Annotated in this window: 39 protein-coding genes, 6 tRNA genes and 1 pseudogene; 18 read left to right on the forward strand and 28 right to left on the reverse strand. The window is 40.8% G+C overall.

The features are described from left to right. The 3 genes and pseudogenes from SE27_RS14430 to SE27_RS05980 form a co-directional block, all read left to right on the forward strand. A pseudogene (locus tag SE27_RS14430) lies at positions 1-388 on the forward strand (D-lactate dehydrogenase); the annotation flags it as partial. Between the two features lie 168 nt (positions 389-556). Beyond that, complete coding sequence (locus tag SE27_RS05975) at positions 557-2,593, forward strand: FAD-dependent oxidoreductase (RefSeq protein ID WP_406564540.1); 2,037 nt, start codon at positions 557-559, stop codon at positions 2,591-2,593. 87 nt (positions 2,594-2,680) lie between these two features. Then, a tRNA-Ser gene (locus SE27_RS05980) sits at positions 2,681-2,770 on the forward strand. Positions 2,771-3,014: 244 nt separating this feature from the next. On the opposite strand, the gene SE27_RS05985 is transcribed toward SE27_RS05980, so the two are convergent. Next, positions 3,015-3,707: a pirin family protein gene (locus SE27_RS05985; protein ID WP_039621712.1), complete on the reverse strand. Its 693-nt coding sequence runs from the start codon at positions 3,705-3,707 to the stop codon at positions 3,015-3,017. Between the two features lie 224 nt (positions 3,708-3,931). Beyond that, positions 3,932-5,179: a L,D-transpeptidase family protein gene (locus SE27_RS05990; RefSeq protein WP_039621715.1), complete on the reverse strand. Its 1,248-nt coding sequence runs from the start codon at positions 5,177-5,179 to the stop codon at positions 3,932-3,934. 203 nt (positions 5,180-5,382) lie between these two features. On the opposite strand from SE27_RS05990, the gene hemE reads away from it, so the two are divergent. The 4 genes from hemE to SE27_RS06010 all read left to right on the forward strand — a co-directional run bounded on the left by hemE (position 5,383) and on the right by SE27_RS06010 (position 9,874). After that, positions 5,383-6,453, forward strand: a complete 1,071-nt coding sequence (hemE, locus tag SE27_RS05995) for a uroporphyrinogen decarboxylase (RefSeq protein WP_039621716.1) — start codon at positions 5,383-5,385, stop codon at positions 6,451-6,453. A gap of 35 nt (positions 6,454-6,488) precedes the next feature. After that, positions 6,489-7,292, forward strand: coding sequence for a DUF817 family protein (locus tag SE27_RS06000; protein WP_039621718.1), 804 nt, complete (start codon positions 6,489-6,491; stop codon positions 7,290-7,292). A 146-nt stretch (positions 7,293-7,438) separates the two neighbouring features. Then, complete coding sequence (locus SE27_RS06005) at positions 7,439-7,909, forward strand: DUF3015 family protein (RefSeq protein WP_039621720.1); 471 nt, start codon at positions 7,439-7,441, stop codon at positions 7,907-7,909. A 78-nt stretch (positions 7,910-7,987) separates the two neighbouring features. Continuing rightward, positions 7,988-9,874 carry an Lnb N-terminal periplasmic domain-containing protein gene (locus SE27_RS06010; RefSeq protein ID WP_039621722.1) on the forward strand — a complete coding sequence of 629 codons (1,887 nt, stop codon included), beginning with the start codon at positions 7,988-7,990 and terminating at the stop codon, positions 9,872-9,874. Positions 9,875-10,033: 159 nt separating this feature from the next. Here SE27_RS06010 and SE27_RS06015 read toward each other — a convergent pair whose 3' ends face one another. From SE27_RS06015 to SE27_RS06040, 6 genes are all read right to left on the reverse strand, one after another. Continuing rightward, entirely contained in the window at positions 10,034-10,402 is a 369-nt protein-coding gene (locus tag SE27_RS06015) for a hypothetical protein (RefSeq protein ID WP_039621724.1), read from the reverse strand. Positions 10,403-10,782: 380 nt separating this feature from the next. Then, entirely contained in the window at positions 10,783-11,331 is a 549-nt protein-coding gene (gene folE, locus SE27_RS06020) for a GTP cyclohydrolase I FolE (RefSeq protein WP_171160745.1), read from the reverse strand. Between the two features lie 96 nt (positions 11,332-11,427). After that, complete coding sequence (locus SE27_RS06025) at positions 11,428-12,120, reverse strand: Smr/MutS family protein (RefSeq protein WP_039621727.1); 693 nt, start codon at positions 12,118-12,120, stop codon at positions 11,428-11,430. Positions 12,121-12,132: 12 nt separating this feature from the next. Continuing rightward, a complete protein-coding gene (gene trpC / locus SE27_RS06030) occupies positions 12,133-12,939 on the reverse strand; it encodes an indole-3-glycerol phosphate synthase TrpC (RefSeq protein ID WP_039621729.1) in 807 nt (268 codons plus the stop codon). Positions 12,940-12,960: 21 nt separating this feature from the next. Continuing rightward, positions 12,961-14,007 carry an anthranilate phosphoribosyltransferase gene (gene trpD, locus SE27_RS06035; RefSeq protein WP_039621731.1) on the reverse strand — a complete coding sequence of 349 codons (1,047 nt, stop codon included), beginning with the start codon at positions 14,005-14,007 and terminating at the stop codon, positions 12,961-12,963. Positions 14,008-14,025: 18 nt separating this feature from the next. Then, positions 14,026-14,610, reverse strand: a complete 585-nt coding sequence (locus SE27_RS06040) for an anthranilate synthase component II (RefSeq protein WP_039621733.1) — start codon at positions 14,608-14,610, stop codon at positions 14,026-14,028. A 798-nt stretch (positions 14,611-15,408) separates the two neighbouring features. On the opposite strand from SE27_RS06040, the gene glnA reads away from it, so the two are divergent. The 4 genes from glnA (at position 15,409) to ubiA (ending at position 18,731) form a co-directional block, all read left to right on the forward strand. After that, positions 15,409-16,824: a type I glutamate--ammonia ligase gene (glnA, locus tag SE27_RS06045; protein ID WP_171160663.1), complete on the forward strand. Its 1,416-nt coding sequence runs from the start codon at positions 15,409-15,411 to the stop codon at positions 16,822-16,824. 89 nt (positions 16,825-16,913) lie between these two features. Beyond that, positions 16,914-17,189 (forward strand): hypothetical protein, encoded by a 276-nt coding sequence (locus tag SE27_RS06050; RefSeq protein ID WP_039621735.1) that lies wholly within the window; start codon positions 16,914-16,916, stop codon positions 17,187-17,189. Between the two features lie 130 nt (positions 17,190-17,319). Further along, positions 17,320-17,820, forward strand: coding sequence for a chorismate--pyruvate lyase family protein (locus SE27_RS06055; protein WP_039621737.1), 501 nt, complete (start codon positions 17,320-17,322; stop codon positions 17,818-17,820). A gap of 32 nt (positions 17,821-17,852) precedes the next feature. Further along, positions 17,853-18,731, forward strand: a complete 879-nt coding sequence (gene ubiA, locus SE27_RS06060) for a 4-hydroxybenzoate octaprenyltransferase (RefSeq protein WP_039621739.1) — start codon at positions 17,853-17,855, stop codon at positions 18,729-18,731. 71 nt (positions 18,732-18,802) lie between these two features. On the opposite strand, the gene SE27_RS06065 is transcribed toward ubiA, so the two are convergent. The 7 genes from SE27_RS06065 to SE27_RS06095 all read right to left on the reverse strand — a co-directional run bounded on the left by SE27_RS06065 (position 18,803) and on the right by SE27_RS06095 (position 21,808). After that, positions 18,803-19,273, reverse strand: a complete 471-nt coding sequence (locus SE27_RS06065) for a DUF2726 domain-containing protein (protein WP_148308922.1) — start codon at positions 19,271-19,273, stop codon at positions 18,803-18,805. 60 nt (positions 19,274-19,333) lie between these two features. Further along, a tRNA-Asn gene (locus SE27_RS06070) sits at positions 19,334-19,409 on the reverse strand. Positions 19,410-19,511: 102 nt separating this feature from the next. Further along, entirely contained in the window at positions 19,512-19,820 is a 309-nt protein-coding gene (locus tag SE27_RS06075) for a hypothetical protein (RefSeq protein WP_039621740.1), read from the reverse strand. Positions 19,821-19,963: 143 nt separating this feature from the next. Further along, positions 19,964-20,039: transfer RNA gene (locus SE27_RS06080), tRNA-Asn, on the reverse strand. Positions 20,040-20,044: 5 nt separating this feature from the next. Beyond that, positions 20,045-20,120: transfer RNA gene (locus tag SE27_RS06085), tRNA-Asn, on the reverse strand. A gap of 147 nt (positions 20,121-20,267) precedes the next feature. Beyond that, complete coding sequence (locus tag SE27_RS06090) at positions 20,268-20,894, reverse strand: superoxide dismutase (protein WP_039621742.1); 627 nt, start codon at positions 20,892-20,894, stop codon at positions 20,268-20,270. Between the two features lie 155 nt (positions 20,895-21,049). Continuing rightward, positions 21,050-21,808: a Nif3-like dinuclear metal center hexameric protein gene (locus SE27_RS06095; protein WP_039621744.1), complete on the reverse strand. Its 759-nt coding sequence runs from the start codon at positions 21,806-21,808 to the stop codon at positions 21,050-21,052. A gap of 167 nt (positions 21,809-21,975) precedes the next feature. Between SE27_RS06095 and SE27_RS06100 the strand changes: the two genes are divergently transcribed. Then, complete coding sequence (locus SE27_RS06100; protein WP_039621745.1) at positions 21,976-23,157, forward strand: S1C family serine protease; 1,182 nt, start codon at positions 21,976-21,978, stop codon at positions 23,155-23,157. A gap of 251 nt (positions 23,158-23,408) precedes the next feature. Here SE27_RS06100 and SE27_RS06105 read toward each other — a convergent pair. Beyond that, positions 23,409-23,484: transfer RNA gene (locus tag SE27_RS06105), tRNA-Asn, on the reverse strand. Between the two features lie 239 nt (positions 23,485-23,723). Between SE27_RS06105 and SE27_RS06110 the strand changes: the two genes are divergently transcribed. Both SE27_RS06110 and SE27_RS06115 read left to right on the forward strand, forming a co-directional pair. Beyond that, positions 23,724-24,182 (forward strand): hypothetical protein, encoded by a 459-nt coding sequence (locus tag SE27_RS06110; RefSeq protein ID WP_039621748.1) that lies wholly within the window; start codon positions 23,724-23,726, stop codon positions 24,180-24,182. 237 nt (positions 24,183-24,419) lie between these two features. After that, positions 24,420-25,265 (forward strand): DMT family transporter, encoded by an 846-nt coding sequence (locus SE27_RS06115; protein ID WP_039621750.1) that lies wholly within the window; start codon positions 24,420-24,422, stop codon positions 25,263-25,265. Between the two features lie 97 nt (positions 25,266-25,362). Here the strand turns inward: SE27_RS06115 and SE27_RS06120 are convergent, their stop codons facing one another. Together SE27_RS06120 and map are read right to left on the reverse strand one after the other, a co-directional pair. After that, positions 25,363-26,589: a pyridoxal phosphate-dependent aminotransferase gene (locus SE27_RS06120; RefSeq protein WP_039621752.1), complete on the reverse strand. Its 1,227-nt coding sequence runs from the start codon at positions 26,587-26,589 to the stop codon at positions 25,363-25,365. A 300-nt stretch (positions 26,590-26,889) separates the two neighbouring features. Further along, entirely contained in the window at positions 26,890-27,717 is an 828-nt protein-coding gene (gene map / locus SE27_RS06125; RefSeq protein ID WP_039621754.1) for a type I methionyl aminopeptidase, read from the reverse strand. Positions 27,718-27,923: 206 nt separating this feature from the next. On the opposite strand from map, the gene rpsB reads away from it, so the two are divergent. From rpsB to SE27_RS06140, 3 genes are all read left to right on the forward strand, one after another. Further along, positions 27,924-28,676: a 30S ribosomal protein S2 gene (gene rpsB, locus SE27_RS06130; protein WP_039623849.1), complete on the forward strand. Its 753-nt coding sequence runs from the start codon at positions 27,924-27,926 to the stop codon at positions 28,674-28,676. A 138-nt stretch (positions 28,677-28,814) separates the two neighbouring features. Continuing rightward, on the forward strand, positions 28,815-29,690 hold the full coding sequence (tsf, locus tag SE27_RS06135) for a translation elongation factor Ts (protein ID WP_039621756.1): 876 nt from the start codon (positions 28,815-28,817) through the stop codon (positions 29,688-29,690). Positions 29,691-29,775: 85 nt separating this feature from the next. Beyond that, the gene (locus tag SE27_RS06140) at positions 29,776-30,309 is read left to right on the forward strand and encodes a DUF3465 domain-containing protein (protein ID WP_039621758.1); all 534 of its coding nucleotides are present in this window, start codon (positions 29,776-29,778) and stop codon (positions 30,307-30,309) included. A 289-nt stretch (positions 30,310-30,598) separates the two neighbouring features. On the opposite strand, the gene SE27_RS06145 is transcribed toward SE27_RS06140, so the two are convergent. The 9 genes from SE27_RS06145 to SE27_RS06185 all read right to left on the reverse strand — a co-directional run bounded on the left by SE27_RS06145 (position 30,599) and on the right by SE27_RS06185 (position 39,538). Further along, positions 30,599-31,045, reverse strand: coding sequence for an Mpo1 family 2-hydroxy fatty acid dioxygenase (locus SE27_RS06145; protein ID WP_039621760.1), 447 nt, complete (start codon positions 31,043-31,045; stop codon positions 30,599-30,601). A gap of 145 nt (positions 31,046-31,190) precedes the next feature. Continuing rightward, entirely contained in the window at positions 31,191-32,993 is a 1,803-nt protein-coding gene (locus SE27_RS06150; RefSeq protein WP_052251711.1) for an amidohydrolase, read from the reverse strand. A 149-nt stretch (positions 32,994-33,142) separates the two neighbouring features. Next, positions 33,143-33,751 carry a septal ring lytic transglycosylase RlpA family protein gene (locus tag SE27_RS06155; RefSeq protein WP_039621764.1) on the reverse strand — a complete coding sequence of 203 codons (609 nt, stop codon included), beginning with the start codon at positions 33,749-33,751 and terminating at the stop codon, positions 33,143-33,145. 286 nt (positions 33,752-34,037) lie between these two features. Beyond that, complete coding sequence (gene mltB, locus SE27_RS06160; RefSeq protein ID WP_039621766.1) at positions 34,038-35,039, reverse strand: lytic murein transglycosylase B; 1,002 nt, start codon at positions 35,037-35,039, stop codon at positions 34,038-34,040. A 22-nt stretch (positions 35,040-35,061) separates the two neighbouring features. Beyond that, positions 35,062-36,204, reverse strand: a complete 1,143-nt coding sequence (gene rodA, locus SE27_RS06165) for a rod shape-determining protein RodA (protein WP_039621768.1) — start codon at positions 36,202-36,204, stop codon at positions 35,062-35,064. A 136-nt stretch (positions 36,205-36,340) separates the two neighbouring features. Further along, complete coding sequence (locus SE27_RS06170; protein WP_039621770.1) at positions 36,341-36,991, reverse strand: hypothetical protein; 651 nt, start codon at positions 36,989-36,991, stop codon at positions 36,341-36,343. Between the two features lie 26 nt (positions 36,992-37,017). Then, a complete protein-coding gene (gene queF / locus SE27_RS06175; RefSeq protein ID WP_039621772.1) occupies positions 37,018-37,833 on the reverse strand; it encodes an NADPH-dependent 7-cyano-7-deazaguanine reductase QueF in 816 nt (271 codons plus the stop codon). Continuing rightward, the gene (locus SE27_RS06180; protein ID WP_039621774.1) at positions 37,833-38,606 is read right to left on the reverse strand and encodes an ABC transporter permease; all 774 of its coding nucleotides are present in this window, start codon (positions 38,604-38,606) and stop codon (positions 37,833-37,835) included. The genes queF and SE27_RS06180 overlap by 1 nt, the downstream gene beginning before the upstream one ends. Further along, on the reverse strand, positions 38,603-39,538 hold the full coding sequence (locus tag SE27_RS06185) for an ABC transporter ATP-binding protein (protein ID WP_039621775.1): 936 nt from the start codon (positions 39,536-39,538) through the stop codon (positions 38,603-38,605). Before SE27_RS06185 ends, SE27_RS06180 begins: the two co-directional genes overlap by 4 nt. 179 nt (positions 39,539-39,717) lie before the next feature. Here SE27_RS06185 and SE27_RS06190 point away from each other — a divergent pair. Next, positions 39,718-39,793: transfer RNA gene (locus SE27_RS06190), tRNA-Arg, on the forward strand. A 429-nt stretch (positions 39,794-40,222) separates the two neighbouring features. Here the strand turns inward: SE27_RS06190 and SE27_RS06195 are convergent. Further along, the gene (locus SE27_RS06195) at positions 40,223-40,921 is read right to left on the reverse strand and encodes a DNA polymerase III subunit epsilon (RefSeq protein ID WP_039621778.1); all 699 of its coding nucleotides are present in this window, start codon (positions 40,919-40,921) and stop codon (positions 40,223-40,225) included. Positions 40,922-41,317 lie beyond the last annotated feature (396 nt).

A 41,317-nucleotide genomic window follows, 5' to 3' on the forward strand; every position in this document is an offset into this window, starting at 1 on the left:
CATTCGTTATCGGGATACACATCGCAGTGAAGTGGAAGATATTGTGGCTTTAGATATCGCCTTACGCCGTAATGATTCGCAATGGGTGGAGACGTTGCCGCAAGACATGGATGATTTGATTCTGCATAAATTGTATTACGGTCATTTTTTATGTCATGTTTTTCATCAAGATTATATTGTGAAAAAAGGCGTTGATCCTGTGGCGATGGAGCATCAAATGTGGCATTTATTGGATGGTCGCGGTGCAGAGTATCCGGCAGAACATAATGTCGGGCATTTATATGTGGCTAAGCCTGCGCTAAAGCAGCATTACCAACATTTAGATCCGGGCAATTGTTTTAATGTCGGTATTGGTCACACCTCTAAATTAAAAGATTGGCAAGCCTAAGCTTTAGGCTTTAAGGCTAAAAAGAATAGGGTAATGTTAAGCATTGCCCTATTTTTTGTCTGGATTGACTGTTCAGTTGAAGAATGTTGCAACAAATGCCATAAACAAAATAAAAAAAGTCGGTAAAGTGTTATGCAACAAGTTGCAAAGCTAAACTAAAAAGGATTGATGATGACAAATCGCTATGAAAATCTATTAAAGCCGCTTCATTTAGGCTTCACTTCGCTTAAAAACCGCGTCGTCATGGGATCGATGCACACTGGCTTAGAAGACCGTTTTTATAACTATCCTAAATTGGCGGCTTATTTTGAAGAACGTGCCAAAGGCGGCGTTGGGCTGATCATCACCGGTGGTATTTCACCGAATCGTCAAGGTTGGTTACTGCCTGCGGGCGGCACCATGAGTAACATTGCCGATGTCGCACCGCACCGTTTAGTCACGCATGCTGTACATAAGCATGGCGCAAAAATTTTACTGCAAATTTTGCATGCTGGACGTTATGGTTATCAGCCTTTTGTGGTGTCGTCGAGTCCCATTAAATCGCCTATTTCGCCATTTAAACCGCGCCAAATGAGCGAAAAACAGATTTTAGCCACCATTGATGACTATGCACATACTGCGCATATTGCGAAAAAAGCCGGCTATGATGGCGTAGAAATTATGGGGTCAGAAGGCTATTTGCTCAACCAGTTCTTAAGCCGTCATGTCAATCAGCGTAGCGATCGTTGGGGCGGTGATATTCAAAATCGTATGCGCTTTGCGGTCGATATTGTGAAGGCAGTACGAGAAAAAGTTGGTGAAAAATTTATTATTTGTTTCCGTTTGTCGATGCTGGATTTAGTACACGACGGCAATACCATGGAAGAAGTGATTATCGTTGCGCAAGCTTTAGAAAAAGCTGGTGTGACACTGTTAAATACCGGTATTGGCTGGCATGAAGCGCGTATTCCGACCATTGTCACTTCGGTGCCACGTGCCGCATTTGCAGATTACAGCGCTGAAGTGAAAAAGCATGTCGCTATTCCAGTGATTGCCTCTAACCGCATTAACATGCCGGACACAGCCGAAGCGATTTTAGCGGCCGGTAAAGCCGATATGATTCAAATGGCACGTCCATTTTTAGCCGATGCTTTTTGGGTCAATAAAACCGCCACCAATCGTGTCGATGAAATTAATACCTGTATCGCCTGTAATCAAGCCTGTTTAGATCATACTTTTAAAAATCAGCGTGCCACCTGTTTGGTTAATCCGCGTGCGGCGTATGAAACAGAATTGTTGTATCTAAAGACCAAAAAACCGAAGAAAATTGCGGTGGTGGGTGGTGGTGTGGCTGGTATGTCAGCTGCAACTGTGGCTGCAAGTCGTGGTCATAAAGTCACTTTGTTTGAAGCCAGTCATGAAATTGGTGGGCAGTTTAACTTGGCTAAAGTGGTGCCAGGTAAAGAAGAATTTCATGAGACCATTCGCTATTTTAAAGTGCAAATTGAAAAAACGGGTGTTGAGCTGCGCTTAAATACCAAAGTGAATCGCGAGCAACTGGAACGTGAAGGCTTTGATGAAGTGATTGTCGCCACAGGTGTGGTGCCGCGTAGTTTAAAAATTACTGGCAGTGATGCCCCGCAAGTTCTGTCTTATGCTGAAGTGTTGCGCGGTGCCCCAGTAGGCCATAAGGTGGCAGTGATTGGTGCCGGCGGTATTGGGTTTGATGTATCGGAATTTTTATTGAAACCTGAACATCAGCCACAACCGCAACCGTTAGCCGATTGGCAACGTGAGTGGGGCATTGATCCCAATCCAAATTATTGCTCAGAAGGCGGGATGCAAGCTGCGCAGCTTGAAGCGCCAGTGCGTGAAATTTATTTACTACAACGTAAAACTACTCCTGTGGGCGCAGGTTTAGGTAAAACGTCGGGCTGGGTACACCGCGCACAATTGAAAAAACACGCCGTAAAAATGCTACGCGGTGTGCAATATAAATCGGTGAGCAACGAAGGTTTATGGATTGAAATGGATGGTCACGACCAACTGTTACGCGTGGATACCATCGTGGTCTGTGCCGGGCAAGAGTCAATTAAAGAGATTATGCCGGCTAAAGACGAAAATACGTTGGCTAATTACCATATTATTGGTGGCGCAAAACTGGCAGCAGAGTTAGATGCAAAACGGGCTATCCGTGAAGGTGCAGAATTGGCGGCTAAATTATAAGCATTTGGTGAAACAATATTCATTTGAATGGTTTAGTTGTAATTTTTACTTGTTAGTTTTTAAAAACATCCGTATTATGGCGCACATGGAAGCGTGGCAGAGCGGTTTAATGCACCGGTCTTGAAAACCGACGAGGGTGTGAGTCCTCCGTGAGTTCGAATCTCACCGCTTCCGCCAAATATTAAAAAAGACTCTTGATCATCAAGGGTCTTTTTTTATCTTTATTTTTTGGATTGTAATTTACATAAAAAATTAAAATAAATTTTATCTTTAAGGTTATAGCTTTTATGCAGTACAGAGCCACTGGATTATATTTTTTAGATTAAGGCGATGGCTTTCATTTAATATTCAAATCATCTTGCTCAGTTTTTTTATTCATGTGCTTGAATACTTTGCTTCAGCTCACTTAATTTATTGGGTCTTAAATTTCTGGAAGATCAAACCAAATCAATTGACTGTCTTGTAAGGCTTTAATCTGTGTATCTTCTGCAAACAGCAGTGCATCACCTGCTGTTAAAATCCGCTCTTCAATGGAGATTTTCCCAGCAATCACATGGATATAATTGACCTTTTGTGTGGCTTGTACCGCTAAATGGCGATATTTTTCCAAAATAGCAGTTTTGATTTCGGTCTGCTGTTGTATACACATGGCAGTAGTGCAAAACGCACTGGCAATTAAATGCCACCGATTGGGTTGATCATGGGAATGACATCGCATCTGTTGATAATGCGGTTCTGTATCTTGAATATTCGGATGAATCCAAATTTGCAGCATACGCACTGGATGATTCTTTTGGTTCATTTCACTATGCTGCACACCTTGACCTGCGCTCATCAGCTGCCACTCTCCGGCAGTAATATGGCGTTCATTGCCTAGACTGTCGCTATGGCATATGGTTCCTTCTAGCACGCAGGTTAAAATTTCCATGTTGCTGTGGCTGTGCGGTGCAAAACCATGCTGTGGAGCAATAGTTTCATCATTAATTGCACGCAAAACGCCCACGCCCATATAGTTGAGGTTATACCAACCACCAAAAGAAAAACTATATTTGGTGTCTAGCCAATCCGCTTTGACATGACCTCGATTTTCACTCTGATGCAGAAAAGCATTCATCTTTGATGCCCTTTATTATTTAAAATTAGAATGATCATATCGGGCTATAAAAATAATATTCAGCCTTAAAAGCCATTCATCGTGTATCTATGCCCATTTACTTATAGTTATGTTTTATCTTTTTCAATATAGGTCACGATTATGCGTGTTTTTTAAACAAATGACTTTTTACTTTTTGTAAAAAAAGCCCACATTATTGTGGGCTTTAATAATTAAAGGATGAGTTATTCAAGAAATTTAACGGTTACACCAGATTTAACTTTTTTACCTAAATCATTGGCATCCCAGTTGGTCAAACGAATACAACCATGCGATGCTGTTTTTGAGATCGCAGATGGATTAGGCGTACCGTGAATACCAAAAGATTTTTTACTTAAACCAATCCAAATGTTGCCCACTGGACCATTTGGACCCGGTGGTAAAGACAATGGCTTGGTGTTTTTACCTTGCACAAAGTTACTTGGTGAATAGCTATACCAAGGATTTGGTGCAACACCGGTAATTTTATAAGTACCTGCTGGAGACGGTGTGTCTGAGCTACCGATCGTGGCAGGGAATGATCCAATCATTTGATTACGACTGTTAAATAAGTACAGTTGTTTGGCACCTTTATGCGCCACAATCAGATGAATATCTTCTGGAACTTCATTGCGAATATTGGCCACAAGGATTTTTTCACCGGCTTTTTTAAATGTCGCCTTTGGATTCAACTTTTTCAAAAAGTCTTCATCCATGTGGAACTTTTCAGCTAACATTTCGGTATTACGTGTGTAATACAGTCCTTTCATTTTTGACTGTAAGGCGTAGTCATGCGGAATAGAAGCGGCATACGGCCCACTCAAATCTGCATCTGTAATGCTATATTCAATGAAAGCGGGTTTAGCACCTTGTTTCGCCAGTAGCATGTCCCATGTTTCTTGAGTCAAAGTACCGGTGGGTTTTAAGCCATTCATTTGTTGAAATGAAGCAATCGCTTTAAGGGTATTTTTACCGCTTGAACCGTCAATTGCACCAGGGGAGGCATGTGCGTTGTTCAACATAACATGCGCACGCGCGTAAACTGGGAATTGACCTTTACCAATATTTTCATACCAAGAAGCATTATTTAGACCCTCTAAGGTCCAAGAGGCTTTGGCTGCAGCTGCACTTGCAGTACTAACGGGCGCTGAGGTCTTAGGACTAGGCGCACTCGGAGCTGTACCAATTTCATCGCTGTTATTTTCAGATCGTTCAAGATCTTGTAAGGTTTTTGAAGCCTTATTTAAGTCTTGCTGTTCTTGTTGTGTGATCTGAGTTTCATTGCTGCTTTGAGCACTGGATGCTGCATCCGTCGCCAGAGGATCAATGGGGTCTTGAACCGCGATATTGGCAATTTTTTGAGGAGCAAGCGGTTGTTCAGCAGTAGATGCAGCAAACGCGTTACCTGCAAAAATGCAGCTTAAACTCATAGCGAGTAATGTGCGAACAAACATGTAATTCAACCTTAAGAATCATTCATTAACAATGTGATAAAACTACACGAGTATTGCAGAAAAATTAAGGATGTGCAGTATTTGTTTTGTGTAAAAAATATTTTACATTTATCTTAATCTGTTTTTAGATACGATAGAAGTTATTAAAATTTCTACCTTTTTGCTATGATGGTACAAAGCTTAAAAATGAGATGGGAAAGTAAATGACGGCTCTAAAAAATGATCGTTTTCTGCGTGCCTTAATGCATGAGCCTGTAGATTGTACGCCGGTGTGGATGATGCGTCAGGCAGGGCGTTATTTGCCTGAATATCGTGCAACGCGTGCGCACGCAGGTGATTTTCTTTCCTTATGTAAAAATAATGACTTTGCCTGTGAAGTCACGTTACAGCCTTTGCGTCGTTATGACTTAGACGCCGCGATTTTGTTTTCAGATATTTTAACCATCCCCGATGCTTTGGGGTTAGGTTTATATTTTGAAGCGGGTGAAGGGCCAAAATTCCATAAAACCATTCGTACTGAACAGGATGTGGCCAATTTACCCAATTTCAATGCCGCATCGGATCTTGATTATGTGATGAATGCGGTCAGCACCATTCGTTCCGCCTTAGGTGGACAAGTGCCATTGATTGGTTTTTCCGGCAGTCCATGGACGCTGGCGACCTACATGATTGAAGGTGGTTCAAGCAAAGATTTTCGTTATACCAAGCAAATGATGTATGCACAGCCGGAAGTACTGCATGCGCTGCTTGATCGTCTAGCGTTGGCTGTGATTGATTATCTAAATGCACAAATTGATGCCGGCGCACAAGCTGTACAAATTTTTGACAGTTGGGGCGGCGCGCTGGCGCATCGTGAATATATCGAATTCTCATTAAATTATATGCAAAAAATTATTGCTGGTTTAAAACGTGAAAATGAAGGGCGTAAAGTTCCGGTGATTTTGTTTACCAAGGGTGGCGGTCAATGGTTAGAGCCAATGGTGGCCAGTGGTGCAGATGCCTTGGGGCTAGATTGGACCACGCCATTAAATGTGGCGCGTAAAACTGTCAATGGACGTGTGGCTTTACAAGGGAATTTAGATCCTGCCACGTTATATGGTAGCAAGGCCGCAATTGAAAAAGCCACCAAAGCGATGCTTGATGATGCTTATGCGGGCGGTGAAACCACGGGTTATATTGCCAATTTAGGCCATGGTATTACCCAATGGGTTGATCCGGATAAACCGAAAATCTTTATTGATACCGTGCATGAATATAGCGCTAAATATCTCTAAGATCCTGTAAATCAATCTATTGTTAGGATTCAATCTTGATTCGTCTTTTAAAATCATGTTTTGAGTTCTCATTTAAGGCAGCTTCGGCTGCCTTATTTGGGATTTTATTGCTGATTGCTTTTGCGCTCACTTCATCTATGGCCAGCCAAGAGTTTTTTGGCTTTTTTCGCTACGACTATTTATTATTTTACGCACTGATTATTCAAGTGTGTTTGTTGTATTTAAAATTAGAATCTTGGGCAGAGGCCAAAGTTATTGCCTTATTCCATCTGATGGCGATGGTGATGGAAATTTTCCTCACCCATCCTCAGATTGCCTCATGGCAGTATCCACAACCGGCCGTGTTTAGAATATTAACCGTACCGCTATTTGCTGGATTTATGTATTCAGCGGTGGGCAGCTTTTTAGCGCGCTCATTAAGGTTGTATCGAGTGTCATTTGAAAAGTTGCCTCATTTCTTTAATATGATCACTTTGGCCGTGCTTTCTTATATTAATTTTATGAGCAAATTCTTTTGGCCCGATATTCGTTTGTTGCTGTTTGCGTGGAGTGTGATTATTTTCTGGCGGACTAAAATTCATTTTCAATTACAACACCATCAGATAAAACTTCCGCTGTTGCCAGTGCTGGCGCTGTTGGCTTTCATTATTTGGATTGCAGAAAATATCAGTACCTTTTATAAGATTTGGTTATATCCCAGTCAAGTGGATGCTTGGCATATGGTCGGTTGGGGTAAATTAGGTTCATGGTATTTATTGTTATTGTTGAGTTTGGTGTTGGTGTTAAAAATCCTCGGCAATCGTGATGAACAAGGTGGTTGGCAGTTAAAAGATCAATAAAATTTGCAAAATCTAAATATGCTGATTTTAATATAAAATGTTTTGCCTTATAAGTCAGATACCGCTATCTTAGTCACGTGTAATGAAGTGATTACACAACTGTAAATAATTAAAAACAAACCGATAAGAAATTCTGGAGTATACCCATGTTGAAAAAATTAGCTTTAGTTGCAGTCGTGGCGCTTGGTTCTACCGCTGCATTTGCAGATCGAGATGTGGGCTGTGGTATTGGTTCACAAGTTTGGGCAGGTCAATCAGGTAAAGTACCTAAAATCTTAGCTGCAACCACCAATGGTATCTTTTTAAACCAAGTATTCGGTATTACTTTTGGTACATTGGGCTGTAGCGGTACGGGTACAGTGACTGCACAAGCAGTGACTTTTACCAATGAAAATGCTGAATCTTTAGCGCGCGATATGGCTGTAGGTCAAGGTGAAAGCCTGAATGTATTGGCTGAATTATTAAACATTCAATCACAAGATAAAGCACGTTTCTTTGCTGTATCTAAACAGAACTTTGCTGAAATTTACTCAGCACAAAACCAAGACTCTCTACAAGTGTTGGCATCGCTACAAGCAGTTATGGCTCAAGATGACGTATTAAAAGCTTACGTATAATTGTGCAATAAAAACCCTGTCATTGTGACGGGGTTTTTTTATTCAATAAATAATATAACCTCTAAATAAAAGATTTAAATGAAATTATTGCCGTTAGTTCTTTGTTTAGCATTCCCTATAGCGGCTTATTCAGCCACGCCAGTCTCTATTGTAGACGCTTATATACATCGCGCTGAACAGCAAAAATTAGACCAAGAGATTACTTGGCAACGACTGATGTATGCCAATAGCAAAGGGCAGAGCGAGGTTACTTATTCTAGTTATTTTCTTGCCGCAAACGGTCAGACCGAATTAAAAAAAGAATTACATACCAATATTCAGGCTTTATTTAAAGATGCAGCTCCCAATCAATCAGTTCGTTGTATTTTTCCTGCACGTAGTGACTGGTTAATCCAGAAATTAAATATTCAGCAGTCGCAGCTTCCTACAATAAACTGTCCAGAATTAGACACATGGATGGGGCAAATTAAACCCTATAAAGCCACACTCATTTATGCCACCGACTTTATGGGTAATCCCAGTTCCATGTTCGGGCATACTTTATTGCGTCTTGATCCAAAAGATCAGCAGCAATTAAATTTAGTTTCTTATGCGGTCAATTATGCGGCCAGTGTCACCGATAGTGACAGTTGGTCTTTTGCTTGGAAAGGCTTAACCGGAGACTATCCGGGTGAATACTCCTTAATGCCGTATTACCGTAAAGTGAAAGAATATGGCGACTTAGAAAGTCGTGACTTGTGGGAATATGAGTTAAATTTAACTGAATCTGAAACGCAATTTCTGGTTAAACACATTTGGGAAATGAAACATGTCACTTTCCCTTATTATTTTGTCAATGATAATTGTGCTTATCGGTTATTGGGTTTAATGGATTTGGTACGACCTTCGCTCAATTTAAGTGCAGATTTTAAGGTTGCTGCTATTCCACTAGAAACCATTAAAGCCATCGAACAACAAGGCTTGGTGCAAGAGGTGATCTACCGACCTGCGTTAGAGACGCAGTTATTGGCACAAGCCAGACAACATGGTAAGCAATTGGCTAAAGTGGCACATCAAGTGGCTTTTGCACAGTCAGAAGATGGAATGAAAATTTTAGAGTCGTATTCAGCTTCAGATCGTGCCAAAATTTTAGAAATGGCTTATGACGATCTCTATTTGAAATTTACCGCGCGTAAAGTGCAAGCCAGCTTTGCTCAGCCACAATTGCGCCAATTATTAAGTTTGCGTAGTCAAATTGATGTGGAAAAACAGCGCCAAGCTCCGGTACAGCCGCGCGTTGATCCTACTCAAGCACACGATGCACGTCATCTGACGCTAACCGGTGGGAAAATACAAGACCAGAGCTTTATCCAATTAGAGCACCGACAGGCCTATCATGATTTAATTGACCCTCAAGGCGGTTTACGGATAGGCACACAGCTCTTGTTTTGGGATGGTTCAATCCAATATCGTGATGATCAACTAAAGCTCAACCATTTTGACTTTTTAGCAGTTAATTCTTATAACCCCATTACTCCATTTAAAACACCACTGAGTTGGGGGTTTAATCTGGGCTGGCAGCAAGAAGCATTAACCCCGGAAGGGCAGTTTAGTGAAAGTCAGCAGCATGGGGTGGCCAATTTAAAGGTCCAAATGGGCTATAGCTATGCCGATCAAGCACGTCAGCATATATGCTATGCCCAAGTGCAAAATCACTTACAAGTTGGAAAATCTTTAGATAAAGCATGGCGCATAGGTCTGGGTCCGACTGTAGGTTGTCAAAATATTTGGTCGGATAAAATCAATAGTTTGCTACAGCTAGAATTACCCTATTGGCAAGACTCACAGCAATGGCAGTTGAAACTCAATACCCAACTGCAATATGTGTTGAATAATCAAAATGCAATTCGTCTAAAATGGCAATACCAACAACAAGACCATAAAGACTGGAATGAAACCAGTGTGGGGTATGTGAGATTTTTTTAATATGGTACAGCCAAAAGTTAGTGCAGCTTTAAGCGATATACGCATAAACTGCGCCAAAAATATTGAGAATAGCGTACCTATAGCCTCGTGCAATATTGAGTAACATGCAATCCAGTCCTGATGTTTGATCAGGGCTGGATTGTGCAGCGCCTTATGTAATTATTTATCTTTTGATTTGGTCTTTTTGGGTTTTGAATCTTTATTTTTCACATCTTTGTCTTTAATTTTTGAATCTTTACTTTTACCGTCCTGATCTGTTGATTTAGCGTCTTTGTTTTTGGCTTTTTTAGCTTTGGCATCTTTATCTTTTACCTTTGAATCCTTGTCTTTGACCTCTTTATCTTTCGATTTGCTGTCTTTGGTTTTAGCCTCAGCTTTGTTCTTTGTATCCTTTTCTTTGCTTTCACTTTTTGATTTTTTTGCTTTACTGTCTTTTTCTTTTAAGTCTTTCGCTGACGCTGATTTAGACTTGGTTTTTTGATCTGTCGCTGTGGGCGCTTTGTCTTGCTTTTTCTTCACAGTAGCCATGTATTTACTCCTTATGCAGTGATATCAACATTTAAAATAAGTAGAAATGAAAGATGCCTCAACAATGTAGCGCTTTAACGCGCGGCAGTTTGAAATGCTATGTTTCTAATCATTTCAATGTAAGCTAATTATTTTTAGAGGGTTGAAACAATAAGATTTATTTAGATAACTTCTAAATAATTTTTACAAGATCACCTATCTTGGTTACTAAGAAAATGTGCCTCTATCTTTCAGCGCAGGCAGCAATGGGATAATTTTTATCTGTCTACACTTTAAGAATACTTAAAAAGATACACTAAAAGATGAACTCTGCGGTTGAAAATTAAAGAATTGAACATAAAAAAGCCCCGAATATTCGGAGCTTTTAAGCAGTAAAAATCTTAAATATTTTCAGGCAAGGCCGATAGAAACTCACGACGATCATCTTTGTTGGTTTTGAAGTCACCAATAAAAGACACAGTCCGTGTGGTGGATTCTTGTTTACCCACACCGCGCATCATCATACACATATGGGCAGAATCAATCATCACTGCAACACCGCGCGCTTGAGTCACTTCAGCCACAGCTTCTGCAATTTGTTGGGTTAACTGTTCTTGAATTTGTAAACGACGCGCAAACATTTCGGTAATACGTGCAAATTTAGACAGACCCAAAACATTGCCTTCAGGTAAATAGGCAATATGTACACGGCCGTAGAACGGCAATAAATGATGTTCACACAGTGAATAAAATTCAATATTTTTGACCAAAACCATTTCGTGGTTATCGGACGGGAAGACCGCATTGTTGGTCACTTCTTCTAAGCTTTTGCTATAACCAGACGTTAAATACGAAAAAGCTTTAGCAGCACGCATAGGTGTGTCTTTCAGACCTGGACGATGAAGATCTTCACCAACGGCGGTTAAAATGTTGGCGTAGGATTGCTGCATAGACATAAGACGTGTTCACTTACACTGATATTGAACAAGGACGGCATTGTAGCAGAAAACCGCTAAAATGCCCTGTTTTAGGAAAATTTTTCCCGATTACTGTTTAAATTTAGGGTTTTTTTCACTGCGTTTCAGCAAGACCAGAACTGCACCGGTGCCGCCTTGCTTTTCTGGCGCACTGACAAAGGCCAAAACGTCACGGTGTTGACGCAGCCAACCGTTCACATAAGTCTTTAAAATGGCTTGTGGGCCTTTACCATGCACAATTTTAATGACATTTTGATTGTCATCTTTGGCCATCTGAATAATTTGTAGTACCGCGCTGCGCGCGTCTTCCACCGTACAGCCATGCAAGTCCACTGCTTCAAACCAACGCAGATTGCCGGCTTTTAAATCTTCAAAGACTTTATGTTGCAGCGTACCAATGCGATAGCTGAGCGTGGCTTGACTGGCCACCGGATTGAGCATGGCTTGAGTATCAGACAGTTCAGCATTTTCAGTTAACATTGGGCCAGTGGCTGAAGCACGCTTGGCTAGAATTTGGCTATCAGGCTTTTTCTTTCGACTTTTTTCAAGCTGTGCGCTATTGCCCGCGGCCATTTTTTTGACCCCTTGCACCGACTGTCGAAATAGCTCAGCGCTATCTTCAGGCGCAGCAGAAGTGTCAGCTTGAGGTGCGGCTTGCTTTTCAACAGCACTATTTTTGGCGGACGTTGCCGTCAGTTGCTTTTTAAAGGCGTTGAGTAAATCAAACTGACCTTTAGAAAGCGAGGAATCATGTTTACTCATAATCGCTCTTAATTAAATTGTTTCAGGCTGACCAAATAATGCGCTAAAAGCATAATCTGGACGTGGCTGTTTCATAAAACTTTCACCCACTAGAAAGGCATGAATGTCATGCTGCTGCATCATGTGGACATCATCTGGTGTAGCGATACCGCTTTCGGTGACCAATAAGCGTGAAGAAGGAAGTTGTTTTTTCAAACGCAGTGAGGTGTTTAAGTCGACCTCAAAGGTTTTTAAATTACGATTGTTCACGCCTAAAATGCAGCGCTCTGAAAGTCGCATAGCGCGTTCTAGCTCATGTTCATCATGGACTTCCACCAACACATCTAAATTGTGCTCAAATGCAGTGTGTGACATTTCTTCTAATTGCTGATCAGATAAACACGCCACAATCAGTAAAATACAGTCGGCCTGTAAAGCGCGTGCTTCAATCACGCCGTAAGGGTCAATTAAAAAATCTTTGCGCAGTGTCGGCAGCGCACAATTGTTACGTGCAAGGGCAATATTTTCATCCGCACCTTGGAAAAAATCAACATCGGTCAGTACCGATAAACAAGCAGCACCGGCGTGTTCATATTGCTGTGCAATTTCGGCCGGATTAAAGTTTTCGCGAATCACGCCTTTTGATGGAGAGGCTTTTTTGATTTCCGCAATGACGCTTGGACGTTTGGCCTGTAAGGCAGCAGCAAAGCCACGCACCGGAGAGGCGATGCGCGCCAGTTCTTCTAGATCTTTTAAACTGTATTGTTTTAAGCGCAGGGCAAACTCTTCGTGTTTACGTGCAATAATTTTACCCAAAATGGTATTGGCGATATCGGTCATCACATTGATTCCTGTCAATTCTTAAGCTTGATATTCTTTGAGTGTTTTGGTGAATTCAGACAAAACGCTCATTTTTTCTAAAGCTTGTCCACCATAAATAATGTCATGTGCCAATGCCACGCCTTGTTTATAGTCCTTGGTTAGACCTGAAACATAAATGCCTGCACCTGCATTTAAAGCAATCATGTTGGCTGCTTTTTCACCATTTTTTGATTTTTTCTTGCCTAAAGCATCTTTAATCAATGCCAGACTTTCAGTTGAATTTTCAACCATTAAACCGGTCAGCGTTTGTGACTCAATCTCGACATCCTCAGGATTGATCATCCATTCGCTGATTTCACCTTGCTTTAGTTCTGCGACATAAGTGGCTGAAGCTAAACTAATTTCATCTAAACCATCTTTAGAGTGCACCACCATGACGTGTTCAGCGCCAAGTTGTTTCATGACTTCAGCAATCGGGCGGCAAAGTTCATTAGAGAATACCCCAATCACCAAGCGTTTTACGCCAGCCGGATTGGTCAGTGGGCCAAGTAAATTAAAAATACTGCGAATACCCAATTCTCGGCGCGGTGCTACAGCATATTTCATGGCTTTATGATGATTGGGTGCAAATAAAAAGCCAACGCCCATTTCACGAATACAGCGTTCAGTTTGTTGCATGTTTAAGTCCAGATGAATTCCGGCTTGTTCCAGCAAATCCGATGAGCCTGAATTTGAAGACACACCGCGATTGCCGTGTTTGGCAATGGTGGCGCCCGCCGCAGCAATAACAAAGCTAGATGCAGTTGAGACATTAAATAAGTTTTGACCATCACCGCCTGTACCGACGATATCAATTAAATACGGCACATCGCTGACATCAATTTTAATGGCAAATTCACGCATCACCCGTGCTGCTGCGGTAATTTCATCAATACTTTCGCCTTTTAAGCGTAAGCCCATCATCAGCGCACCAATTTGTGCATCTGTTGCTTCACCATTCATGATGCTGCGCATGACTTCTTCCATTTGGCTTTGGGTCAAATGGATATTTTTAGTTATATGATTTAATGCTTGTTGAAGATTCATAATTTTTCACGACGCTCATTATGCATAAATTTCGAGGAAGTTTTGGAAGATCTGATGGCCATGTTGGCTCAAAATAGATTCAGGATGAAACTGCACGCCTTCAACTGGCAATGTCTTATGTTTGACACCCATAATTTCTTCCATGCTGCCATTGCTCTCGTTGGTCCAGCAAGTCACCTCTAAACATTCTGGCAACGAGGCTTGATCAATCACCAATGAATGATAACGCGTTGCAGAAAATGGAGAGGGCAGATTGCTAAAAATACCTTGATCACTGTGATACATATCAGACAAACGTCCATGCATCACATTTTTGGCACGAATAATATCGCCGCCAAAAGCTTGTCCAATGGCTTGATGACCTAAACATACACCCAGCAGTGGAATTTTACCGGCAAAGTGCTGAATCGCAGGAATAGAAATACCGGCTTCAGAAGGTGAACAGGGGCCAGGACCAATCACCAAATACTTCGGTTGCCATCGTTCAATGTCTTCCAATGTCACGGCATCATTACGCACGACTTTTACTTCTTGATTTAACTCGCCAAAATATTGCACGATGTTATAGGTAAAAGAGTCATAGTTGTCGATCATTAAAAGCATGAGATAACCTATTGAAATTTAGTCACTTGAGTGTGCTTGAATAGTCCAAGAAGAGCCTGAATGATCAATCTTTTAATCAGAAGCTTGCTATAAATAAAGCCGATTCATAAAAATTAAAAATGCAGGGTGAATAATCATAGCAAAAAATCAACATTTTCTGCTGAACTATTTGCATGATAATGATTTTAGAGAATTCTTTATCTATATATAAGCTGATTTATGTGCAGCGACGATTGAATAGAATTGATTGGTTTCACTTCAGTTGCAATCATGAATTTTAAATTACCAAGCTTAAGTCATGGAAATTTTCAAACGCTAAGCAACATCAAGACAGATGAATTTACCGAGCACTTCAATTTAACGCACAGAGTTACAACACGGAACGCTCTTGATCGCATTAAAATAAGCCACACGAATTTTAATCTTCAATAAAAGCTTGTACAGCAAAAAACTAGTCAGTATTGGTGCTTAATTGAGCGTTTATGCCTTAATTTTAGCACTGCTGTGTGGGTTAAAAACTGAAGAAAAAAGGCCAGTTAAGTTTTTTAAAAGCTCGGTTGCACTATTTTGAGACATTCACTAAAAATTTCTTATCAAAAATGATGAAGAGTGAGTGAATATGGTGCATTTGGCTTAGTACACAGTATAATAGCGAAAAAGCAAAATCCTAAAATCGACGATTCTAATCAAGAATTTATGGTTTTTACTTTGCTTTTAAAAGTTGGTATGCAAATTGCTTTATCTTTATCAACTACTGACGCGCACTTAGCATGTGCAATAAAAAATCATCGGAGCAAAATGAGCATGGCGAACAAGGTCCTTCAACTCATCCAAGAAAGTGGCGCAAAATGGGTCGATTTTCGTTTTACGGATACCCTAGGTAAAGAACATCACGTCACCTATCCTTCAGACAGTATTGATGAGGATACCTTTGAAGACGGCAAAATGTTTGATGGTTCTTCAATTGCCGGCTGGAAAGGTATCGAAGCATCGGACATGATTTTACGTCCAGATCCAGTGACTTGTTTCCTTGATCCATTCTTTGCTGAAGCTACAGTGGTTGTGACTTGTGATGTCATTGAGCCATCTACCGGCCAAGGTTATGAACGTGATCCACGCTCTATTGCTCGTCGTGCTGAAGAATATTTAAAGTCGACAGGAATTGGTGATACTGCATTTTTTGGCCCTGAACCAGAATTTTTTGTATTTGACGAAGTGAAATGGGACATCGATATGTCCGGCGCTCGTCACACCATCGTGGCTGAAGAAGCGGCTTGGTCAACTGGTAAAGATTATGAAGCGGGTAACTCAGGCCATCGTCCGCGCGTTAAAGGCGGTTACTTCCCCGTTCCACCGGTCGATTCTTCACATGATATGCGTGCAGAGATGTGTGCAAAAATTGAAGATATTATGGGGCCTGGCCGTGTTGAAGTGCATCACCATGAAGTGGCCTCTTGCCAATTAGAAATTGGTGTCAGCTTCAATACCATGGTGCGTAAAGCCGATGAAGTGCAACAGTTTAAATATGCGGTGTGGAATGTTGCCCATCAATATGCAAAAACTGCGACCTTTATGCCAAAACCAATGGTCGGCGATAACGGTTCGGGTATGCATGTTCACATCTCGATTGCCAAAGAGGGCAAGAACTTGTTTGCAGGTGATGAATATGCAGGTCTGTCAGAAATGGCGCTGTATTTCATTGGTGGTGTGATTAAGCATGCGCGTTCATTGAATGCGATTACCAATCCATCGACAAACTCATATAAACGTTTAGTGCCACATTACGAAGCACCAATTATGTTGGCGTATTCAGCACGTAACCGTTCGGCCTCTATTCGTATTCCTTACGTATCAAGTCCGAAAGGCAAACGTATTGAAGCGCGTTTCCCAGATCCAATGATGAACCCGTACTTAGGTTTTGCCGCATTGTTGATGGCTGGTCTTGATGGGATTCAAAACAAAATTCATCCAGGTGAAGCTGCTGATAAGAACTTGTATGATCTTCCACCTGAAGAAGAAGCGAAAATTCCGACAGTTGCACATAGCTTAGAAATGGCGCTTGAAGCACTTGCGGCTGATCATGACTACCTGTTAAAAGGTGGTGTGTTCACTAAAGATATGTTGAATGCTTATATCGATGTGAAAAGTGAAGAAGTTCGTCGTTTAAATACCACGACGCATCCTGTTGAATTTGAAATGTATTACAGCTTGTAATTCATATGCGAATTTAAGCAAAAAGAAACCCGCCTTGTGCGGGTTTTTTTGTATGATGGCTTTAGTATTCAATCATTTTATGAAAACCTATGGCACAACGTAAAAAAGAAACCAGCTTTTACCCTTGGGTCGATATTCAAGATCACAGCAAGGGCTTTAAAATGAATTTTTCCACGGTTGTTTATATCGAACTTGGGCGTACACCGGAAGGCTATAAGCAGGCGCAATTCGTGGCCTTAAAAAATCCGGCATTGGCTTTAGAGTATGCTTATCCTGAGTATTTTTTTCTCAGCTCTGAGGGTTTTATTCTGCATAAAACCGCCAGTGGGAAATTTGAAGTGATTGCAAAGACCGATAAGTGCTGATTTTGCCTTATTTTATTACTTTAGGTGAAATGCAAGGTGCTGCATTTGGCCAAGGTGGTGACAAAATAATGCATAAATTAAGCGCCAGTACATCACATTTAAAAAATCATCTTTAAAGAGCAGTCGGTCTATGCAACATAAGCAGGCATGTAAGATACAGGATTCGCAACTTCCTGCTGAATTAAAAGCATGGTTATATGCATCAGGTTCGTTAACCCAACAGCTTAAAGATTTAGCAGGCGGGGAGTTTAGTGTTAAACCGATTAAAGAGCATTTTCAGCGCTTACGTTTAGTTGATAGTCGCTGGATGAACATGCCGCCTCAACATACCTCGTGGGTACGGGAAAGCTACTTGTATGGTTGCCAAGAGCTGCCGTGGGTGAAAGCCAAAAGTATTTTTCCCATTTTAAGCCTACAAGCACGTGCACGGATATTTCAACATATTGGTAAAAAGCCGATTGGCTGGTTTTTATTTCAACGTACACAGCCACATTGTGAACGCCGTGTCATTCTGCTAGAGGAAGGTTGGACACGGCAAAGTTGTTATACTTGGCATGGCTGTAAATTTATTGTGCAGGAAACTTTTTTACCTGCGTTTGAGCACTTTATTCAGCCAAATACTTCATCATAAAATACAGAATAGTCATTGGGTTAGGATCATTCATGCATACTGCACAACACACAACGTGGCGTGAGCGTTTGGCCGCGTATTACTATTTATGCCGTTTCGATAAACCAATTGGTACTGAATTGGTGTTTTGGCCCACCTTATGGGCCTTATGGATTGCATCCCAAGGCACACCTGATTTAAACATCCTATTGTTGATGATTTTAGGCGTGATTTTTATGCGTGCCGCGGGTTGTGCCATTAATGATTTTGCAGATCGCAAAGTGGATGGTGCGGTGGCCAGAACCAAAAACCGCCCCTTGGCAACCGGTATTATTCAGCCGATAGAAGCAATTTGGGTGTTTTTGATACTTGTGGCCGCCAGTGCCATGTTATTGTTATTTTTGCCGATAGAAACCTTTTATTGGTCTTTTGGCGCATTATTTTTAGCCTTTATTTATCCCTTTATGAAGCGCTACACGCATTTGCCGCAAGTATTTTTAGGTGCGGCATTTTCATGGTCGATTCCGATGGCCTATACCGCAGTTGGACAAACGCCCGACCTTACTTGTTGGTTACTGTATTTTGGAAATTTGGCTTGGACGGTGGCTTATGATACTCAATATGCCATGACGGATCGAGAAGATGATTTAAAAATTGGTGTGAAGTCGACTGCAATTTTATTTGGCCAATATGATATTGCTACAATTGCATTACTGCAATTCATCAGTGTGCTACTGATTGGCTTTGCATTATATATAGAGCATTTATTATTTCCTTATGGCTTGCTTGCTTTATTGGTGGTGCTTGCTGACTTTATTTACCAGTGGTTAAAAACCAAAGATCGTAATCCGCAGCACTGTTTCTGGGCATTTCGTCATAACCGTTGGATAGGATTAATTATTTTTATTGGAATTTTTATTGCGCTGTTCTGATTTTAGTGTGCTCTGAAAGTGAAGTTTAAAAAAAGTATCCTAGTCAGATACTTTTTTTTATGCTTAATTATTTAATGAATGTCTTTTTGCAATTGTCGCACTGAGGGGATTTTGGTGTATCTCAGTACGGTGTAGCCGGCTTCTTCTAGCATGGCATCACGTTTTGCATCTTCCTTTTCTTTACCCACATGCGTTGGGTCATCTAGTTCAATAATGCATACCACATCAAGATGGTGATTTAAAATCACAAAGTCGGTTACTTTTCGATTAAATTTATTGCGGGTTGCCATATAGTTGCTGGTCACTAATGCACTAAAGGCGACCTGTGTTAAAACATGATGATCTGGAAAGGCTTTTTTTAAGCGTTCAAACATTTTAATTTCAAAATGACTAATCACCGGTCTAGCATAATATTCTTTTTTAGGGCTATCCGTTTCCACATCACCTTGTAATTTAATTTTTTCAAGACTGATGAGTAGGAATATGGCAAGAGTTGCGATACACCCAATCATTAAAAATATAATTTGACTTGAAGTAAGCACAATATTTGTCTTTCGATGAGCTAAGAAAAAACCCACTCAAAAGAGTGGGTTTTTAGAATTTGGCTCTCCAACCTGGGCTCGAACCAGGGACCTGCGGATTAACAGTCCGTCGCTCTACCAACTGAGCTATTAGAGAATCTGTACGCATTCTATGTATCGCAGCGATCTGGGTCAAGCGCTTATCGCTAAAAAAAACCTGAAAATGATTTGAGTGTTTTAAAAGTAATCTGATTAACGATTATTTTAAACTTTTAATGGCATTGATATAGTCGAGTTGAGATTTTACAGGATTGGCTTTTCGGCATTGACTGAGCAATTGCATTAAGTCCGCTTGTTTCATTTGCGCTTGTACTGAGTTTTGAATATGTTGAATTAACGTGGCGTGTTGTGAGTTTTTGAGTTCACCTGTGCATTGATACAGTTTTTCATACATCAAGGTGGAGGCTGTTTTATTGGCTTCTGACTTTTGGCTGCATTGAAAAATGAGCACGATAACGATAATAAGGATAATCCAAAACAGCAGAGATTTAAGCCAAGGTAAGTTCATTTTATATATTTTTAATCGCTTATGAAGACTTGAAGCATAAGGGTGAATCTCAATACTGCCAAGCTTGTAATATGATGGAATTTATTATTTTAAAAATATCCATAAAAAAAGCCCACTTTAGAATAAGTGGGCTTTTTAGAATCTGGCTCTTCCACCTGGGCTCGAACCAGGGACCTGCGGATTAACAGTCCGTCGCTCTACCAACTGAGCTATGGAAGAATAGATGGCTCTCCAACCTGGGCTCGAACCAGGGACCTGCGGATTAACAGTCCGTCGCTCTACCAACTGAGCTATTGGAGAATCTGATGCGCATTTTAGGCATGAAAGCAGGGCGCGTCAACTGCTAAAGCTAAATAAATGAATCATTTGCCTTATAAATATGCAGATAAGGCTTAAAAATCAAAAAACCGCCCAATTAGGGCGGTTTTTTTAAAGAGAAAACTTAAATTATTTTTCTACACCAGCTTCTTGGCCTGCATATTTAGCATTGGCATAGTCCCAGTTCACTAGGCTTTCTAAGAAAGTAGCGATGTATTTAGGACGCGCATTACGGAAATCGATGTAATAAGCATGTTCCCAAACGTCAATCGTCAATACTGCAACTTTACCGTGAGCAAGTGGGGTATCTGCATTGGCTGTTTTCATAATAGAAAGTTTGCCATTTACTTCGTCAGCCACTAACCATGCCCAACCCGAACCGAATTGCGTGGTTGCAGCAGCGGCAAATTCTTCAGCAAACTTTTCATACGAACCAAAAGCTTCATCAATTTTCGCAGCTAAAACACCAGTGGCTTTACCACCGCCATTTTTAGCCATACAGTTCCAGTAAAATGTATGGTTCCAAACTTGTGCTGCGTTATTAAATACGCCGACTTTAGCCGAATCACCTGCAGTTGTGGTGATGATTTCGTCTAATTCTTTGCCTTCAAGCTCAGTGCCTTTAATTAGGTTGTTTAAGTTCACAACGTAAGTGTTGTGATGTTTGTCATGATGGTATTCTAAAGTCTCTTTGCTAATGTGTGGAGCAAGATCTTCGTAACCGTATGGAAGTGCCGGTAAAGTAATCGTTGTCATTTTTCAATTCCTTGCATTGTGCTGGGTTTTGACATTAAGTGCTTTATTGTAATAGATTCTTCGGCTAAATTGCGCATTGCTTATAAATAACCATACACAATCAAAGCTGAAGTGATACGTATACAGCAAAATGCCAAACGCACGTGTTTTAAAAATTAAATCGGATTGTTTAATTCAAAATAACTATACTCAATATTGAACTGTTCTGAAATAGCCTTTGCAAGACGTTGTACACCGTAGCGCTCTGTTGCGTGATGCCCGCAGGCGTAATAATGTACATTTAACTCTTTGGCTTCATAAAAAGTGCGTTCACTTACTTCACCCGAGATATACGCATCACAATTTTGCGCAGCGGCTTTATCGATAAAATCTTGTGCGCCACCTGTGCAGTAAGCTACTTTTTGAATCTGAGTTTTTGCAGCAGGCAAATGAAGCGTATTAAAGCCCAAGCGTTCAGTGCAATGCTGTTTAAAGGCTTCAGGTGACATTGGCTTGGTTAAATAAGCAATATTGCCAATGGGGTAGCGTTCAGTTGCATCTAAGGGTTCTATATTATGTAAACCTAAAATTTCAGCCAATGCTGCGTTATTGCCCAAAGTTGGGTGGGAATCTAAAGGTAAATGGTAGCCGACCAAAGAAATATCATGTTGAATTAAGCTTTTAATACGCTTTCCACGCATACCGGTAATTGGATAAGGTTCACCTTTCCAAAAATAACCATGATGAACCAACAGCATATCCGCACCTTGTGCAATTGCTGCATCAATGGCGTCTTGTGAGGCGGTCACTGCACATACAATTTTACGTACTTCAGCTTTGCCTTCAATTTGTAAACCATTTGGCGCATAGTCCTTGAACTCAGCTGCTTTTAAGGTTTGGTTGCACCATTGAATAATGTCACTGAGTTTTGCCATAAATTTATCATCCACCTAAAGATTAACCATCATCAAAACATATTTTTAATTGTAACTAAAGCATACAAAACTCTTGTGCTGTTTTTATGTTTCCTCTGTGATTTCATTTTACAATGTGGCATAAATGACTGAGTCATCAACGAATTAAAAAATTAGAGGACATTAACGTGCGCCGCACATTTTCATGGTTACCGTGGGTTTTACTTATTCTGGTCACTTTAGGTTTCTTGGGTTGGCAACAATATCAAAAACCGAAATCACAAGTGGCTGCCGATGGCATCAAAATGCCTGTAGAGAAAATTGAGCCTTTGGTTGATACCAAACGTGCTGGTGGTATTGACTCTTATAGTGCTGCGGTAAAAGTAGCCGCGCCTGCCGTGGTTAATATTTTTACCACGCAAAAAGTTAAACAAGTTGAGCATCCTTTATTAAATGATCCTGCTTTTCAGGAGTTTTTTGGGGATCAACTGCCCGAACAATTTGCGCAAGAACGCAATGAAAATAGTTTGGGTTCAGGTGTGATTGTGCGCTCGGATGGTTATATCTTAACGAATAATCATGTGATTGCGCAGGCAGATCAGATTGTTGTGGGATTAAACGATGGTCGTCGTGCGCTTGCCAAAGTCATTGGAACAGATCCTGATTCTGATTTGGCAGTGATTAAAATTGACTTAAATGAATTGCCTGTTTTGCCGTTTAAGCTTAGTGGGAATGATGTGGGTGATGTGGTACTGGCCATTGGTAATCCATTTGGCGTAGGACAAACCGTGACACAAGGGATTATCTCGGCCACCAATCGCTCAGATTTAGGCATTAATACCTATGAAGATTTCATTCAGACCGATGCAGCCATTAATCCGGGTAATTCAGGCGGTGCACTGATTGATGTGGCGGGTAACTTAATTGGGGTGAATACCGCAATTTTCTCTCAATCCGGTGGATCGCTCGGGATAGGTTTTGCTATTCCAGCTAAAGTGTGTCAGCAAATTTTGAATTCCATCTTAAAAGATGGACGTGTAGTGCGCGGTTGGTTGGGTATTAGCTTAATGCCGATACAGCAAGATAATATTCTTGAGCCGAAGCAAGCAGGCGTGGTGGTTGCAGATGTACTCCCGAATGGGCCTGCTGCAAGTGCAGGAGTGAAGAAAGGCGATAAGATTATTGAAGTGAATGGTGAGGCCATTACTTCAGCTTCGCACTTAATTAATTATGTGGCTTTACAAGCACCGAATAGTACGATCAAAATAGCCGTGGTACGAGGCGAGAAGCCATTAACGCTTGACGTTGTGGTGGGTGAGCGTAAAGCACAAAATAATACGTCACAGTATATTCCGTTGCCGAAACGTTAAAAATATTTAAGCTTGTTAATTTTAAAAAGCGCATCTCGATGCGCTTTTTTTATTTGATTTTAAGCTCTAGGTCTTATGGGTTTAAATGAATTATTTTTCATGTTCGATCATGCTGAAAATTAAAGACGGCGTGGAATAATTTAAAATTTGATCCAAAGCTATGCAAATTGTGCCTGACGCAATATAACATTGTAGATCAAATATTTGAGCCAAAAAAAAGCCCACTTTAATGCTGTGGGCTTTTTGATATTTGGCTCTCCAACCTGGGCTCGAACCAGGGACCTGCGGATTAACAGTCCGTCGCTCTACCGACTGAGCTATTGGAGAATCTGCATGCGATTATAAGGAGATTTTCTAGACGGTCAAGCTAAAACTGTCATCATTCCTTAATTTGTGTGCTGTATGCTTTTTATTTAGACAAATGAAGCAAAAATGCTAAAAAAACTTGCACCGCTAAACTTCGCTTGTTAGATTAAATCCAGAACAGAACATTTGAATGAAAGTTCAAATAGTGTGGATTTAAAACCAACTTGCCAGCACTAAAATGGCTAAACAGGAGAACGCGCATGCGTACGCTAACAATTGCTGAAATTTTTTCAAATTTATCTTTTTATCAAAATAACTATTTGTCTATTTTACAAGACCCGCAGCGTTATCAAACCGCAGTTGAAGATGCCTTTATTCAAGTCTGGCCCGTAGGCACGCAAGCTTTATATTTGGGTGATTTGCTGCAATTGTGGTTCAGTGACAAGTGGTTGATTAACTCACCCTGTCAACTTCTGCTTGATAGCTATTCAAACGGTCGCAAGCAGCCTTTACAGCGTGAGCATGATCTGTATTTATATCAGTTAAATGGCAGTGCTTTATCGGGTCGAAATAATTCAAAAGTTTGGTCGGTGTCGGAACAGAAAAAACTTTCGGTATCTTTAGATAGTGTTTTTAAATATTTATGTATTTATAAAGGTACAGACCGTCCACAGCTAACCCAAACCAATCTGATTAACAATTTTAAAAAAGCCATCTAAAGTAAAATGCACAAAGCTTATTGTGCTGAGAAAATTCAGCACGATTATTTGTGGTCTATGATTTGCTTGAAAGTAGGGATAACTGAATTAAAAAAATAGAGTCGATTGGTGATGCTTTAGATGAATAATTAAAGCTGAATTGAGTGTATTTATTCGTGTGAGATGAATCGTTGAATCTAGCGCCGAAGCGTTGTCGCAAGCAGATGTAAACTTATTGTTGGATAGGGACGTTTGGCAATGCGATTAAAAATAGTTTTGGCAATGCTGGCCTTTGCTGCAAATTCGGTATTGTGTCGCTTTGCATTGGCTGAACAGCAGATTGATCCATTTAGTTTTAGTCTGATTCGCGTGTCGAGTGGCGCGTTAATGTTACTGCTGCTGTGGTCGCTAAGTCGTACGCGGTGCGCTATTCAATGGAACTATTATAGTGCGTTGGCTTTGGCTGTTTATATGGCAGCATTTTCTTATGCCTATATAAAAATTGATGCAGGCGTGGGCGCATTGCTGTTATTTGGTAGCGTGCAGCTGAGTATGGTTGTGTATGCGGTTTTACACGGTGAGAAACTAAACTTAGCCCGTGCACTGGGATTGCTCATTGCACTTATTGGAATAGTGATTTTACTCGTGCCCGGAGCGCGCGCACCTCATTTTGCATCTTGTATCATAATGATGCTGTCGGGTTTGGCGTGGGCGGCTTATAGTATTTTAGGCAAGACCATCAGCAGTCCTTTATCAAGTAGTTTGGGAAACTTTCTACTGGCAGTGCCTTTAATGGTAGTTGGCTATTTTATTTTTAAGCAAGACACTTATATAAGTACCGAAGGTATAGGTTTGGCTGTCGTCTCGGGCGCATTTACCTCCAGCTGTGCCTATGTGCTGTGGTATTCAATTGTGCAGCATATCGATCGTATCAATGCCAGCGTTGTACAGCTGAGTGTGCCATGTTTGGCGATTATAGGTGGCTCATTATTTATTGGCGAAGCGATTGGCGTGCGTATCATGGTCTCTGCAGGCATTGTGTTGTTGGGTATTTTGCTGGTGATTTATGCAGGTCACAATAAACTGAGTACATCATCAAAATAATGCATGGCTAACTTTTAAATCAGACCATTAAAAAACCCGCAAAGTTGCGGGTTTTTTAAAAATTTAATCCCCTGAATGGGAGGATTAAAGCGCTGAATTATTTTTCGGCAGCAATTGATGCAATTGCAGCGTCTACGCCGTCAATAGAATCCGCGGCTTTTTTGATTCGTGCCAGTGCATCCACCAATACTTCATCAGCAGTAGCATAAGAGATACGCATGAAACCGCCTAGACCGAAAGCATCACCGGGAACAACGGCAACACCGGTTTCTTCCAATAACCATTCCGAGAACTCTGTGCAAGATTTTAAACCTTTGGCACGAATTAACGGTTTAATATTGGCATAGGCATAAAATGCACCATCAGCAGGTAGGCAAGAAATACCGTTGATGTCGTTTAAGCCTTTCATGACCAAGTCATGACGGCGTTTGAATGCTTCAATCATTGGCTCAAGCACATCTTGTGGGCCATTTAATGCCGCTTCAGCTGCCACTTGGGAAATGGAGGTTGGGTTAGAGGTTGATTGAGACTGAATTTTCTTCATCGCGCCAATCAGTTTTGCAGGACCTGCCGCATACCCAATACGCCAGCCGGTCATAGCATAGGCTTTCGATACACCGTTCAATACAATGACGCGGTCATACAAGTCTGGAGCAACCGTAGCGATATTGTAGAACTCATTATCCCAACGGATTGGTTCGTACATATCATCTGATGCTACCAACACTTGAGGATATTTACGCAGCACTTCAGCCAAAGCTTCTAGCTCAGCTTTGGTGTAGATCATGCCTGTTGGATTGGATGGGCTGTTTAAAACCACCAAACGTGTTTTATCGGTGATCGCAGCTTCTAATTGTGCAGGAGTGATTTTGAAACGTTGTTCTTCACCACATTTTACGACAACTGGAATACCTTCAGCGATCAGTACCATATCTGGATAGCTTACCCAATAAGGTGCAGGAATAATGACTTCATCACCTTTGTTTAACAAAGCCAAGGCCAAGTTAAAGAAAGACTGTTTACCACCACACGACACCAAAATTTGGTTGGCTGCATAGTCAAGATTATTGTCGCGTTTAAATTTAGCAATAATTGCTTTTTTAAGACCCGGAGTGCCGTCAACAGCAGTATATTTGGTAAAACCATTATTGATAGCAGTAATGGCTGCATCTTTGATGTGTTGCGGGGTATCAAAATCTGGTTCGCCTGCACCTAAGCCAATGACATTTTTACCCGCAGCTTTTAGTTCAGCAGCTTTATTGGTCACAGCAAGTGTAGGGGACGGTTTGATGGCATTAACACGATCAGAGAGACGTACGTCCACGGCAGTATTCCTTCTTTATGGGGATTAAAAAACAAAAAAGCACACTATCTTAGCCTAAAAAATACAAGAAAGGGGCTTAAGGGGAAAGTGATGTGTAAAAAAATATACGCCTATATTTCCATACATGCACTATTTTTGAGGTAAATAAATGAGCTTAAACTGTACTTAAGTCTTTAACGTGGATGAGTAAATTAAAAATTAATAATATTTTTTATTTGTAGGGTTTGTCTTGTTATGCAAAGAGATTGAAAAATGGCCGCCGTTAATTGGCAGCCATGTGGATGAATAGAATCAACTGACTTAGCTGATGAAGCGAGATAAATCTTCTTCAGGACGTGCGGTCAGAACTTCTACACCAGTTTTGGTCACTAAAAGAGTATGTTCATATTGTGCAGAAAGCTTATGATCTTTGGTCACCACTGTCCATTTGTCGCCCAGTAATTTGGTTTGCCAAACACCGGCATTGACCATCGGTTCAATGGTGAAAGTCATGCCTTCTTCAAGCACCATGCCGCTGTCGGGTTGACCATAATGCAGCACTTGCGGCTCATCATGAAACACGGTGCCAATGCCATGACCACAATATTCACGAACCACAGAGAAGCGTTCTGATTCAACATATTGCTGAATGGCGTGGCCAATATCACCAATGGTTGAACCCGGTTTTACAGTCTGTATACCGCGGTACATGGCTTCTTGTGCTACGGTACAAAGACGATTGGCTAAAATTGAAGTTTCACCGCCGACCACATACATCATGTTGGTGTCGCCGTGATAACCATCTTTAATGACCGTCACATCAATATTTAAAATATCACCTTTTTTCAAAACTTTGCTGTCAGATGGAATGCCGTGGCACACCACATGATTTACTGAAGTGCAAATAACATGCTGAAAAGCGGCACGGCCTGGGGCTGCGCCATAGCCTAAACAGGCAGGAATGGCATCTTGTGTATTGACAATATAGTCGTGACAAATCGTATCTAGCGCTAAGGTTGTGACACCCGGCTTGATATACGGTTTGATCATATCCAAAACTTCAGCCGCCAGTCGTCCCGCCACGCGCATTTTTTCAATTTCATCGGCGGTTTTAATGAGTCGACGCGGCGCTTGGTAAGTACTGTTCATGATCTCTAAAAACTTTTGGAAATTTGTGTGTACCTATGGTATAAATAGCCGCCCATTTTATCAAATGCTTTTTCGTGAATAAATTTCACGGGCTTTGTTGGATGGGGCAACAAAATCCGCACATATATCGACACATTTCTCTGGGTGCCCTCTGGGTGGAGAATGCGGATATATGGAGGCCTAACCCAAACTTTAAGGTAAAGAAAATGGCAGATTACAACGTAAGCATGCGCGACCTTCTTCAAGCAGGCGCACACTTTGGTCACCAAACTCGTTTCTGGAATCCAAAGATGCGTGAATACATCTTTGGTGCGCGTAACAAAATTCACATCATTAACCTTGAGCACACTGTGCCTGCGTTAAATGATGCCTTGAACTTTGTTAACAATCTTGCTAGCAAAAAGAACAAAGTATTGTTTGTTGGTACTAAACGTGCTGCATCTAACATCATCCGTGAACAAGCGCAACGTGCGGGTCAGCCGTATGTTGATCATCGCTGGTTAGGTGGTATGTTGACGAACTGGAAAACGCTTCGTCAATCGATCAATCGTCTAAAAGATCTTCAAACTCAAGCTCAAGACGGTACTTTCCTTAAGCTTACTAAACGTGAAGCTTTAGAGCGTACCCGTGAGATGGATAAACTTGAACGTGGTTTAGGCGGCGTTAAAAACATGGGTGGTTTACCTGACGCATTATTCGTAATTGACGTTGATCATGAATCAATCGCGATTAAAGAAGCTAAAAACCTTGGTATTCCTGTAATCGGTATCGTTGATACAAACTCTAACCCAGACAACGTAGACTACGTTATTCCGGGTAATGACGATGCAATCCGTGCGGTTACACTTTATGCTTCTGCGATGGCTGATGCGATCCTTGCGGGTAAAGAGTACGCTCAAACCCAAGCAAACGCTCAGGTTAAAGTTGAAGAAGCTGCTAAAGAAGCTCCAGAGGCTTAATGCATTTTGACGCAGATTTGTCATTTTTTGCTATGTAATACTGGCAAATAAGCGTCAAAAAAGCAGAACGGCCCAGAGAACCCTTTGGGCCGTTTTTGTTGAACAGATTCATTTTTCTACCGTATTTAGGAGAACAACATGACTGCAGTTACTGCCAGCATGGTAAAAGAATTACGTGACCGTACTGGTCTTGCAATGATGGAATGCAAAAAAGCTTTAATTGAATCTAATGGTGATGTTGAATTAGCAATTGATAATCTTCGTAAATCAGGTCAAGCAAAAGCCGCTAAAAAAGCCGGTAACATTGCTGCTGATGGCGCGATCACAATTGCCCAAGAAGGTAACAAAGCAATTTTACTTGAAGTAAACTGCCAAACTGACTTCGTGGCTAAAGATGACAACTTCGCTGGTTTCTCAGCTCAAGTTGCTGCTGCTGCACTTGCTGCAAACGAAACTGATGCTGCTAAAATTGTTGAACTTAAACTTGCTGATGGTTCAACTGTTGAAGAAGCGCGTATTGCATTGGTTCAAAAAATTGGTGAAAACATCCAAGTGCGCCGTGCAAAAATCATTGAAGGTGAAAACCTTGCAATTTACAAACATGGTTTGAAAATTGGTGTAGTGGTATCTTACACAGGTGATGTTGCAACTGGTAAAGGTGTAGCAATGCACGTTGCTGCGTTTAATCCAGTGGCTGTAAATGCTGAAGGCGTATCTGCTGATCTTATCGCTAAAGAAAAAGAAATTGCTGAAGCGAAAGCATTAGAATCAGGTAAACCTGCCAATATTGTTGAAAAAATGGTCACTGGTTCAGTTGAAAAATACTTGAATGAAGTTGCTCTTGATCGTCAAATGTACGTGATGGATAATGATAAAAAAGTTGCTGACGTATTGAAAGCAACTGCAACCAATATTGTTGAATTCGTTCGCTTTGAAGTAGGCGAAGGCATTGAGAAAAAAGCAGAAATGAGCTTCGCTGAAGAAGTTGCTGCTGCTCAGGCTGCTGCAAAATAATTTTTACGTTCAGTAAAAATATTCTGTAAAAGAAGCCCCGATAAGGGGCTTTTTTAATGAAGAATAAGAGTGGGGAAATTATAAAATGGCAAATAAAACCAATATCGCGATGGTAACCGTGATTGGCATATTGATTGCTGCTTATTTTGCAATTGATTTTAAGCAACAAGCGCGCTTTCCGCAGCCGTTTATTGCTCATTCAAAGCCCTATGTTGAGGTTTCAACGCAAGCCAAACATGCTGAACCTTACGTCGATCTGCAATTGTCCAATTTAAAAATGCATGCGGATGACATCAAAATACAAAAAGCCTTTCAGCAGCGCATCAGTGATTTGCAAGTTCACTCAGCAGGACAGGTTCAAGCGGTTCTGCCCGATGATCAGCAAGGTTCGGCGCATCAAAAATTTATTCTCAAATTAAGTACACAGCAGACGGTTCTGGTTGCTCATAACATTGATTTATCAGCACGCTTACAGAACTTAAAACAAGGTGACACTGTTGAATTTTATGGGGAATATGAGTATAGCCCGCAAGGTGGCGTGATTCATTGGACGCATCATGATCCGCAAAAGAAGCATGTCGATGGTTGGTTGAAATATAATGGACAAATTTATCAGTAGTTAAAATAAAAGTAATACTGTATTTAAAAGAGGCCTGAATCAGCGGTGCTTGACTGAATTTGCTATTCAAACGATTGGTTAATTAAAATCGTAGGGCATGAGTTATTTGCTGGTTCGTTATTAGGGCTGATTTAAGCCTTTATTTGATTTATATTTTGCTAGATTAGACTTAGGAAATTTTACTGAATTTGTGCCTTGTTTTGCGGGGTTCTTATTCACTTTAGAGCCATTTAAACAAAAAGACAGTGAACTCAAAACAGCTTAAATAGTGAGTTCACTCAGAATCATGCTAAAAAGCCAGTTTTTGGCGTGTTTTCCATTTTGGTATCACTTTACCTAAATAGGCATCCATGCACCATAGTGGGCCAATGAGGAGGAATTGCAGGTCTTTAAAGAATGAAGGCTTTTTACCTTCCACTTTGTGGCCATAAAATTGACCAATCCAAGCCAGAATGAACAGTCCGATATAAAATCCCACACCTACCGGTAAGATAAAAATAAGCCACGCCATCACCACCACAAGTGCAGCCATGGCCACAGCCAAAACCAAATCTAACCGCGCATAAAAAACCAGACTCATAATGACCAATAAAGCCGTTAATAACGCACTAAAATGTGCCAATAAGCCAATAATTGAAAAAAGGATGGCCGGTACACACACCCAATGAATGCTTTTGTTGGTCGAGTTTTGATGACTGTCACTGTATTCATCTAACCATTGTTGAATTGTTTTCATAACTTGTTCCTTGTTATCTGTTAATCCATTCGATTGTATCTATCGATTTTCAAGCATATAGCCTGTTTAAAAATATAGGTCTCGCGATCGTTCACTTAAGTGAAGTTAGCTATCGCGAGAGGTTCAGCAGTCAGAATTTATAATGTTAATTAGGGTGTTTCATCGGCTGTGGGTTTAGGCTGGAGTGTTGATAAATTTGTTGTCCTTCTTTGTAGGTCGCCAATATTTGAATATCTTTAATGCTGCGACTTGGTACGGTGAGCGGATTGTCGCTTAAAATCACGAAGTCTGCCAATTTACCTCCTGTTAATGTGCCTTTGTTATTTTCTTCAAAATACTGATAAGCCGCCCAATCGGTAATAGATTTTAGCGCAATATATGGGCTGACCTTTTGATCCTCGCCCAAAGTCACACCGCTACGCGTCACTCGATTAACCGTGCTGTCTAAAACCATCATGCTGCGTGGTGGAATAACCGGTGCATCGTGATGCTCGGTAAATATTATACCTTTACGTAGTGCCGAGCCGGTAGGTGAAATCTGACTTGCTCGTTTAGGGCCGAGTGTTTCAAGTCGATGCCAGTCACCCCAATAATAGGTATGAACAGAGAAGAAAGAGGGGATAAGATGCAGAGACTTGGCTTTATCTAATTGGTCTTCACGTATGGTTTGTGCATGAATAATCACATTCCGCCGATCAAGCGTTGGATACTGGCCTGTGGCTTTTTGAATGGTATTGAGATATTGATCAATTGCGGCATCGCCATTGGCATGCGCTAAAATCTGCCATTGATGTTCAAAGGCTAAATTAATCGCATCTTGTACTGTTTTATTTTTAGGGTAAGCCGGATAACCGGCATAAGTTTTAGGTTTACCTTCAGGTGGAATCAAGTAGGGTTTGGTTAGCCACGCAGTTTTCCCTTGAGGTGAGCCATCTAAACTAATTTTTACCCCGCCCACACGAAAATGGTGATCATACATTCGACTGGTGCCATGCTTAAGCATATAGGCTTGCTCATTCATCAGGTCTGGATAAGACACCAAATCGATGTGTAATTTTCCTTGTTGACCTAGACTGCGCCATAATTCGGTGGTGCCTGCATCTGCACGACCTTCTTGTACGGTGGTGTAGCCATTTTCTACGTAGGTATCAATTGCTTTAAGGGCCATTTTCTCCATCATGTCTGGTGGCACAGTTTTAAATGCCTGCATCATAGCCATAAAAACGACGCTTTCTTCCAATACACCGTTGGGCTGCTTCGAATTTTTGACGCGTCGAATTACACCGCCTTCAGGGTTAGGCGTATTGGCATCAATGTTTAAAAGCTCTAAGGCTTTGTGGTTGGCCACCGCCAAGTGTCCAGACTGATGTAAAATTAATACCGGTTGATCTTTAGAGATTTGATCCAATTCGGTTGCGGTCGGATGGCGTTTTTCTTTTAATTGTCCATCATCATAGCCATTGCCCATAATCCAGCCCGAGGTGGCTTGAATAAATTCTGGATTATTCTTTTGCCAATTTTTTATATTCATAATCAGGGAAGGGATGTCAGTGACGGTTCCATCGGGTGGGGCATATAAGTTGGCCACGGTTTGTTGCAGGCCAACAGCACTGACGTGGCTGTGCGCATCAATAATGCCCGGAATGACGGTACGCTTTTGTAAGTTGATGCTTTGTGCGTGAGGAGAGATTTTGCGTGCCTGTGCAAGGTCTCCACTAAAGCGAATACGACCTTGCTGAATCAATAGCGCTTCAACGTAAGTGGGTTGCATGCCTTGCATGGTTAAAATGGGACCACCATAAACCAATAAGCTTTGGTTGTTTTGTGCTACAGAGGAAGGTTGTGTGCTGCTGAAGTGCGTACATGCACTGAGGAGGGTCAGCGGTAAGGAGAGGGCCAATCCCTTAAAGAGTAATCTTGAGCGCGTAGGCTGTTGCGTATCTGACATAATATTCATCCTCAATACTTATTATTATTATTTATAGACTATATTATTAACATATCACGCACAGATTTAAAACAAAGGTTTATTCAGCGATTAAAAAAGCCACATCAAGTGGCTTTTTACGTCAAATATATTAGAAGTCGTTGCTGAGCTTATGAATTTGGACCATCTACACGTTCAATATTTACTTTGGCCGTGCCGGCATTGGTAATACCCAATTGCTTCGCTGCACCGTAAGATAAATCTAACACACGATTACCATGGAATGGACCACGATCGTTGACTTTTACCACAACACTTTGACCATTGGTTTTGTTGGTTACGCGGATATAGCAATTCAGCGGTAAGCTGCGATGTGCTGCGGTTAAGCCATTCATATCGAATGTTTCGCCACTGGCTGTTTTACGGCCATGAAATTGACGACCATACCAAGAAGCTGCACCAGTTTGGCTAAATTTGCGCACAGTGTTAGATGCGACGGTGTTTAACTTTTCAATCACTGAAGGCTCATCTTCAGGGATTTCAATTTTTGCTGCAATCGTTTGACGACGGATTTTATCGCCAGAACGCTCAGTGATTGAAAGGCTGTTTAAATTTGAAAAGTGTGAATTAAACTTTTGTGCGTCTTTATTGATGACACGTGCCGCTAAACGAGAGTTATCGCTATCGGTGTTAAATGATGATTGCACCATTTCTGCTTGAGATTGGCTCAAAGCAAAGGCGGTGGTTAAAGCTAAAACATACTTAAGCGTGGACTGCATTATTAAACTCCTAAAGACTGTTGACTTAATTTCACCTAACTTATTGAAATATAAGCAATCGGGTCTGTTAATTCTTTTTTGCAACTACATTTGACGAAATGGATAATATTCATGCCACACTAAAGCTGTCTAGTTTTTACTTAAAATAATTACAAAAAGGACATAAATAGAACATTGCTTGATCAAATATTAATCAATATTGTAACAAGGTGTTTTAATAGCTCTATTTATGTGCATCAGGTCGCAAAAAAAGCTTGACTTTGTTTGCGTTGAGTAAATTCAAATGTTAACGGTTGGCAATTTCTGTACCCAATTGCCACACTGCAGTGGCATACATGCGACTTTTGTTATAGGTGGTAATGACCTGAAAATTAGGATAGGTAATGTAGTAAATCGGGCCATAACTTTCTTGCAATTGAATGACATTGACCATGTCTAAGTCATCAATTTTAACCAACGGATTAATTGGGCTAATACCTTGATTTTTCAGTGCTCCATACGGAGTTGGTTGCTCTAAATCTTTGGCAATAATAGCATCCGGTGTATTGCCGTTATAACGTGCAGCAAAGCCGATAGGTTGATTACGTTGCCAACCATACTGTGCGAGATAATTTGCGATTGAACCAATGGCATCGACTGCAGAATTGCGAAGGTCAATATGACCATTGCCGTCATAATCAACTCCTAGTTTTGGAATGTTACTTGGCATAAATTGTGGATAGCCAATTGCGCCAGCATAAGAGCCGACTACAGAATTGGTGGGCACGCCATCTTTATAGGACCAAGCAATTAAAGCGGAGAGTTCATCTTGGAAATATTGTGCGCGACGTTCATAGCCAAAACCTAAACTGGCCAAGGCATCACGCGTGACAAAATTACCTTTATTGGCACCAAAACCAGTTTCTACGCCTAAAATACCCAAAATGATGGCTTGAGGTACACCAAACTGCTGTTCAGCGCGATTTAACGTGTCTGCATATTGATTTTTAAAACGAATACCCCGTTGAATAGTGCCTTCCGCCATGAAATTGGTTTTATATTCATACCATGGCTTACTTTCACCCGGACGGTTCATAATGTTAATAATGTTGGGTAGATTCTTTGAGCCATTCATAGCCCAATCAATTTGTTCAGCAGTTAGATTATAATTCTGCATGGTTTTTTGTTTAAAGCTGTTATAGCTCGGATGAGTATAAAAATCATTGGCTTGGCAGAAACTGGTAATGGATAACGTAGCCAGCAGTAACGGAAGACGCTTAATTTTGTTATAAACGTGGGTATTTAACATATTGCTCAAAGTTCCAAAAATATTATCTGTGGGTATGAATCGACATCACAACGCCAAAAGCCGCCATTAAAGTAATAATTGCCGTACCGCCATAGCTCATAAAGGGTAGCGGAATACCTGTCACCGGTAAGATACCACTGACCATCCCAGCGTTAACAAATACATATACAAAAAACGACAAACCTAAGCCGCCTGCAAGCAAGCGACCATAGTTGTGAAAACAACTTAACCCGATGTGAAGTGTTCTAAAAATAATAGCAAAATATAAAACAATTAAAATCAATAAACCAATAAAGCCAAATTCTTCAGAATAGGCCGCAATAATAAAATCGGTATGACCTTCGGGTAAAAAGTGTAGATGAGACTGAGTGCCGTTTAAAAAACCTTTACCGGAAAATCCACCCGAGCCAATGGCAGTTTTGGATTGAATAATATTCCATCCTGCACCTAAGGCATCTGCTTCGGGATTAAATAAAGTCATCACGCGCTGTTTTTGATAGTCATGTAAGACAAATTGCCAAAGTACAGGCCCAGCTAAAGCACAGGCCGCGAGCGCACTGCCAATGAGCCACCACGACAAACCACTTAAAAACAGTACAAAGATGCCACTGGCCAGTACCACGGCAGCTGTACCTAAGTCTGGCTGTTTGGCAATCATCAACAGTGGAATGGCAATTAAAATCAGGCTACTGAAAATTCGCAATGCAGAAGGCGGCAGTGGATGCCGCGCTAAATACCAAGCGATCATCATCGGCATGGCAATTTTCATAAATTCACTGGGTTGAATACTGCCTACGCTTGGAATATCAATCCAACGTTGTGCGCCCATGTGTGCATCCCCAAACAGCATCACTACAATTAAAGTGAACAGGCTAAACAGATAAAAAATGGGCGAAAAGGCTTGAAACACTTTGGGCGGAATTTGCGCAATAAAAAACATCAGCAAGAAACCAATACCAAAACTCATGGCTTGTTTATAGACCAAATCAAGATCTTGTGCAGAAGCGCTATAAAGTGCTGTTAGTCCGAGTAAGCCATTTAAAAAGATAAACAGGCTTAACCATGGGTCGATGTGTAAACGTTGCCATTTTGATGGCAGCATACGGGTGCTTAAGCCATCACGTGGCGCGTGTCTAAGAAATTTATACTGCGGAGGAGATGACATGCGATATTTTAAGAATAGATCAATACACAGGCGATGCTAACATAAACCAATCTTTAGACAATCTATATCCGGATATTGCAAGAAAAAGCCCAGCAATTGCTGGGCTTTTAGGACGGTAAACTCATTTAAGATCAGATCAATAATGAAATAACGTGTCGTGATATTCTGCCATGACCCTTAATTCATCTTTACTTAAATGCGGAATAATTTTATTTGCAGCAATATGCACCGCTTTAATCACGGTTGCAGAACCGATATCAGCCGCTTTACGTTTAATCATGCCCAAATCGAGGGTTTTATTAAAGTCATTCATAAAATGCCGCACGGTGGCTTCTGAAAACTGTTTATAGTATTCAGTTAAAGCAGCTTTGTTCACCTCATTGCCGGCTTTAATTTCAGCAAAACTATGCTTAAGATTGGTCACTAAACTTGCATCTAATGCTTCGCCCACACGAAAGTTGCCTTCTGCATCCTTAAATAGACTTTTTTCAGAAAATTCAATCGATTGTTGTACCACATCATTCGACGATTTGCTCATCAACTGTTTCAGTAATACCGCCACGGTTGACTTGATATAGCCCGCCAGTTTTTCTGCACTATCCCGTTTATCGCTGACAGGAAAACGACGTACCAATTCGGTCAAAATAGCATCAATAATTTCTTCATTAATTAATAAGGCTGTTTTGTCCCGCAGTGGATAAAGCGGTTCGGTTGAATTTTTCTTTTGCTGCGCCGTTTGAATGGTGCTCAGTAATTCTTTAGAAGGAATAAAACCAAAAAATGGCATATTAAAAAACCTCAATGTTCTTCATTTTATTGTCGCGCCAAACGAATGGGGCGAGGCATCCATGTTAAATCCGATACACGACACGGATTAATATCTAATCCACCCCGACGTGTATAGGTTGCATATACCATCAGTTTTTCTGGTTTCAGATTTTGCCAAAGATCCGCAAACATCTGCTCCACGCATTGCTCGTGAAAACCATTATGCTGACGATAGGAAATAATATAAGCTAAAATACTGCGATAACAAGGTTTTTTGCCCTGATAACGAATAAAAACTGTGCCCCAATCGGGTTGACCCGTGACAGGGCAATTGCTGCGCAGTAAGTGAGAATACAGTTGAATTTCACCTTCTTCGGCAAGTTCTGTATCTAATTTTAATAAACTGGCATCTGGATGGCGCTCTAAGCGTGTTGGACTTAAATCATCAATACATAATCCCTCAGGTTTAGAAATCGCTAAATCATCAGCATCAAACAACTGTAGCGTTACCGGTGCAGTTGCGGCTATGGATAAATCTTTTTCAACGGTCGCAATAAAAGCTTCTTTGGAGTCAAATTGCGTAAAGTTCAGACTATTAAAGTACAGCTTTAGCGATTTTGATTCGATCAGGTTTTTAGAGGATGCAGGTAAGGTCATACGGCCAATGGCCACTTGTGGAACACTTGCAGCATTTAACCAAGAAATTTCAAAGATATGCCACCAATCAAGCCCTTGTTGAATACCCTCAACATGCGCATAATTTTGACGCGCAGGCGCACGTGCAATGGGAAATAAAATATCCGGTTGATATTCTGTTGGGTAATTGGTGTCTTGACCTAATAAGGATAGTTCTACACTCATTATTCACGCATTCCTGAGCCACGAGAAAGTAAATAGTAGGCAATACCATAAAGCGCAACGCAACAGAGCGTAATGATACTTAATGACAGTGAAACATTAACATCACTATGCCCTAAAATGCCGAAACGAAAAGCATTGACCATATATACAATCGGATTAATTAAAGAGAGATTTTGCCAAAAAGGACTTAATGCACTAATGGCATAAAAGACTCCGCCTAAATAGGTCAGGGGAGTTAATACAAAAGTGGGAATAATTGAAATATCATCGAATGATTTGGCATATACCGCATTGATGAGTCCACCGAGTGAGAATAATAACGAGGTCACCAAGACGGTATAAATTGTCACAAACCAATTGGTAATATACAGATCGGTAAAGAACATACTCATCGCGGTAACGATAATACCCACCAACACACCACGGCAGATACCGCCAATCACATAACCCCACAGAATCATGTGCAATGGAACGGGGCTCATAATCAACTCTTCAATGCTTTTTTGAAATTTTGCACTAAAGAAACTGGAGGAGACATTGGAGTAGCTGTTGGTAATCACCGCCATCATAATCAGACCGGGCACAATAAACTGCATATAGCTAAAGCCACCCATTTGCCCAATTCGTGAACCGACCAAATTACCAAAAATTACGAAGTACAGACTCATGGTAATGGCTGGTGGTAATAAGGTTTGGGGCCAAATCCGCATAAAACGGCGGATTTCTTTATGCACCAAGGTATACAGCGCAACACTTAATTGAGTAAAGTTCATTGCGCCGCTCCTTCAAGATTTTTCTCAACCAATTTTACAAACAACTCTTCAAGACGATTCGATTTATTGCGCATACTGTGTACTTGAATGTCTTGTGCTTCTAAAAGTTGAAACAGCTGATTTAAACTATAATCTTTGCCCATGGTTACTTCTAGGGTCACAGGGTCGATTAAATTAAAACGGACGCCAATAATTTCAATATGCGGTGCTTGAATGGGGGTTATTAAATCAAAAATAAAAGACTGCTCACTCATTTGATTTAAAAATAACTTCATGCTGGTGTCTTCTTTAATCACACCGCGATCAATAATGGCAATTCGACGGCACAACATTTCAGCTTCTTCTAAATAATGAGTGGTCAAAATGATCGAGGTGCCTTGTTCGTTCATCTCGGTCAAGAAGTCCCACATCGAGCGGCGTAGTTCAATATCTACACCTGCGGTGGGTTCATCTAAAATAAGCAGTTTAGGTTGATGCATCATGGCGCGTGCAATCATTAAGCGGCGTTTCATGCCACCTGATAACATACGCGCTTGAACGGCACGCTTATCCCATAATCCCAGTTTTTCTAAATATTCTTCAGCACGTTGTTGGGCAATTTTTTTCGGAATACCGTAATAACCGGCTTGGGTCACTAAAATATCAAAAGTTTTTTCAAACTGTCCAAAGTTAAATTCTTGCGGCACAATTCCTAAACATTGTTTGGCGGCAGATGGATGGGTATCCAAATTATGGCCAAAAATCTCGACCGTGCCCGAGCTTTTTTTTGTGAGTGAACTAATGATACTGATGGTGGTTGATTTACCTGCGCCGTTCGGCCCAAGAAGAGCGTAAAACTCACCTTCAGGCACACTCAAGTTCACCCCTTTTAGTGCTTGAAAACCATTTCGATACGTTTTAGATAGGTCTCTCAAGGTCAGAGCATCAGTCATGAAATTCTCACATGGTGAATAGTAAGCGTATTGTGAGTGAAGTTGAGCAATAAACCAAGTGAATAAGGCGGGATTGTATAGGGTGCTTGCGTAGGTTTGTATAAAGTATGAACATGAAAAATGATGAATTCTAGATAGTTGCTTTACCTTTTGATTTTTTTTGTTATGATGTGCAGCGCGCGCTCATAGCTCAACTGGATAGAGTACAGGTCTCCGAAGCCTGTGGCGTGGGTTCGAGTCCCGCTGAGCGCACCATTTTTAATATTTTATTATATAAAATTCACAGTTCAAAATTAATTCAATGAGAGTTTTATTTGAATAATGTGGATAAATGTTGAGCAGACTTGCTTAAGATTATTTTCAGATCTATATTAGACCTACAGTAGGTCGTGAAGACGCTACATAGTAGTTGGACGGATAAATGACAGCTCGTTGAGTTTTCAACCTTTAGGTAGAAACAATAAATCAGCACTAGCCTTCCAACATAAAAGCCCGCAGAGATGCGGGCTTTCTTATTCTGCTTTAAAAAATTTATTAAATAGTCTGCCTAAATGCGTCAAGTTTAATATTTAGCTTATTGCTGAATGGATTTGATCGTACTTAAAAATCTTAATATCTTCAGCTTATAGCTGCCGCTAAAAACTTATTAGGACAGCTGCCAGAAATATTATTCGCCATTTAAAGCTATATTTTAGCCAACGTCGCAGTTTCAATGGCTTTACGTAGGTAAGGGTCTAAGTCTTCTTGACGCAGTAACCACTGCATATAGTCTGCTGGTAACGCAGATATAGCCGTACCACGATGTTTACCAAAATTAATAGTGCGCGGAATACGGGCATCTTCTGAGGCTTGATACAATTCTTCCAGCGTTTGAATTTTGAGATGATGGATTTCATGCATTAAAATATTGGCAGTTAAAATAATATCCATATCTGCACGATGGGCTTTTTTAATCATGCTGCGTGCTTTGTCACTGCCGTTGGTGATCATATAAATAAGTGCAGAAATATTGTGTGCTTCTGCATCCGGCCAAACTAAACGTGCCAAAGCCAGCGTACAAATGGCTTTAATGTGAGAGGTATCGACGCCGCATTTTTCAATAGCACGAATATCGTAATCAATATTGTGCCCAATCATATACACCGTTTCAGGCGGTAGTTTAAAGCTGGTATAGTGCGGCTGATCGACCAACTCTGATTCTAAAATATGATGCACCGCCATTGCTGCAAACGAAATGGGTTCGTCGACACTATACAGTTGATCAAAAATCTGTGTTTTATCTAAGCTTAGCTTTCCTGCATCAATTTGAACAGGTGCATAGGCAATCTCAATGGGTTGTCCATTTAACGTATGGGTTTCTGTGTCGAGAATAATCGCTTGCATGACCGAATCCAAAAGAGCAAAAGTTTGAATAAATTTAACACTTTCAATTGCACAGATACAAACTGAAAACCCTTAAGCAGCTTAATTAACTGCTATTTAGCTAAGAGCATGGTGTTTAAATCAGCATCTATCTACAAGTTAGTGCTGATGGTTACTTTTTATAAAATAAAGACCGGAATATAAAGTGCTGAAAACTCAAAATAAGGACGATAAATTTTTTAAATACTGAGTTATATAAATACTGAAATATTTTTAATGGCTTGCAATTCAATTGGAAGGCTGATCATAATTTTTTATAATGGGGTCTTGATATGTTGTATCTATTGATGTGGTTCCGTTAATTAGACCACTCAATCTAGTTTTATAAGTGATAAATCCGCTCTAAATATTTAAATT

This window comes from Acinetobacter harbinensis (assembly GCF_000816495.1).
GTDB classification, from domain to species: Bacteria; Pseudomonadota; Gammaproteobacteria; order Pseudomonadales; family Moraxellaceae; genus Acinetobacter; species Acinetobacter harbinensis.

What these genes read in the sequence shown, in the direction of transcription:
- SE27_RS05975 (WP_406564540.1), top strand. Translation starts at nt 557, where the DNA reads ATGATGACAAATCGCTATGAAAATCTATTAAAGCCGCTTCATTTAGGC.
- SE27_RS05985 (WP_039621712.1), bottom strand. Translation starts at nt 3,707, where the DNA reads ATGAATGCTTTTCTGCATCAGAGTGAAAATCGAGGTCATGTCAAAGCG.
- SE27_RS05990 (WP_039621715.1), bottom strand. Translation starts at nt 5,179, where the DNA reads ATGTTTGTTCGCACATTACTCGCTATGAGTTTAAGCTGCATTTTTGCA.
- hemE (WP_039621716.1), top strand. Translation starts at nt 5,383, where the DNA reads ATGACGGCTCTAAAAAATGATCGTTTTCTGCGTGCCTTAATGCATGAG.
- SE27_RS06005 (WP_039621720.1), top strand. Translation starts at nt 7,439, where the DNA reads ATGTTGAAAAAATTAGCTTTAGTTGCAGTCGTGGCGCTTGGTTCTACC.
- SE27_RS06010 (WP_039621722.1), top strand. Translation starts at nt 7,988, where the DNA reads ATGAAATTATTGCCGTTAGTTCTTTGTTTAGCATTCCCTATAGCGGCT.
- SE27_RS06015 (WP_039621724.1), bottom strand. Translation starts at nt 10,402, where the DNA reads ATGGCTACTGTGAAGAAAAAGCAAGACAAAGCGCCCACAGCGACAGAT.
- folE (WP_171160745.1), bottom strand. Translation starts at nt 11,331, where the DNA reads ATGCAGCAATCCTACGCCAACATTTTAACCGCCGTTGGTGAAGATCTT.
- SE27_RS06025 (WP_039621727.1), bottom strand. Translation starts at nt 12,120, where the DNA reads ATGAGTAAACATGATTCCTCGCTTTCTAAAGGTCAGTTTGATTTACTC.
- trpC (WP_039621729.1), bottom strand. Translation starts at nt 12,939, where the DNA reads ATGACCGATATCGCCAATACCATTTTGGGTAAAATTATTGCACGTAAA.
- trpD (WP_039621731.1), bottom strand. Translation starts at nt 14,007, where the DNA reads ATGAATCTTCAACAAGCATTAAATCATATAACTAAAAATATCCATTTG.
- SE27_RS06040 (WP_039621733.1), bottom strand. Translation starts at nt 14,610, where the DNA reads ATGCTTTTAATGATCGACAACTATGACTCTTTTACCTATAACATCGTG.
- glnA (WP_171160663.1), top strand. Translation starts at nt 15,409, where the DNA reads ATGAGCATGGCGAACAAGGTCCTTCAACTCATCCAAGAAAGTGGCGCA.
- SE27_RS06050 (WP_039621735.1), top strand. Translation starts at nt 16,914, where the DNA reads ATGGCACAACGTAAAAAAGAAACCAGCTTTTACCCTTGGGTCGATATT.
- SE27_RS06055 (WP_039621737.1), top strand. Translation starts at nt 17,320, where the DNA reads ATGCAACATAAGCAGGCATGTAAGATACAGGATTCGCAACTTCCTGCT.
- ubiA (WP_039621739.1), top strand. Translation starts at nt 17,853, where the DNA reads ATGCATACTGCACAACACACAACGTGGCGTGAGCGTTTGGCCGCGTAT.
- SE27_RS06075 (WP_039621740.1), bottom strand. Translation starts at nt 19,820, where the DNA reads ATGAACTTACCTTGGCTTAAATCTCTGCTGTTTTGGATTATCCTTATT.
- SE27_RS06090 (WP_039621742.1), bottom strand. Translation starts at nt 20,894, where the DNA reads ATGACAACGATTACTTTACCGGCACTTCCATACGGTTACGAAGATCTT.
- SE27_RS06095 (WP_039621744.1), bottom strand. Translation starts at nt 21,808, where the DNA reads ATGGCAAAACTCAGTGACATTATTCAATGGTGCAACCAAACCTTAAAA.
- SE27_RS06110 (WP_039621748.1), top strand. Translation starts at nt 23,724, where the DNA reads ATGCGTACGCTAACAATTGCTGAAATTTTTTCAAATTTATCTTTTTAT.
- SE27_RS06115 (WP_039621750.1), top strand. Translation starts at nt 24,420, where the DNA reads ATGCGATTAAAAATAGTTTTGGCAATGCTGGCCTTTGCTGCAAATTCG.
- map (WP_039621754.1), bottom strand. Translation starts at nt 27,717, where the DNA reads ATGAACAGTACTTACCAAGCGCCGCGTCGACTCATTAAAACCGCCGAT.
- rpsB (WP_039623849.1), top strand. Translation starts at nt 27,924, where the DNA reads ATGGCAGATTACAACGTAAGCATGCGCGACCTTCTTCAAGCAGGCGCA.
- tsf (WP_039621756.1), top strand. Translation starts at nt 28,815, where the DNA reads ATGACTGCAGTTACTGCCAGCATGGTAAAAGAATTACGTGACCGTACT.
- SE27_RS06140 (WP_039621758.1), top strand. Translation starts at nt 29,776, where the DNA reads ATGGCAAATAAAACCAATATCGCGATGGTAACCGTGATTGGCATATTG.
- SE27_RS06145 (WP_039621760.1), bottom strand. Translation starts at nt 31,045, where the DNA reads ATGAAAACAATTCAACAATGGTTAGATGAATACAGTGACAGTCATCAA.
- SE27_RS06150 (WP_052251711.1), bottom strand. Translation starts at nt 32,993, where the DNA reads ATGTCAGATACGCAACAGCCTACGCGCTCAAGATTACTCTTTAAGGGA.
- SE27_RS06155 (WP_039621764.1), bottom strand. Translation starts at nt 33,751, where the DNA reads ATGCAGTCCACGCTTAAGTATGTTTTAGCTTTAACCACCGCCTTTGCT.
- mltB (WP_039621766.1), bottom strand. Translation starts at nt 35,039, where the DNA reads ATGTTAAATACCCACGTTTATAACAAAATTAAGCGTCTTCCGTTACTG.
- rodA (WP_039621768.1), bottom strand. Translation starts at nt 36,204, where the DNA reads ATGTCATCTCCTCCGCAGTATAAATTTCTTAGACACGCGCCACGTGAT.
- SE27_RS06170 (WP_039621770.1), bottom strand. Translation starts at nt 36,991, where the DNA reads ATGCCATTTTTTGGTTTTATTCCTTCTAAAGAATTACTGAGCACCATT.
- queF (WP_039621772.1), bottom strand. Translation starts at nt 37,833, where the DNA reads ATGAGTGTAGAACTATCCTTATTAGGTCAAGACACCAATTACCCAACA.
- SE27_RS06180 (WP_039621774.1), bottom strand. Translation starts at nt 38,606, where the DNA reads ATGAACTTTACTCAATTAAGTGTTGCGCTGTATACCTTGGTGCATAAA.
- SE27_RS06185 (WP_039621775.1), bottom strand. Translation starts at nt 39,538, where the DNA reads ATGACTGATGCTCTGACCTTGAGAGACCTATCTAAAACGTATCGAAAT.
- SE27_RS06195 (WP_039621778.1), bottom strand. Translation starts at nt 40,921, where the DNA reads ATGCAAGCGATTATTCTCGACACAGAAACCCATACGTTAAATGGACAA.